The organism is Mangrovitalea sediminis (assembly GCF_002514725.1).
GTDB lineage: Bacteria > Pseudomonadota > Gammaproteobacteria > Pseudomonadales > Oleiphilaceae > Mangrovitalea > Mangrovitalea sediminis.
On sequence record NZ_NTLB01000007.1, the window covers coordinates 230686 to 288002 of the forward strand.

Sequence of the window (57317 nt, forward strand, 5' to 3'; positions counted from 1 at the left end):
TGGGCGACGCGACTATTTCCAACGGTTTGATAGTGCGACCCTCGCTGGATGACGAGCGGGGGATGACAAAGCGCCATCAACTGGAGCGCCTCCGGCTCCAAGGCCTCAGGTTTCGTCAACGCCGGAATCTGCGCTGCCAAAACTTTCATTGTGCTCGGTGGAACGTCGGCAGGTGCCTTGAGTCGTTCCCGTTTAATCCAACGCATCTGTGATTTATCGAAGTCGATACGGCTCAACTTCTTTCCTCCCATCTCTGGAAACAAGTAATCGACGTCACTCCAACCTCGAACGAGCAGTCGAGGCCAAAGGTCAAAATTATTGTTTCACAGAAAAAGGGCCTAAAACGGCCGTTGAACATGTCGTAATGCGAACTATTTTTCGTTTTCCGACAAGTGATTTGTCCTGCAAAAACACGTTATTTGTCTGAATGCTGCGGCCAAAATGGAGGGGATGTGTTCCGGGATTTCAGCGCTATGGAAGAAATTACGGCCACACTGCCAACTTTGTATGGCTAGGGCTTCTACCGAAATGCAGTCGCACAAAGTTTATCGGTGCAATTAAATGTATAGGTGAACTATACGAAGTAGAGAAATCATAAACTTGGCATTCAGTTTATTAAACTGCTATTTTGCAAAGCATGGCTACGCAAAAGAAAGGGAAGTTAAACCAGTTAGCGAGAATCCTACCCGAGGGACTTCTCGTCGATGCGGCTTGGCTGGAGCGCGAGGGATACTCTCGTGCGCTTCGTAGCCAATACGTCACAGCCGGATGGCTGGAGCAACCCGCACGCGGGGTATTCCGGCGTTCTCGTGGCACCGTTAGCTGGGAGCAAGTTGTCATCTCCCTGCAAACGCTTCTCGATCACCCCATGTCGGTCGGCGGGCGCACTGCGTTGGAGCTGCAAGGGTATGCGCATTATTTATCACACGCGCAAAAACACATTCATCTCTACAGCGACAGCAAGCTGCCCACATGGCTGCACAAACTGCCGCTGGAACAACGCTTCGTAACGCACAACCGCCTCCGCTTGCTTCCTCGGATGGATCTGGCAACGCGAGGCGTCTCACTTGAAGCGGGGGCACCCGAGGAGGAGGCCGCCTTGGCCCAAGGGTTACGCATTATGCGTTGGGGACAATGGAATTGGCCGATGGTCATCTCTACGCCCGAGCGCGCCTACCTCGAATTACTGGACGAGCTTCCCCAGGACGAAACCTTCCACATGGCGGATGTCATCATGGAAGGCTTAGGCAATCTCAGTCCGCGACGACTGCAAACCCTTCTCGAACACGTCAAAAGCGTCAAAGTAAAACGTCTCTTCTTCTTTTTCGCACAGCGCCATGGGCACCAATGGTTGGGGAGAATTAACCAAGATACGATTGACCTAGGGCGCGGCAAGCGGGTGCTCGCCGAAGGTGGACGACTCGACTCCCAATTTCTAATCACGGTTCCAAAGGAATTCGCTGAGGAAGAAAGTCATGGCCTATAGCGATACATACCGTAATCAGGTTGAATTGCTCATCCAGACCTTGCCCCACGTCGCCAAGGAGGATTGCTTTGCGCTCAAAGGGGGCACCGCAATCAACCTGTTTATCCGTGACATGCCGCGCCTATCCGTCGATATTGATTTGACCTACTTGCCCGTGGCCAATCGTCCCGAGTCCCTCACAGCAATAGATGCAGCGCTGAAACGGATTGCCAGAAACATTCAGCGGTCTGATAGCAGTATCCAAATCACTGAATCTGCCCCACGGACACAAACCGAAATCACTAAGCTTGTCGTCCGTACGCGGGATCGCACCCAGATCAAAATTGAAGTGACACCAGTTCTGCGTGGGTGCGTCTACGAGCCCAAAACCATGGTGGTATCCGACGCCGTTGAAGATAACTTTGGCTTCGCGGAAACACAGGTGCTTTCCTTTGAAGACATTTTTGCCGGGAAGATTATGGCGGCACTCGACCGGCAACATCCGCGCGATCTGTTCGATATTCATCTTTTGCTGAACAACGAAGGTATTTCCGATGACCTAAGAAACGCGTTCATCATTTACCTGATCAGCCATGACCATTCACCGCATTCCCTACTTAATCCGGTCTTGCGGGACATATCCCAAGATTTTGAGCAAAATTTCGTCGGAATGACGAGTGAGGACGTTTCACTCGACGCACGGCTCAATGCACGAAGTGAATCGCCACCAATTCTCTAGACACTTCCCAGCCGTTCCTGATGACGCCGCTCATACTCTACTGGCGATAACTGCTCATTAGAACCATGGCGGCGTCGGTTGTTATAGAACATCTCGATGTAATCGAAGATATCAGCTCGTGCATCATCGCGGGTGTTGTAGATTTTCCGTTTCACCCGTTCGCGCTTAAGCAACTGGAAAAAGCTCTCTGCGACAGCGTTGTCGTGACAGTTGCCGCGCCGGCTCATGCTCCCCTCCAAACCATGCATCTTGAGGAAGGCGCTCCAGTCATGACTCGTGTACTGGCTGCCCTGATCCGAGTGGACAACAACCTTGCTTGTCGGCTTGCGACGCCAGACGGCCATCAGCAACGCATCCAGCACCAAGTCCTTGGTGATCCGTGACTGCATCGACCAGCCGATGACTCGACGTGAGAACAGGTCCAGCACCACCGCCAGATACAGCCAGCCCTCGTGGGTACGAATAGGGGTGATATCCGTCACCCAGCCCTCATTCGGCGCGCTCGGGTTGAACTGTCGCTGCAAGAGATTAGGCGTTACCTTGTGCACATGCCCCGCCTTATGGCGAGGCTTCCGGTAACCGACTTGAGCTTGTATCCCTGCACAGCGCATCAAGCGATGAACCCGGTTGGGGCCACACTGTTCGCCACACTCGCGCAAATCACTGTGGATCTTGCGGTACCCATATACCGCCCCAGATTCCAACCAGAACTGCTTGATCAGCCCGGACAAGCGCTCATCGTCCCGACATCGCTTCGAACGCGACACACGCTTCCAGGCATAGAAGTTAGCCCCTATCTTGGTTATAGTCCGCTTTCTCCGCTGCCTTTTAGACAGTTGTTGGCGAGTCTAAGCGGCAGCTCCTGAAATATGCCCAATTAGCGGCAGGGTGCATTCGGTGGTCTTCGACCGTAGATCTCAAGCAATTGCATTTAACCACCTCGATTGCACCCCACTAATCCAACGGCTACAACTGCCCCATACCACCATCCGTAATGATTTCCGTTCCGACGATGAAGGCGGATTCAGTCGCGGCCAGGTGCAGGACCGTGGAAGCGATTTCCTGCGGGGTTGCAAAACGACCCAGCGGAATCTGGCTCTGGATCTGCGCGGCGACGGCTTCAAGCTGTGCAGCTTCCAGCCCCAGCTTACTGTAAATGGGGGTAGCCACCGGGCCGGGGCTGACCACGTTGACCCGTGCGCCGATAGGAAGTAATTCTGCCGAGAGCGTCTTTGCCAACGAAATCAGGGCCGCTTTGCTGGCAGCATAGACCGAGGATTGTGCCATCCCGATGTGAGCGTTGATCGAACCATTCAGGACGATTGAGGCCCCTTTGTTCAGCAGAGGCTTCAGGGCCTGAAGCGTAAAAAAGGCGCCTTTGACGTTGGTGTCGAACATGCCATCCCAATCGGCTTCGGTGACGTCGGAAAACGGCAGCAGTTTCACCACCCCTGCGTTGAGAAAGGCGGCATCCAGACGCACACCTTGCGCTGCCAGTTCATTGCCCAGTGTCCTGGCGTCACCGAGATCGCTGGCATCGCTGCGAATCGCCAGGGCGCCATCGCCCAGGTTTTGTACAGCCTCACCAAGGCTCGCTGTATCACGACCAGTAATAATGACCCGGGCACCTTCTGCGGCAAACGCCTGAGCGGCCGCCAAACCTATGCCACTGCTGCCGCCGGTGATCAAAACGGATTTACCTTGAAAGCGGTTCATGTCAATCTCCTTCGAATGTGTGAGATACAACATCGCCCACATTACAGCCTTTCCTGAAGGTTGACGTACGGTGCAGTCGACATAACCATTCGAAGAAATCGAACATGTTAACCGCCGATGAATTGGCCCTGCTTGAAGCCATTCGCGAAACAGGCAGCTTGTCCCGCGCGGCCGCCCGCCTGGGAAAAGCACCTTCGACGATCTCCTATGCCGCGCGTCAGATGGAGAGTCGGTATGATGCGCTGCTGTTCGACCGGCGCCGCTATCGACTGCAACTGACACCGGCCGGCCAGTTACTGGCCGAGGAGGCCGCTCGCCTGGCCCAGGACATGTCGAGGGTGACACAGCGGGTCAAGCAGGTAGCGGGTGGCTGGGAAGATCGCCTGAGGATCGTGACGGATGAGATCATCGAATTCGAATCGCTGATACCGGTCATTCAGGCGTTCGATCAAAAGCAGTCAGGAGTCAGCCTGCGCATCACCCATGAAGTGCTGGGAGGCACCTGGGAAGCCCTGCGTGATGGCCGTGCGGAACTGGTCATTGGCGCGACCAATGAGCCGCCATTGATTGAAAAGCTGCGCTGGACCCAACTGGGTGTCATGGAATGGGTTTTCGCCGTGTCACCCCGCCACCCGCTGGCCCTGGCGGAGGAACCCTTGCAGCGCGAGGCACTGCTGGCCCATCGCTCCGTCGTGGTTGCGGATACCGCCCGGGGGGAGCAATCGCGGACTTATGGTGTGCTCGGCGGTCAGAGCGTACTGGCAGTACCCAGCATGCAGGCGAAAATCCAGGCGCAACGGGAGGGGCTCGGCATTGGCTGGCTACCCCAAACACGCATTCAATCTCTCCTGGCCCGGGGGGAACTGGTGGCTAAACGGATGGCGGACCCCAGAGAACCCAACACACTCTATCTGGGTTGGCGCGGCGATCACCGGGGACGAGCCCTGCAATGGTGGCTGGAAGCATTGAAGCAGCCCCGATTGGCGCAAAGGCTGGTTGAGGGTATTGACCGGTACCGCTGATGCGCCGTCAACCCTGTAACGCCTCAGGCAGATGTTCAAACAAATAGTCGAGGAGTGCGCGCACCGAAGGCAGCATGCCGCGCCTTGAGGCAAACAGGACGTGAATGTCCTCTTCGGCAGTGCTCCAGTGTGGCAGCAGTTGTTCCAGGGCACCGTATTTGAGCCCCTTTGAAGCGATCCGCGACGGCAGCAGTGCCATACCCACACCACCGATGACCGCCTGATACTGCGTGTTCAGATCCGTGCACAACAGGCGTGGCCGGGCCGTCACCCGGGTCGCCTCGCCTTCGTTATTGATCAGCGACCAGACTTGTTCTTCTCCTGCTCCAAGCCCACCCACCCAGTCAAACTGACAGAGCTCTGCCGGCGTCTGCGGTCGGGGATGGTCGCCCAGGTAACTGGGACTAGCCACCAGGATAAAACGTCCGGTCCCCACTTTTCGCGCCACCAGACCAGGGTCATGACGGGCCGTGTCTCGGGCTCTCACCGCAATATCGACCCGCTCCTCGATCAGGTTAATGCTTCGGTCCGTCGCATCCAGCTCTACCCGTACCTTGGGGTTTGCGACCATAAACCGGGCAATCAACTCGGCCAGATAGAAATGTGCCATGACCACCGGGCAGGTAATCCGCACCGTACCCACCGGCTCGCTGCGCAATTGATTGATCGCCTCGTGAGCAGCTTCCGCTTCGACCAGCATGGCCGCACAGTGCTGATAGAAAACCTCGCCGGCCTCGGTCAGGGAAAGTCGCCGGGTGGTACGCTGCAGCAAGCGTACCCCCAGCGTGTCTTCCAGTTGGGCAACGCGGCGGCTGAGTTTGGAGCGATGTACATGGGTGACCCGCTCGGCCGCGGTAAAGCCGCCATGATCCACAATCAACGCGAAATACCGGAGATCATTCAGATCCATCTTATTATCCTACCAGTGCAATAATGTTTTGGTATTTTGCTATCTTATCGATCATTGATCACCATTCTAAGATGATCCTCGTACACAGGGTACTGAAACCGCTCCCGACCGGAGCTCAACCTAAACGAGGACACCATCATGAAATCCCGACTCGACTTCTACAGAGCCAGCCCCGGCGCCATCAAATCCCTCCTGGTACTGGAAGAGCACATTGCCAAATCCACTTTGGAAAAGCCGCTGGTTGAGCTGGTTCGCCTGCGCGCATCCCAAGTCAATGGCTGTGCTTACTGTGTGAATCTGCATGCGCACGATGCCCGCAAAGCCGGCGAATCCGAGCAGCGGTTGGACACGCTGGTCGTGTGGCGGGAAGCCCCCTTTTTCAGTGACCGCGAGCGTGCTGCGCTGGAATGGACCGAGGCGCTGACCCTGGTCGCAGACTCCCACGCACCCGACCATGCCTGGGAAGCCGCACACGTGCAGTTCTCCGATACCGAAATCGCCGATCTGACCTTGCTGATCAGTGCCATCAATGCCTGGAACCGCTTTGCCATCGGCTTTCGCAAGCTGCCGGCGTAGTGTTCCCGGCGCCCGGGCACAAGCGACCTGAAACGAGACCACAGCCATGACCGCGATAATGCCAACGGACGATACCCCTGGTGCGCCTGTTCCTCGCCGGAGCCTATCCGTCGCGCCACTGGACAAGCGTTTGCTGATCGGTCTGGTCGGCGTGCTGTTGGCATCGCTCCTGGCTGGACTCAATGGCAGTGTGGTGTCTGCCGCCTCGGCGGACGTGCTGGGCGCCTTCTCACTCGGTCACGATCAAAGCCGTTGGCTTTCCGCGATTTATCACGCCACGGAGGTCGCCGCCATGGCATTCGCACCCTGGTGTGCGGTGACCTTTTCAATACGACGCTTTACCTTATTTGCCATCGCCGGCCTGCTCCTGCTGGGCTTGCTGTGCCCGCTGGCGCCCAATTTCGCTGCGTTGCTGATGTTGCGGGGCTTGCAGGGATTGATGGCCGGTTGTCTGCCGCCGCTGTTAATGACAGTCGCACTGCGATTCCTGCCACCGAAAGTGCGGGTTTTCGGTCTGGCCGGCTATGCCCTAACCGCCACCTTCGGCCCCAATCTGAGTATACCGCTGGCCGCCCTTTGGACTCATACGCTGGGCTGGCAGTGGCTGTTCTGGCAGGTACTGCCGACGGGCTTGATCAGCATGGTGGCGGTCGCCTGGGGGCTCCCCCAGGATCCCCTGCGGCTGGAGCGCCTTCGGGAATTCAACGGCCTGGGGCTGTTCACAGGGCTACCGGCCATCTGCGCCATCGTGGTCGGGCTGCTTCAAGGCGATTGGCTGGGCTGGTTCCATTCACCGTTGATCAGCGGCCTCCTCCTCGGGGGAGGTTTGCTCCTGGTGCTGTTTTTCATCAACGAAAGTCAACATCCAAGTCCATTTTTCGGGCTGGGCCTGCTTCGGCGGCGTAATTTTACCCATGCATTGGTGACCCTGGCCGGAACCCTGATTGTATTTTCCGCAACCTTTCAGGTTTCGGCGGGCTACCTGGCAACCGTTCAGGGCTATCGGCCCCTGCAGAGCGCACCCGTGGCCTTACTGATTGCCCTGCCCCAGCTCGTGCTATTGCCACTGGTGGCTGCCATCTGTAACCGCCGGTGGGTCGACTGTCGCTGGATCATGGCGCTGGGATTGGGATTCTGCGTGCTTTCCCTGCTCGAAATGACCGGGTTGAACAGCCAATGGTCCCGGGAAAATTTCTACCAACCCATGGCGATGCAGATGCTGGGAGAGCCGATGGTGGTCGTGTCCCTGCTGCTGTCGTCCACCAGCGTTGTTCACCCGACTGAAGGTCCGATGGCCTCGGCTTGGTTCAATACCGTCAAATCGTTTTCGGCGGTTCTGGGTGCCAGTCTGATGTCCATCCTGCTGCGCCAGCGCGGCGAAACCCATATGACCCTGCTGGCAGACCAGCTTGGCCGTCATTCCCAGGGCCTCTCCCTGACGCTTCAGCACTTACTGGAAAACGGCTTGCTCCAGCCCTCTGGGGCCTTGTCGACCTTCGTTCATCAACTGGCTGTTCAAGCAACCGTTCTCGCCGCCGCCGACATCTACCGAATCATGGCGCTGCTGGCCCTGGTTTTGATCCTGGGCATACCGGTGATCGCCAATCGGGTACTACCGCCGTCAGTAGTACCTTCTCAATCTAAACATCGAGCCTAACCGAGGTCGATCATGAACGCGCAATCCGATCCACATTCCCTTACCCATACCCAACATAAACGTCGGTTCGCCGGACGTCAGCTAACCCGCCTATTGGCCATCCTGGCGGTGATGACAGTGTTAGGCGCCACAGTCGTCGCATTGGGCGGTTTCAGCTCCCCAGCGAGCAATCCCTCTACGGACGATGCCTACATCCATGCCGACACCACCCTGGTGTCCTCGCGAGTGCCGGGCTATATCAGCCAAGTACTGGTCTCCGATAACCAACAGGTGCATGCAGGTCAACTCCTGGCCACACTGGACGATCATGATTTACGTGTGGCACTTGCGTATGCCAAAGCCCAGGCCGGCGCAGCACAAGCTCGCCTGGATCAGGCCAGGGCCCGTCTGGCTGACCAGCAAACCGTTATCGCAGGTACCCGGGCCAAACTGGCAGCGGCTATCGCGCAGGCGAACTTTGCCCGAAGCGAGTTAGCTCGGTACCGGGCACTGGCTCGACGGGGCGCGGGGTCCGTGCAACAGGCACAACGGGCTCGCAGCCAAGTGGATACCACCGCCGCGGCAGTAAACTATGCCCGTACGGCAGTGAGTGAGGCGACTCACAAAGTCGATGTCCTGACCGCGATGGAGGCGACTGCTGCCAATAATCTGACCATGGCTCAGGCCAATATCGCCAAAGCTTCACTACGGCTTTCCTACACCCGGATCTACTCACCCATTGACGGAGTTGTCACCGAGAGAACACTGCGAAAGGGGGCCTTCGTCGCGGCGGGTCATCCACTGCTAGCAGTGGTGCCAAGGGCTCAAGCTTATGTCAGTGGCAATTTCCGTGAAACGCAACTCGCTGACATCCAGATTAATCAGCCGGTGAAGATCACCGTCGATGCCCTTCCAGGCGTGCAGTTTCTTGGGCACGTCAACAGTATCGCCCCCGCGACCGGTCTATCGCTCTCGCCAATACGACCCACCAATGCCACCGGGAATTTCACCAAGGTGGTTCAGCGTATTCCGGTCAAAATTACGCTCGATCGCGGCCAGCCCCAATTGGACCGGCTGCGGATCGGGATGTCCGTTGTCGCCACCATTGATACCGAATCAGAGCGCCATTCCATCTCACGCCAGGTGGGGGTAAACCAGTGAAAACGTACCTGAAACTACTTCTGACTCCGCTCTTGGCCGCTTCAATGCTGGGAGGTTGCGCCCTGACCGGTTCCGGTACGCAACCGTTGCGCCTGCGACTGAGTGTTCCCGAGTCGAACCGCTGGCCGCCCCAGGCAGTGTACCCCTATCCGAAATCTCATATGGCTACCCTCGCTGCTGGGGGAAGTAATGGCGTGATGGCCACTCAGTGAGATACCGAATCAAACCGTGAGCGATCTGTTAGTCGGCGATCTGAACCGCCACCAGTTCGCTTGCCACTTTCCTGTCGTTCGCGGGTCCTACCTACCAATGACTGGTAAATAGCTGGAAGAAGACATCAATCGCGAGATTAGCAAACGTCCGCTTTGGCCGATTTGCCGCCGAATGAGCAACGATACCGTCAGGTCATCGGCTAAAGCCGACGTCAATTTAACCGCTAAGAAATGTCTGTTTTTGCACATCAAACCAGCTATAAATGTTTGATCAAATTTATAGCTGGCTTCCGTTAAGTCTGAATTGGGCAATTAGCCTTTACGGTACGAGGTCACGTAGATCCGGTTAAGCAGCGCTGTTTAAGTGTGCTCGTACATCTTCCGCGATCTTGTGGGTCGAGCGCTCAAAAATATCTAGCAACGCCCCTCGGCCATTGCTGCTATCTTGCAAATGGCGTTCGTTATCGTAAACCAACACTCCCGGATTTTGTGATTTTAAGTCAGCTAGAGCATCAAGTGCTGTATCCCGTCGGGCTTTCTCAAAATTAAATGGCAATGTTACAGCTATAACCAGGCGTTTCTTCTGTAAAGAAGGAAGCTTCGCTGCTACTTGAAGTGCTCCGGTGCCTGTTCCCCCGCCTCGCCTAGCCCGGTCACTAGCACGATCGCCTCATGGCTCGCCAACGCCTTTTCTAATTCAGCTTCTGACTCTTCCGCAGCAAGTAGACCGCGTTGAGCTACTCCTGCGGATTCACCTTTGCAAACACTTGTGTAGTGGTTCAATGATTCCGGACACCAAAGGAATTCGCCAAGCGAGAGAGCACCGACCTCTCGATAGGTGACCATGTTACGAACGACACTATTCGACCTGATCAGAGGTGCAAATCATTACTTTTGTGTAATACTTTGATAAGTAGTTCAGGAATACATGCTTTGAATCTAGTCATTGAGTCGAACTGACGGCAGCAACTTGAACGTTCAGGGTTTGTAGTAAGGACGTACCTTTGCGGGATGCGAAGCTGCCTCCAGGGTTGGAGGATCAACTCATGGGTCTATCCCGATACCAGGCGTTGGCGAAGCGCTGCCTTCTGCTGATTGGAGTCACCACATATCCCCTTTTTATGTCCGGGTGCGCAACTGGACTGTGGCAAGAAACAGATTCCTACAATCCAAATGCAGTCGATGTCATGGTGCTTAAGGCCGAAGACCGGGCCATTATCGCTCACCCCATCACTACAACTACTGCCGTAACAACGTCTACAGTCGCTTCAACAAAATCAGAAACAATAACGACGACCACCAAAGTCAGGCATATCTGTGCTGAACCAAGCCCTGATGCTGATTCAAGTATCCTGGCTACGGTTAGTGCCACCTACGGAAAAGGGAGTACTGTAACCGCCGACATTGCCGCGGCAATGTCCAATAACGTCCAGAACATTAGCGTCAGGACAGTAGCTTTGGAAATGGTTCGTGAGATGCGCTACGGGGTCTGCGAAGAAGCGGCGAACGGAAAACTGGATGAACCCGAAACAAGAAATCTCATGCGCAGGATCTTGGATAGCATGGTCGTGTTGCTTTCTATCGAACAGTTAACCAAACAGAAAGATGGGCAAGACATCGCAAAGGAAGTGGGGCAGCCTATTCCGGTGGATACGCCTCTCACGATGAGTGTTGGCGGATCCGTCTACCTGAAGCCTAAAGTTGATTACAAGACAAAGGATGGTACCGATATCCTGTTTAAGGACAAAACGCTTGCTCACCTCGGCAAGCCATTGCTAGGGAAATTAGGCAAGGCCACCCGCTATCCTATGCCGGTAGAGACTCCAGTTACTACTCTTCAAAAAACGGAAGTTTGGATTCCAGTAGGAACCAGTTACTACTTGAAAAGTGACGGGCCTAGCAAGATAAAAACTTTCGCTAGCAACACGTTTATTGAGATCGATGGAAATGCAAGTCTGTTGAGCGCTAGTGGCGGTGTTTTTGACTTTGGCGGAATCAAATCTGAAACCAGTGTGAGTGTGGTTTCGGCGGTCGACAACATTGTACGAGACTACTTAAAAAAGGATGACATCGACCAGTTCATTTATGGGTGTAAAAATAATGACCCAACGAAATTCACTGCCTGCTTCAACTCACTGATCGCAACTGAACCGATGCAGAATACCGATCAAGTTGGTAACGCAAGTGAGTCAGGGCATGCTGATATCGGAGGGCAATTTGCGAACATTTGGCTGCAAAGCCTTGTAAAGGGAGGCGTTGCCGGGACAGGGTTTAAGGAAAGAATAAAGGATGAATGTGCGCTTATTCCAAAATGGAAACACATTGGTCGACCTCTATCGCAAAGTCTAAAAAAATTGGAACCGGTATGTAAAAACTTAAAGTTCATACCATAGGGTGAAACCGGCATCAATTCGAAAAAGCAAAGTGCGCGTTGGACAAATGAGTGTAATCAAGAATCTTTGAAGATTTGATTTTCATTCGAAACCCTACGGGGAGTCGGGCGGGGCTTTAGCTCCGTCCTGTGGGCTTGCGCCCTTACTTCCCCACCGGTCTTCGACCGGTGGGTCAGGAACCAGTGAACCCATTTTACCAACAACCTTTCTAAAGCAAGATCAAACATGGGAGAGAACCAGATTTTTACCACCGTACCCATGGTATTGATGCCCCATCCGAGGCCTAGAGGATCACTTTCGACGTACTGCCCCAATGTGGGGTCATAATCCCGACAGTCGCTGTAAACTGATCGCGATTAGTCAGTAATGAACTGGAGGCTCAAACAGCTATTCCATGGTGAGCTGTATTCGATTGTAGGTCCCTCTGCAGGTGATTCCCTTAGTGGATGCTCCTTGGCTATTCGCCAAAGAACATCGAAGGCCTTAAACCAAATCGCTCTGACAATTTCTCGATGGCCTGACGGCTTAACATCCTTTTCCCATTGAGCACCTTGGAGACCATCGTCTTATCACCGATCTCCGGCAGATCGCTGCCCGTCAGGTGATACTGGCTCATCAACGTACGAAGCAGCGCAATATCAGCCGGCAGGGATTCGGCGTCTTCGATGAACGCAACCAATTGCTCATCCTGCGCTTCATAACGCTCAATTGCGTGGCTGAGCATATCGATCAGAGGATTCAGCGAGTCGTCCAGGGTATCGCTGGCAGATTCCAATACCTGCTCCAGTGTTTCCAGGGTCGCTTCGTACTGCGCTTCGGTATCAATATTGATCAACGGCTGCGCCGTCGCCATGAAGGTTTGATAAGCATCGACAATTGCTAGATGTGCCATAACATCACCTCTAATCAGAGTCCTTCATGTACTTTTTCGTCAGCTTGTCGTAGTCCGCGTGACTCACAATGTGCTTGATATACATGCGTTTATTCACAAACTGGATGAACGCGAGAACTCGAAGATTGTTACCGCCGACATCCAGAACCCACCACTTATCCTTGTACTTAAAGTTGTCCAGTGATGGAAAAACCGCTTTTAATTCGTCCGGTGAGTGGAAGTCGGTCTTTTGCAATACCCGGAACATATCCATGAGCGCAGCCCGGTCATTAGGGTGCTTTTGAGCAGCATCGTTGAACGGCCTCTTCGAGATGACATTCATGGCTTATCCTTGGTTGACTGCTTGTCAACTATAGACGGGAGTTGACAAGCAGTCAACTTTATTGAATTTTTAGCCGCGGGATGGGTTCGGTCGTAGACCGCGTTCAGGTCGCTGATGGTGACGTGGGTATAACTCTGTGAGCTCTTGATATCGTGATGGCCCAGCAGCTCTTGAACATACCGGGTATCGTCGCCGTTTCTATGCATATGCGGGAAAACAACGCTTTCAAATTTGACCGCCTCTTCGACCGATCTGTACACCCCACCTCTCGCGCGTACAACTAACAACCCAGCGACGGAGCAAGTCTAGAAATACTGGTATCAGAAAAAACCACGTTTGATAGCGAACGCTTAGTTCACCTCCCTAACCGGCATATTGGTAACGCCAAAAGCGACACAAATTCTATCGGGACAGGGTGTTCCCATTCCCGCGGCCCCAAAATGGTTTTAGAGTTGCGTCTCTCCAACATACTCGAAGTGCCGCTTCAACTTGTTGGTTCAGCTATGTATTGGTATTATCCAAGCATTGCCCATTGAGGCCTTATCCCTTCGGGGACGCCGGAAGCCCAGCTCTAACGAGTTGGGCTTTCGTCGTTTAAGACACAACCATTATCCGTTCGGTGGAGTGATTCCAGTAGTGCAGAAGAAATGAGAAACCCGATGGGAGCAATTTCAGCGCCAGATAGTTTACTGAAGTAAGTTTCCGTACTTGGCGATCTTCGGCGCCATAACTTGTTCTCTGATGCCAGCTTTCCAGTGATCATATTTAATCTGCGCAAATTTTGCGGGAATGTCCGTACCTCTTGCCGATAGGTATAGCTGATAGTCAGCCTCGGCGGCACCATGACTCGCTTTTACCTTGTTGTAGCGTGCGGCTTGACGCTTGTAGAACATGAATTCATTTCCGCCGAACTGAACCTTCCCCCCGGTCACCATCCATGCAATGACAAAGCGGATGAACCTCAGTGCGTCATAGATCAGAAGTATGGGCCCAATCACGAGCACGTAGGGAATTGTCAGAATCATTGCGAAAAGTCTGGCCGTACTGCTAGAGATTCCGTGTGATTGGGTCAAGGCTCTCCATGGCAGGCTCATGATCGGAAAGATTCGTGTCAGGCAGCGTGAGCGGACGTACCAGTTCAACAGGGTTATTCCCGGAAAGGGCATGCCGACAAAACACACAAACATCCCTATAGCGGCCACAAAGGTCCCCCAACCGGCCATGCTGGAATGGGTATGCTTGGTCCATTCAAACAGCTCGATGGTCCCATATGACAGGAGTCCCCAAGCAGCGTAGAACAGCCAAAATTCCCGAGTGTGCTGGAAGACATTTTGGGAGTTCTGTTCTTTTCCAAGCGCCGCCATCCCCTCCTTCGTGTTCTTCAAAGGATCTGATAGCGCATCGGCGATCGCGATCATGCCCAGGGCCGGAATTGAATTGTCGATTCGACGTGTCACCTTTCACCTCCGAACTACATTATCGAGAGCCAATATAGTGTAGCTATTGAATACATAAATTACAAATAACCACAATACCTGAAAGTACGCAACGGAGCGGTTTGGTTTTAAAATTTCTTTGAAATCAAGAAGTATAAATTTTATGGCACGCCTCGTCGGCCAAGCAGTGTTACGCAGGCAATAGAACAGTTGAACAGAACCAGCCGCATATACAGGAAATCAATGCGTTCAAATTTGAACACTACGTCGGCAGGTCTGTACGCCTCACATCTCGCGATGTACAACTAACAACCCAACGATGGAGCAAGTCTAAAAAGCAGGTATCACAGAAAACCACTTTCAATAGCGAACGCTTAGTTCACCTCCCCAACCGGCACATTTAGGCCGTCAAAAGCGATACCCACTTCTTCGGGATAGGGCGTTTTCATTCCTGCGGCCCCAAAGTGGTTTTAGACTTGCTGCTGCAAAGTGGTTTTGTAATCGAGCCGTCGTTTTTGCGCTGGCCGCTGAATAGCTCCGAGACAGGGCAAGTGCACAACCATTCGGAGACCATTCGCAGTGCTGGGAGCGAGATCGCAACCACTTTAACGCGCAGAAGCAGGTAAATCCGTCACTTCCGATCCTCTGACGCTCCATATCCTGGTAAAAATGGTTTTCTACACTGTCCGCTAGAGTGATCTCGGATGTTAGAAGAGAAGGCAAGCATTCTGGGGGCGCTCGAACGCAGCCAGATAAATTCAACCACTAACGATCTTCCGGGTCGCCCCAGACGGGGTCCGTCGGCCGATCAAAGCGGGTAACACTGCCGTTCAATCTGGATAGCGGAGAGCCATCCCTTTGACGATCAAATCGATCTTGTTTCATTCGACGGGCAGAGTGTCCTTCATCAAACACACCCAGCATCCGTGCTTCCCCACGCAGATAAGCTAAGACCCCAAAAAAGCAGGTTTCGCAGAGCTGGTATCGGTATCGCTCACCATCGTGATCAGAGCCGTAGCCCCAGTCAGCTGCGATCGTGGCGTACTCATGAACCCCCAGCTCACGGTCTTTGGTTGTGCTCTGCCCGCAGCAATCGCAAATCACTTCAACGACCACTTCCTTAGGGCGGATTTCACTAATTTCCATCATTCTCTCCGGCTGTCGACCAAACGGGCGCAAAACCAATCGGTCCTTTGAGCAAACCAGATTGCCCCTACCAGCAAAGCAAGTGCGCAACGATCTCATCGGATGCAGGCGACATACCGGCCGCTTCATCAGCGCATTCCCTATTGAGAACACCCACTAGACGGCGCAGAAGACCTTCCGGTGAACCCTTCCCACATTTACAAATCGAACTGACCGTCTGCCGTCACCGCAAACGCAGCCGCGGGATCAAACCCTGTTTGCTCATCATGGCCGAGATATCCCATAGGGTTTGCCAGTACCCAGGTACCACAGGGCAATTGATAGTTCTGGGACTGGTGAATATGGCCATGAACATTGACCACGGGAACTTGCCGACAGGCCTCAAAAAGCGGTGATAAATTGCACGCATACGCGGGCGAAAGCCGGTGCCCCCGAAACCGTTCGGGTACAGATCGACCATCGGGGGCATGATGCGTCATTAACACCACGGGCTCGCTACTGTGATTCAGTTCTTCGCGTATAAACGCTTGAGCATCAAGGTTCCACTGAAGCGTGTCCGCAGGCCGGAGTTTCCGGAACCGATCGAAACCACTCCGGGAGTCACGAACACGAATTTGGCGATAGTCATTCATCGACCTTTCGGCCTCACCCATCGCTCGTGTTGGATCTCCCATCAGCGAAAAGTCTGTCCATAGATCCGTCCCAGCGATTCTGACACCATCGATAACGACTGACTCGTTCAACAGCAACGTCACATGCGAACCTTCAAAGCCACGCTTGAGCTCACGGACCGCCTTATCCCGGCGTATCCCATACAGCTCATGGTTACCGAGCGTCATCAACCCCGTTCGCCCTTCCGTCATCCGCAGCACGTGGTCGATGGCGTAGGACTTAACGCCGTCCATAATATCGCCGGCGAGCAGGATGACATCCACATCAGGCGCCCATTGAATCAGGGGTAGCTGATCTTTGGGGTAAAACGAAAGATGGATGTCACTCGCAAAGCCAAAAACCGGCATCGATCACCTCAAACCCTGTATTGTCATGAGCGCGCCAACATCAGTGGAGTCGCTCCCAAACATCCCGCCGAGGATCTACTCCCCGGCGGGATAAACCAACACCACCCGACTATCGACATTGAGTGCCTGCCCCTCGCCCAATGCGATGACAAAGGGATCGGCCCAGTATGCGTGACCAAAGACCGTCAACCCGCTATACCCTGCTTCCAACGCCAGGCGTACCATCGGATCACCCCGTCGCGAGGTATCAGGGGCATCTGGCCCCTGATGTAACAGCAACAGATCGGGCTGTTTCTGCGTTACGCCGTCCAGCATCTGCAGGTAATCAGGAAGTGCTTTACGCTGATTGCGTCGCGGATCACCCACTATGCCGCTAACACCCCCCACACGAATGCCCTCGACGCCCACCAGGTCTCCATCCAGTAGGTGAACGTTGTCGGGCAGTTCACTGGGCTGGTTCAGGGAATCGTGGTTCCCGAGGACACCCACAACGTGTCGGGCCACTGCCGCAAACGCATGCCATACCGCGTCGACATCACCGGTTCCTCCCCGTTTATGGCAATCCGGATAGTCGTAGAGGTCACCGCAAAGCGCTGCGATCCCTATCGGTGGGATGTCGCCGACCCGCTGGAGGTAAGCCAGGTACTGCGCCAATACCTCCCCCAGAAGGCGCTGTTGTCCGCCAATTTCGCGTCCTTGCAGATCGGACGCCAGCACCGCGCAGCCGACATCGGTCGGCAGCCCCCGTCCTCGGGCCCGGAATATCGGTAGAGTTCGCCTGAGAATGCGTCCTTTAGGGCCACTGGTCCGGTAGCTAAGCGTTTCAAAAGGCCGCTCTTCAATGTCGGTAAGGCGAATCATCGTAGAATCACAGGGCAGATAAGGTTGAGTGGTCACCACTTGAACCATCAGTACGTCAATAAGCCTCTCGGTAGCCTCAGCGGTACCCTCGGGTGAGACAACACCCGTGACGGAAGTCTGCGCTGTTTCGCCCGCTCACCCAATTCGGAGAGTTTCTCACACCACGCCAGAAATTCCCGGATAGCCGCTGACGGCTCCTGGGCGTAAGCCTCGATAATCCGCCGATAGTTCGCCCAACCGTCATCATTCATCAGCGACGTTGGCCACACCGTTGCCCAGGGAATACCTTCCGGATCCAGCACCATGGGCGCCACGTCATAGCACGGTGCCAACCGAATCCCCGAATCGTCTCGGATGACCGACTGATTGCGGCCATGGTTGTCCGAATTTCCGATCAATCGATTCACCAAATCGCGAACCAGGTAATCCACCAACGTATCATCAGGGCTCGCGGCCAACGGTAGCAGGCGCTCCAGGATCTGAGTGTGAAGCAACCGTGCGCCGTCACCAATCACGCCCATCAGCGAATACACCGATTCGATACCGCTACGGTCACCCTCCGGTGTAAGGTCAAATCGCGGAATCCAAAGCGACGGCAGATCGCCTTCCAGCCACTCCACGCCGGCCATGACGTCCAGGCCGAACTCGCCCAATACGGATGTAAACACATACTCGGCCTTGAGCACCGCGCGATCGTCTAAGGTCGCGTTACCCCGCGGGAACTTCACTAACCAGCGTTTGGCCGCCTGACCGGCTGGCTCAGTACCATCGAGGTATAAGCGACCCGAGCTGTCTTCCGCGAGCAGCAACTTGGGCGCATCGCCCCCTGCGCCTAACCCCGCCCCAAACAGCCTTTCGGAGGAAAACAACGGCGCGCAGAGCTCCCAGTGATAACGGCAAATATCCTCCCGTGAGAAGTTTGGGCTGCCCTCTGCTAAATGGTGGCGAACGGCTTCCTGCACCCGAAGATTTCCAATGGGCGACATAGCCCCCTGCGCCAGTAATTCAAAATCCGCTGCAGGGCCCGGATCTACCGTATAACTGAGTCGATTCAACAGCTGGCGACGAGCGAACCCACTGGGAATAATATCTCTTAACACCGCCGCCACCGGTTCACCTTCACGTTGACTCGTTAAAGACCCAGGAACATTGATCCCTATACATTTGGGAAGCGGCACCACAAGCTCCTCTCCCGACCGGGTCCCCCACTCCACCACAAATGCCGTGTCATAGGTAAATCGCAACGGCCCCCGTAAACCTTCCGCGGGATGATAAAACTCGACAAGGCCCGCGTTCCGCCAGGCATTCTCAAGCCAAATTTGAACGGTTAATGACCGCTTTTGCATGACGACAGAAACAACTCGCGCTCAGAAATCAGCGGTTATTTAATTAATCAAAGACTACGGTTCGGCAACACCCCAATACTTTGAGGAAATTACCTCCTGAATGGGTCTCGCCTGACGTGCAATTAATCTACACTCTACTTACTTTAATTTATTACATTTATGCAGAGGCAAAGGAATCGGAGTAGCCGCTTGACAAGCGCTTTCGCTGCCCCGCAATCACTGCAAGACCCGTTTATCCCGGGAGTTGCAAGGGGCCGGCTTGCGTTACCTGTCTCACGCGATTAGCCCCTGCAGGACTGACATTTGCGCTGAATCGATGATCTATTGGTGGCATGATTACATGTGACACGCGTTCAGCACAACGTGCTCATGTAGTCATTAATAAAATTATATACGATATGATAATTAGCGGCCCAAATCCGTTACATTAGGCGGAATTCTTGTCGAAATATACGTCATATAGACTTATAGTCAGACGGCACCCGATATCGAGAGACTACAATTTCCGTCAAAAGCCGATCAGACACCTCGATGAATATCGTTTGTATTTCGGACACACATGGTATGCACCGGCAGATCCGAGAGCTGCCCTATGGCGACGTGTTAATCCATGCTGGGGACGGTCTCGGTGTGGGTAGCCTCGCCGAGCTTGAGGATCTCGACGACTGGTTTGCCCATCTCCCCCATCGTTACAAAATCCTGATTGCCGGAAACCATGACTGGTGCTTCGAGGAGCAGCCTGAAGCCGCTCGGATGTTGGTCAAACATGCCATCTACCTCGAGGATAGTGGTTGTGAGGTCGAGGGTATTCGCTTTTGGGGCAGCCCCTGGACACCTTTCTTTCGGAATTGGGCCTTTAACCTTCCGCGAGGAAAAGCTCTGGCACAGCGCTGGGCCCGAATACCCGAAGATACGGACGTCTTAATCACGCATCGTCCTCCCTGGGGGATACTGGATGAAGCCAAGGCCGGCTTTAAGCTTCAGGGCGTTGGCTGCCACGACCTACAGGCGCGTCTCGCGCAATTGCCGTTACGGGCGCATGTTTTTGGCCATGTCCACGAAAGCTATGGCTGGCAACGGCAGGGAAAGTGCCTTTTCGTGAATGCCAGCATCTGCGACATCCGCTACAAACCGCTCAACTTGCCCGTTACTTTTGAAATGTAGAGGAGGACATAGCAATCCTGTAGCATCGCCTCTAGGCACAGACTTGAAGATAACCCGGCTCGAAAGTCGACAGCGGCTATAGATCATAGCGGATGGCCTCAATCCACACCTCCTTCAGCAACGGCCAAACGGGCACTTCCTTAGATCAATCAGTTGTTGTACGCGTGGAGTTTGATATACTCATTTCGCTGCCCTTTGAGGCCTTACGTATTTTTTTATCCCCTCGGGGACTTAGGAAGCCCAGCTCTAGCGAGTTGGGCTTTCGCCGTTTTGGGGGTACCTGGATCACGTCATAGCGTGAGTCCACAACGTACGCTTCTTCAGTTTGTTATAGTTGACGGCTAGTCCAGGCCGGAGAACGCGTTAACTGGACAGGAAAATGGATTAGGGTGAACCATCACAACCAACAAACTCATTTCTCCGATCGCAATCGACCAAACCGGATAGGGCTGAGGTGTGGTATGCCAACGATTAGCAAGAAGCGTCAAGTTACACTGCCTTTGGGACAATGTTCGATAGCGGGCATCCAGCCCGGCGATGAGTGTGAGAGCTTTGTCAGCCGGAAAGGTGTTATTTCCATTGTCGCCAAACGCAAAGATGCCGAGATGGGTTTGCTGAAAGATGCTCCGGCCGACGATAAAATTCGCGAATAAGAATCGACAGCAAAAGCTTTTAAATGATGAACCCGACTTATTGGCGAGTCCGTCGAGTTTAAGGGTTTAACTTTCCAGTGGCCGACAAATAGCCGGAATCTTCCGCGACTACTCAGAGCGACTGCTCCGCAGGAAGATCGCGCACCTCGTCGGCGAATCAGATTAATCGTACGTGCCTTTAACAATCGACCTCGAGGCAAACTGCCGGCTGGAGAGCCAGGCTTCTAGGCCGGACGGCATACAGCTGTTTACAGATTACTCCCTTTTCTCGGGGGGTTACGAAGCCCATCCACGAGAAGCCCAACCATCCTCCGCGTATGATCGGCACTTCCGTCACCGGTGGCCGCCGCAAGGTTTCCGATGGCCCTGAGTAAGTCATAGGCTTCGATGTCAGCCCTGATTTCCTGAACTTCAGACGCTTGTCGAAGAAGCTCACCCAGCACTGGCTCGAATCGCGCGCGAAAATAGTCAGGTAATTCGTCATACGCCGGGTCACCAGATCGTAACGCAGAAGACAGTCCCCGCTTAGCCGCGATAAAGTCCGTGTAACGATGTAGCCAGCGCGTCAACGCTTCCATGCTCGAATACTGCGCCGAAAAATCGGCGGCCGTAGCGGCGCAGGCGTCGACCTCCTGCTTGAATACCGCCTTGATGAGATCCGATCGCTTGGGAAAACGCCGGTAAAGCGTTCCAATGCCGACTCCTGCTTTTGCTGCAATATCCCTCACAGGCGCATCGACGCCTTTCTCAGCAAACACTTCCTTTGCTGCGGATAACACTGCATCGGCATTTCGCTGGGCATCTGCCCGCACGTTAGCGCTCACTAGTGCAGATGTAACCGCACTCTCTGCATCACTTTTCGGTGCCATGGTTAACCAACTGTCCTCTATGAAAGGAGATAAGCTTGATAAACGGAACATTGTTCCGTATATTTCTAACGCATCCGGATCATCGTTCCACTTATTCGGAAAAATAGCCAGTGCTTTTCACCGCGAGCCCTACTCACATCCTTCCAACAATTCTAGGAGGTTTGCTCCATGACCAATCACGGTCAACAACAGGGCTTAGCCTCCCTGACGACGAACACGGCCGTGCTGTCGCTGGCGCCAATCGTTGTTGCGTCACCCGGCCGGGGTTTGGATATGGAGATACGAGTGTCTGTCCCTCTGGCTGGCCAGGACCTTCCGGTCATCGTTTTTTCCCACGGCAATGGCCAATCACTCTATGCATACGGCCCCCTGACTAACTATTGGGCGTCTCAGGGCTTTCTTGTCATCCAGCCTACACACCTTGACTCGCGCACCATTGGCTTGGCGGCCGATGATGATCGGCGGCCCTGGCTGTGGCAACACCGGGAAAACGACCTCCTCCGTGTACTGGACCAGCTTGACCTCATTGAAGCCACCGTACCAACGCTCAAGGGGCGAGTAGATCGAGGCCGCATCGCTGTGGCGGGACATTCCTGGGGTGGGCATACCGCAAGCGTACTCCTGGGAGCAAGACACCCCAATCCAGAGGACGGCTCAATGGTGAGTCTCAAAGATCCACGGGTTAAAGCCGGTATTTTATTGGCGGTGGCAGGCCGAGGTGAAGACCTGACGCCTTCCGCCGCTTCGAGATTGCCCTTCTTGCATCCCGATTACTCGGAGATGACTTCCCCCGCCCTGATTATCGCCGGCTCGGCAGATCAGAGTGCGATGACAACTCGCGGCCCTGACTGGTGGCGAGATGCCTTTGACTTGAGTCCGGGACGAAAGGCCCTCTTTACGGTGCTGGGCGGAGAGCATTCGCTGGGTGGCATTCCCAATTATGAAGCGCGAGAGACAACCGATGAAAGCACTGATCGAGTAGCTGCCATCCGACGTCTCTCGACGGCTTACCTGCGGAGCGCACTTTATCCTGCAGACGACGCATGGCAACGCAGTCTTCAAGAGATAGAAGACCAAGAGGATCCACAAGGCGTGATTGAAACCAAATAACGCCAGCCCCTTTCCGAAACAGAAAAAGGTAACAACGATGACAAGTCATATTCTGGATTTAACAGGTAAAACAGCCTTGGTGACGGGCGGCAGTCGCGGTATTGGTGCCGCCTGTGTCTCTTTGCTGGCTGAACGAGGCGCGACGGTGGCGTTCACCTATGCAAAGAGTGCGGAGCAGGCGGAAGAAGTCGTAGCACGTGCTGCGGCCTTCGGCGGAAAGGCAATCGCTATCTCCGCAGATTTGGCCGACCCGATGAAAGCCGTTGCCGGTGTTGAAAAGGCTGTCGATGCGCTCGGTGGTCGACTGGATATTCTGGTTAACAACGCGGGAGTGGCTGAACACGGTTCGATCGGTGCGCTGGCCAACGACACTCTGGAAAGACAACTCGATATCAACGTTCGTGGTGTTTGGTATACGACCACGACGGCAGTCGCGGTCCTTGCAGACGGTGGACGCATTATCAATATTGGCAGCTTCTTTAGTGAGCGTGTTCCCTTCCCCGGTTCAAGTGCCTATGGCATGACCAAACACGCGGTGGCGGGAATGACAAAAGGATGGGCACGAGATCTAGCTGCGCGAAAGATTACTGTTAACACGGTCGAGCCAGGCCCCATCGCGACCGATGCCAATCCCGAGGAAGGAGAGCGCGCGAAGCGGATACAAGCAGTCGTACCGCTGGGTCGTTTTGGGCAACCCCATGAAGTCGCTGAACTCGTCGCGTTCCTTGCATCATCAGCGGCAGGCTACATCACGGGGGCGAACATCTTGATTGATGGCGGCTTACTTGCTTGAACCACCGGCAAGGACGCTAGTGATCGCTTGCCGCCAAATAATTGGTGGCAGTGTGGTCTATGTTTCGGCCTATTGAGCGGCAATCCCTGTCAGTACGTCACGAAGCCACTGACTCCCCGGGTCAGCATCATCCCGGGGATGCCAGGCCATGGCAACTTCAAAGTTCGCTCTGTCAAAAGGCACCTCAAACGTATCAAGCTCGTTTGAAAACCGCATCAGAAAGCGTTTGGGTAGTGTCGCGAGATAGTCCGTTTCTGAGAGGATCCTCGGTACCAAACTGTAGTGTTGCACCGACACGGCAACACGGCGCTGCCTCCCCTGCTCCTGCAGTCGCTCATCGATCGCGCTCTGGAACCGCCCGCCGGCTCCAGAAACCATCATGTGGCCCCATCGGCAATATTCGTCTAATTCCATCGCCCCAATACCTCTCGGGTGATTTTTTCGCTGGGCTACGCAGAATTGGTCACTCAGTAAGGGCTGCTTTATCAGCGTTGCCGGCAGGGCGCTAGGCGTCGATAAAACCAGGTCGATTTGTTGGCGCTCGATGTTGAGTTGCGCCGCTTCGGGAGCCATATGCTGCAGCGCTACGCGCACTCCTGGCCCAGCGTTCCGGCTGATAAGTGCGATCAGGTCGACGCAGAGCATAACGGCCAGGTTATCGTTGGTGACAATATTGAAGGTTCGCTCCACCGTTTGTGGATCAAAAACGGGAGGGCGATCAACGAGCGCGGTCAGGGCTTGAATTTGGCGGTTTAGCGGGTCCCTCAGCGCCTGCGCTCTCGCGGTCAGCACCATTCCGCGGCCACTGCTGGCGGGAATCAGCAGTGGATCATCGAACAACCGCCGTAATCGCGAGAGTTGTGCCGACAAGGCGGGTTGCGTCATGTGAAGCCGCTCAGCCGCGCGTGTTACGTTTGCCTCCTCCAGCAATACCGATAGCGACACTAGAAGCCCCAAATCCGCCGCTCTCACATAAACCTCCCTTATATGTGCTAGTCAAATAATCCATTTCAAACATACCACATTCCCGAATAGATTGGTCCTGCTGACATACCAATACCTTTAAGAGGACGCGTTATGACTACCCTAGACGAAAAATTAGCCCTTGGCCGCCAATTCCATGAAGCCCTGAGAACGAAAGAATGGTCGCTGTTAGAAGCTATTCTCACCGAAGATGCCGTTTGGACATTACCCGGCTCCAACGAAGCATCCGGAAGCGGCACCATTGACGGCCGGGAAGCGATTCTGGATCAGTTCCGTATCATCGCGAGCTACGGTCTCAACTTCGACCTCAAGCACGTGTTGGTCAGCCGTGACAACATGGCCCTTCAGTTGCACAATACTGCTGTGGATGGCGATCGCCGGCTGGATGAACACCTGGCAACCGTGTGCTATCTGAGTGGCGGGAAAATCGCGGCGATTGAAACCTTCCTCTCTGATGTGCCCGGCATGAATGCCTTTTTCTCAAGGGACTAGAGTGTCCAACCGCCAACAAGGTACACACCTCGAAATCTGACATTCGAGAGTTGCGGCTCATCGTCGGTCATGTCGGCATAACGCCAGCCATCCCAACCGGTGAGCCAAAACTTAAAATGGTAGCGAATTCTTTAACGGCCGAAGGTCATGTCAGCCTATCTCAGCAGAAGCCAATGCTGTCGTGAGAGAAGTTTTTAAAAATTCTGTTTGGTTCAAATCATTTATAAATTCGTGTTGAGAATCAATTCGATTTAGCACTTTTCCTTTCCCTTTTTACGGCATACATTTTGGCATCAGCCTCAGCCATTAATGAGCTGCTATCCACCTTTCCCGAAGCCGAAGTAACAACCCCGATACTGGGTCCCTGATAATCAAGTATTGTCGCACCAATGTCGTATCGCTTCCGAGTTAGCGTACTTAGCCTTTGCCCGAAGACCTCGCAACAGGCCTCAGAATTGTCAGCTACACATTGACCAACGACAACGAATTCGTCTCCACCAACACGTGCAACAAAATCTCCCTGCCGTAGACCGCTTGTCAAAGCCTGAGCGATTTCTATGAGAAAACGATCTCCGACATCTTGACCTGCCCCCAACTTTCTAATCCAGCCTGATCTTAGTAATGTTCATCACCGACCCTGACCCCGTTTTAGTACCGCTCTTTATCAGAAAAATCCGGCTTCAAATGCCGTCCGTTTTCATGCGGAACGGCGTGTTTTCGGGCATAGTCGGCCGGGGTCGACCAGTCCAAGGCGGAATGGGGTCTCACTTGGTTATAGAAGGTCCGCCATGCTTCGATTTTCTGTCGGGCATCGGCCAGTGACAAGAACCAATTCTCGTTGAGGCACTCCTGTCGCAGTCGTCCGTTGAACGATTCCACGGTGGCGTTGTCGGTCGGCTTACCCGGTCGAGAAAAATCAATTTTGATGTCTCGCTCGTACGCCCAGCGATCCATGACCTTACCCGCGAACTCCGAGCCATTATCCGTCTTCAGAAGTTCAGGCTTACCCCGAAAGCGCGTAATGCCGTTCAGGGCTTCCGTGACATCACTGCCTTTCAGGCTCTGACCGACCATGATGCCCAGGCACTCCCGGGTAAACAGATCGACGATCGTCAGTAGCCTCAGTCGTCGTCCGTCAAACAGCGCATCCGAGACGAAGTCCATGCCCCAGATGTGGTTCGGGTGCGTCGCCTGTTGCAAGGGCTGTCGTCGTTTGGCCGCCTTATTGCGCCTGGGACGCTTCAGTCGCAGGGACAGGCCCTGTTCCCGATACAGGCGATAAACCCGTTTGTGATTGTCTTCCCAACCTTCCCGCTGCAACTGCACGTGCACCCGACGGTAACCGTAATGCACTCGCACCTGGGTGATCTCCCGGATCCGCATCGACAACGCCGTGGCGTCCCGGGCAATGGATTTGTACCGATACGACGCCCTGGACAACATCAAGACCGCACACGCCTGGCGCTGACTCACCCCAAATCGCTGCTGGAGATCATCCACCAGTTGGCGCTTGCGAGCCGGTCTCAGCCCTTTTTTGACAGCACGTCTTGCAGCATGGCCTTATCCAGGCTGAGGTCTGCCACCAGCTTCTTCAGCCGGTTGTTCTCCTCTTCCAACTGCTTCAACCGTTTCACCTCCGAGGGACCGAGGCCACCGAATTTCTTGCGCCAGGCGTAAAAGGTGGCGTCCGAGATACCCATCTTGCGGCATACCTCCGGGACCGGCGTGCCTAACTCCGCCTGCTTCAGGGCGAATGCAATCTGCTCTTCGGTGTAGCGGGAACGCTTCATGGCATGATCTCCTCAGGTCAGGTCTATCATGCCGGATTTTCCAGTTTTAAGCGGTTAAGAATTCGGGGGTAGGGTCATCACCAGAGAGGACGATGAACATGAAGAAGCGATTCACCGAAGAACAGATTATTCCTATCCTGAAGGAAGCTGAGGCCGGTTTACCCGTGAGGGATTGAGCCTCATCGCCCTTGACGAATCGAGGCTCAGCTCAGTTCGGTTGAAACCGCCAGCTAAGAATTTTGGGGAAGGGTCAGATCTGCGATACACCGCCATCTACGACCAACTCCGCGCCGACGACATAGCTGGACTCGTCGCTAGCTAGATAGAGCGCCGCTGCCGCAATGTCATCAGCTTCACCAATACGACCGATGGGCACCGTCTGTGCAGCCTGGTCCCGGAACGCCTGAAGTTCTTCTGGAGTGCGATGCTTACTGATGAGCGGGGTATCGATGAAACCCGGACTTATCGTATTGAAGCGGATCTTACGGTCCAGGAATTCGCGCGACCAGGTTCGAGCGAAGGATCGGACCGCAGCCTTCGCAGCAGAAAGTAGCGAGAGCCCGGGTCTACCTAGGTGGATGATGAAAGAGGTACTCAGGATGACAGAGGCTCCGTGACTCAAGATTGGAGCTACCGCCTGCATGGAAAAAAAGACACCTTTGACATCGATATCCATGATTTCGTCAAAGCACGACTCATCAGTCTTGTCGAGCGGGGTGCCATAGGCGATGCCCGCATTCGCAAAGAAGATATCGAGCTCGCCGAACGAATTCGCGACCGTCTCGCTGACGGTCTGCATGTCAGCGACAGACCGCGCATCGGCGCGCAGAATCAGCACCTCTTCGCCGAGTTCGGCACGTACCGCGTCAAAGCGACTCTCGTCGCGCCCTGTTACAGCAACACGTGCTCCCTCTTGGAGAAAGCGTTTTGCCGTGGCAAGCCCAATTCCGCTTGTTCCGCCGGTGATCAGGGCAGTTTTACCTTTCAATCTCATCTTTAGGCTCCTTCTTACGTTTTGCTTTATCTGACTGTCCGAAGCCGTTCTGCGACGATTGCTATGCGCCGCTCGGCCTCCGCAATCGCGCTTGAGAGGCGGCCGTTCACAGCCTCGAGGACAGGCTTAGGTGCGGTTTCGGGGGTTCCAGCCTCGAACGGCGGGTTGGGTGCGTATTCAACCAGAAGCTGGGCACGCTGGGCGGCCTCTTCCCCGCGCAAATCGGCAATCAAAGAGAGGGCGAAATCAATCCCGGTTACCACTCCGCCGCCGGTAATACGGTTGCCGTCGCGCACTATTCGGCCCGGGTCAGGGATCGCTCCGAATGTTGCAAGAAGTTCTCTAAAGGCCCAGTGGCAAGCGGCCCGGCGCTTGTCTAATAGTCCCGCTGCAGCCAGGATGAGTGAACCGGTACAGACCGAGGTGACATAGGTGGCACCTAAAGCCAGCCTCTGGAGCGCGGCGAGGAACTGCGGAGTCTCCAGTGCCGCGATGCAGCCAAGACCGCCGGGCACAAGAAGAACGTCACATGCCTCTATCCTATCCAGATCGCTAAGCCCGCCGAATGTAATACCGTCAGCAACGATCTCATTTGTGCCTAGCGCGGCGAGCTTAATATTCATGCCCTCCAACGCGTACAGGAGTTGGTAGGGGCCCGTGAAATCGAGCGGTGTTACGCCTTCGTAGAGAGGGATCACGACATTTGTCATAGCGGGTCTCCTTTTGCAAATAATCTTGACGAAACCAAGAGATGGCGTAAATGACATATATCCCTTAAAATAAGACACCATGCATAAGATCGGGTTTTTCGTTTACCCAGGCCATCAAATCCTGGATTTTGCCGGACCTTTTGGCGCGTTTGAGTCAGTCGCCAAGATTGTCGGCCGGCCGCTCTATGAACTGCAGGTTCTCTCACAATCTGGTGGTCTGGTAAGAGGCAGCGGCGGGGCCTTGATTGAAAGCGATGCCGCGAAGGATGCCATGCTGGATACACTCATCGTCGTAGGCGGAGATATCGCGCCGATGAGGGCGCCAGAGCAGGTCGCATCGGTACTCGAACTTGCCGGACAGACCCAGCGTGTCACCAGCGTCTGTACGGGGGCGTTCCTGCTTGCAGCCGCGGGACTTCTAGGAGGTCGCCGAGCGACGACTCATTGGCGGGTCGCGCATTTACTGCAGCGAGAGTATCCGTCCGTCAGGGTCGAGGCCGATCGTATTTTCATCGCCGATAGAGACGTCTGGACTTCCGCCGGATTAACGGCGGGTATCGATCTGGCCCTGGCGCTGATCGAGGCAGACCATGGGCTCGAAATAGCACGCGGAGTCGCACGCGAACTTGTTGTCTATCACAGGCGGTCCGGAGGACAATCTCAGTTCTCCCCGCTGTCACAGATGGAACCGGCAACAGATCGCATTCGCCTCGCGCTTACTTTCGCTCGAGATCATCTGCCCGAGCCTTTAAGTGCTGAACGTCTGGCTGAGGCTGCGCATCTAAGCACACGACAGTTCAGTCGGATATTTCGCCGGGAGACAGGCGAAACACCGGCACGGGCGGTTGAGCGTTTGCGTGTTGAAGCTGCGCGCTTGCGGCTGCAGGAAGAGACGGAACCAGTGGAGCAGATTGCACGCTCTGTCGGGTTTATCGACCCGGAGCGAATGCGTCGCGCTTTCGTTAAGCTTTATGGCGTTCCGCCACAGGCGATCCGCAGGGCTGCTCGGCAAAAGGAGGATTGATGCGGTGCCATGCAAGCGCCATTTTTCACAATCGGCTTGTTATCCCTCACTTTCAGAGAGATCTCTTGCGCATATTGTTCGGGTACGCGACTTCGGTGAAAGTCATGCTATCCATGCGGGCAACGACACTTATGCGTGCGAAGATGGACGTATCTGCACCGATTCGGAGACATATTCAAAGAATCCTTGGCCGGGGAAATTAGACAACAACCTTCCTTGGGCTCTTTTTCACGTTTCGCTCGCATGAGCACGTAAGCGTGCAATGTCGCGCGCCGGCGCTTCTCCAAAATAGCGAAGATACTCCCGGCCAAAATGTGACGAGCTCTGGTAACCTACTCGCAAAGCTGCCGTGGCAACATCGATTTCCTCGATTAACATCAGGCTACGTGCTTCCTGCAATCTGAGCCGCTTCTGGAACTGCAACGGTGTCATCGCCGTAACGGCGCGAAAATGCTCATGAAGGCTCGAAGCACTCATACCCACTTCAATAGCCAGTCGCTCAATGCTGAAACTATCTCGATAGTTCTTCCCAATCCAGCTGATCGCGCGACCGATCTTCGCCATCCGACCTTGGCTTGAAGTCACATGGTGCATTCTGGCACCGGCTGGACCGGTGAGCAGGTGATAAAGGATCTCCTGCTCCACAAGCGGCCCAAGCACTGGCAACGCAGCTGGCTTATCCAGCAAGCGCAGCAGGCGTAATGCCGCGTCGAGAAGATCTTCGCTGGCATCACACACGGTCTTGCCTATGGGCGGCAATGGTTCTTTCGGCAGCGATACTCGCGATGCCAGCCCGCCTAACATCACCGGGTCAAAATCAAGATACAGACACAGATAAGGCTGTTCAGGCGTCGCTTCGACCACTCGCCCTACCGCAGGCAAATCATTGGTGATCACACCGTAACGTCCGGGTACATAAAGGAACAGGTGATCGGCAACACTGACCTCCTTTTTACCCGTCACAACCAGGCAAAATTGCGGCCGGTATACATTCGGCATCGGCATCGTCACCGTGGAAGAGCGAACCAATGTTAAGCGTTCAATGGGCGTCGCATGAAAGCCATCCCCTGAAATGTTTTCAGCGACTATTGCAGCAATTTCTCTCAGTTTTCCCATAACTACCACACTCTCAATCGCATAAATACACAGCAGCGCAAACTTGCAGATCTGGAGGATCAAGCGCAAACCTCGGAGCCTGAGACTAACGTTTCTCAGCCATTCCAACTCATAGTGTTGGCGATGCCACGATTAGCTAACTGATTAAAAACTATGGAGCAAACATGTCCATCGAAAGACTCAATATTCCGCAGGTTGCGTTGGGTACCTGGGCCTGGGGGGACTGCAATGAAACTGACGATGCTTATTTCGGTAGCCATTTCATTCTGGATGACCTCCAGGCGATCGCGGATAACGCGCATTCAAAAGGCTTTTGCCTCTGGGATACCGCCACGGTATACGGCATGGGCCGCTCAGAGGAGCGACTCCGGGATGTTCTTAAGCGCTTTTCTCGGCGCGACTACCAGCTTTCCACCAAGTTCACCCCTCAGGTCGCCGGAGCCGGCGCAAACCCAGTAGCGGACGCATTAGAGCAGAGCCTCGAACGTCTGGGTACAAACTACATTGACCTCTACTGGATTCACAATCCTGCTGACGTGGCTCTCTGGACACCTCAACTGATCCCCCTGCTCAAAAGTGGCAAGGTGAAACATGTGGGCGTTTCGAACCATAACCTGCACGAAATCAAACTCGCCGATGCGATTTTGAGCGAATCAGGATTCCGGGTCGACGCCGTTCAGAACCACTTTAGCCTCGTCTACCGCCAGTCGCTCGACGCGGGCATTCTGGACTATTGCCAAAACCACAATATCCCATTTTTCGCCTACATGGTGCTCGAACAGGGAGCACTCAGCGGCAAATATAGCCCGGAAAGACCACTACCGGAGGGCACCAACCGGGCCCAAGCTTACAATCCCCTGCTTGCGGAGCTGAAAGCGTTGACAGACAAACTCGCCGTTATTGGCCAACAGTTGGGGGTAGAAGGACCTGATGTGGCCATCGCATGGGCGATGGCCAAGGGCGCGACACCAATCATTGGCGTAACGAGTTCGAGCCATATTGATGGCCTAGCCCGGGCCAACCGCATACGGCTATCCCCAGACCACATCAAGGAGCTTGAAGGTCTTGCGGACAAAGCGAACGTCAACACTCGCGGGTGGTGGGAAAAAGAGATGACAATTTGACGCAAGCAGAGAAACAGGATGGCGGCTGAACCGCCTTTAACCGAGCCTAGTCGCTGGCAAATCGCTCGAACGAATTTGCCAGCACCTCAAAGATATTTGGTGTGCGCTCGAGACGAGCAATCGTCCGAGCACCTTCCAGTGCGGCGACCAACGCTGCTGCGACGGAGGATGCTCTTTCAGGCGTAAAGTCGCATCCTCTGAAATGCGCTGCAATAACCTCCGTTGAATCGGCAAAGCCACGCGCAACCTGCTCGGTCAATTCAGCGTTAATCGAGGGCAGTTCATTTGCCAGGTTTTGCATCAGGCATCCATATAGAAAATCCGAGGCCACCATTTCTGCTGCGAATGTTCGGCAAATCTGATGAATAAAATTCAGGGCATCACCCTGCGCACTCTTTGAGATCTCTCGTAATACGGCGATTCGACTCACCACGTAATGGCTGATGGCCTCCTCAGCAAGCTGGGCCTTACCGCGTGGAAAATGAAAATAAAACGATCCTTTGGGTGCACCGCTTTCCTTAAGGATTTGAGCCAACCCAGTCGCGGTGTAGCCCTGGATGCGAAATAGTCTCACAGCGGTGTCAATGGCACGGTCACGGGCGTCAGTCTTACGGTTCATGTCGGTACACTATCACATCCCATTTGACGTCTCTAGGGCGATCACCATACTATGGCGATCACCATACTATGGCGATCAGTCTGATTTATCGACTTCATCAAGCCATTGTTGGGACACACTGCCCTAAACGATGGGTGAACCAAGCTACGCCACAGTTTCATATTGACCGGCCTATGCAATTAGCAAGGGAGGAAATGATTTGACTTCATCAACATACGGCGCTGCAACGCTTCCCAAGGGCATTCGCTCGCGCATGATCTATGGGGTCAACGGCCTCGACATTCACATTCTTGAGGCCGGCTATGAAGAGTCCGGCAGGCCACTCATAGTTCTGCTTCATGGCTTTCCAGACCTAGCTTATGGATGGCGACATGTGCTCCCTATCCTGGCAGCCAGTGGATATCATGTTGTAGCACCAGACCAACGCGGATATGGACGCACAAGCGGCTGGCCAAATAGCTATGACACGTCTTTAGCGCCGTTCAGGTTATTGAATATGGCGACTGATATCATCGAGCTGGTTGCGACGCTCGGGTACCGACATACGGCGATGCTTGTCGGGCACGATATCGGCTCGCCAGTAGCCGCCTATTGTGCCCTCATACGACCGGATCTCTTTGCATCGCTCGTCCTCATGAGCGCGCCATTCCCCGGCCCACCGGCTCCAGCATCTAACAGCGAAAATAAGGTGTCTGCGGCTCAGCCGACTAAAGCGCATAAGACGCTGTCAGAGGCTCTTGCAGCACTGCATCCCCCCAAACAGCACTACCAGCAATATCTCAGCTCGCGCGCAGCAAACATGGACATGTGGCACCCTCCACAAGGTTTACAGGCATTTCTTCGTGCATTTTTTCATGTTAAAAGCGGCGACTGGTCGGGCAACAATCCGCACCCATTGACGGGACAAACGGCTGAGGAGCTGGCTAACTTGCCCGCGTACTATGTGATGGATCTCGGCAAGGCGATGTCTGAAACCGTTGCGCCATTTCATCCTTCCGCCGCTGTAGTTCAGTCTTGTGAATGGCTCACGGAATCGGAACTCGGCGTGTACGTTGAGGAGTTCAGTCGAACCGGCTTTCAGGGTGCTCTGCAAATTTATCGCGTTTTGGCTGATCCCGACCTCAACGCCGAACTGAGCCATTTTTCAGGCAAGACGATTGATTTGCCATCGCTCTTTATTGGTGCGGAGCACGACTGGGGGACTTATGCGGCACCCGGGGCCCTCGAGCTTATGAAAACAAAAGCAACAACACAGATGAAAAACGTCGCGATGATCGACGGTGCAGGCCATTGGATTCAGCAAGAACAGCCCCATCAGCTCGGCCAACTCTTGCTGTCTTTCCTAAAAGAAAATCGCACAGCACCACTCGCGCTCGGAACTCCAGAAAATGGCTCAACAGTGTGATGAAATGAAGCGTCCTGCTAATGGCGTTAGTGAGAAGAAACATATACCGAAGGCGATTCCGGCGGTGGCAGCTCGAAGGAAGAACGCATCCAAGCAACTTCTGTGAGTGGGGTGCGTCCAAAAAGTCGTTTGAATTCTCGATTGAACTGAGACGGGCTTTCGTAACCAACTTCCACTGCCGCTGCGGCGGCAGTCTTCCCGTTCCGAAACATCAACAATCTCGCCTGATGAAGTCTCACGGCCTTCAAATACTGCATTGGTGATGTCTGGGTTACCTGCTTGAAGTGCATATGAAACGTTGGCACGCTCATCCTCGCTTCGAGCGCTAACTGCCAAACATTCAGCGCGCTCCCATAGTCTGTATGAATACGCCGAATGGCACGTGAAATGCGGCCGAAATGACTCTGCATATCGAGCGCAGCACGAAGTGTTCCGCCTTGGGGTCCGGTCAACACGCGGAAATAAATCTCGCGCACCATTGCTGGCCCAAGAATGCGGCTGTCATCGGGCGAAGCCATAATGTCGAGTAAGCGCTCGACGCTTGCACTCATGGCGGGGTCCATCTCTGATGCCACCATCCCAATGGGCGCCGCAGACGCCGCTATGTCCCGCTCCTCCAGTTCGAGTAGCAAGTCGGTGGCCTTCGGCACATCAAGGTGAAAATAGATGGCCAGCAGTGGATGCTCGAGACTGGCCTCAGTCTCCATCGTAAATGGGATGGGAATCGACACCGCCAGGTAGTGCTGAGCGTCATAGACATAGGTTCTGTTGCCCCAGTATCCCCTTTTCCGGCCCTGACAGACAATGACGATGCCTGGGTCATATAGCACGGGGGTGCGGATCAACGAGCGGTTCGAGCGCAGGAATCTTACGTCGGGCAGCGCGGTCAAGTTGTAACCCTCTCGCGGCGCCATCTTGTCGAGCAGGGCCACCATTTTTCGCTCACGCTGGCCCGGGCCATTAAGTTTGGCGTTCATGGAACTTTGTCTCTTAGACTTTTGTGCCCTCATTTTGCGTCCTTTTGCCGAACAAACAATATCTACTCATAGGAATAGGCAATATAAACAGACGATCTCGCGTTCGACGCCGGCGCGATACGCTCTAGGATGGCAGCCTCCCCAAGGGGGCTAATCGACCATTTGAAGAGAGTAAAGTCATGAACCAAACCAAGACGATCCTCATTACCGGTGTCAGCAGCGGGTTTGGCCGGGCATTGGCTAACGCGGCGTTGGATGAAGGGCATAACGTCATCGGCACCGTACGGCAGGCAAGCGCGGTACAAGCGTTCGAAGCCCATGAATCCGGCAACGCCCATGCTCGTCAACTGGACCTGACTGACACGCCGGCCATCGCGAACGTTGTCGAAGACATTGAAGCAACGTTCGGGCCCGTTGATGTGCTGGTTAATAACGCCGGTTACGGCCACGAGGGGATCTTGGAAGAATCGCCAACCGATGAAATGCGTCGACAGTTCGAAGTGAATGTCTTCGGCGCCGTGGAGATGATCCAAGCGCTGCTCCCCTTTTTCCGAAAGCGCCGTGCCGGGCACATTCTAAATATCACTTCTATGGGTGGTTTCATCACGATGCCGGGCATCGCCTACTACTGTGGCAGCAAATTCGCATTGGAAGGTATATCCGACACGCTAAGCAAAGAGTTAGCGCCTTTCAATATCCATGTCACGGCCGTGGCGCCGGGGTCGTTCCGGACAGATTGGGCGGGACGATCCATGCGCCGCTCTCCCCGTAAGATTTCCGATTACGATGCGCTGTTCGAACCCGTCCGCCAGGCTCGAATGGAGAAAAGTGGCAAACAACTCGGAAATCCAGACAAAGCCGCAAAAGCCATGTTGGAGATCATCCAATGCGATACGCCGCCCTCTCACCTGCTGCTCGGCAGTGACGCGCTAGCACTCGTGCGGAATCGGCTATCGAACATGGAACAGGAAATTGCGGCCTGGGAATCTTTGACCGTTTCAACCGATGGTTGATTCATCGCCACTCAGGGTTACTGTTTGAGCTCCGCAAGTGATTCCAAAGACCACAAGTCAGGCTTTGCCTTGTCCCCGCGGGTACATAAAACATAAGGCAGAGCCTGGCCCCTGAGTCTTCCGTGTGCAGCGGCAAATTCTTATCTGGTGTCGATATCAGACAGAACCCAGTCATAAAGACATGCATGCCCTGATTCGTCACACCGTCATCATTTTTGCAAAAGGATCACTTGATCATTTGAAATACAAAAGGTGCCGATAGTGAAAGGTAAAAAATGTCCGGGAAAAGGTTATCGCTCATCCAGCGATACCGTCATGATCGCGGCAACGCAGATATTCATAAAGAGCAAATTGGCCAAAATGCAGTTGATTGATGATAGATCGACCGTGGGTAAAAGCTTCTGTCTAAACCAAACCTTGATTCTTCGCAACCTGCTGCAAACACTCCACGAACGCTAATACCGGACCTTGCAAAATGTCTCCGTGGAGTATTCCGATGCGACGTTGCAATCCATACTGGTCCAGAGGCACTAGACGAACACCCTCTGCTAGGGGGCGGTGACTTTTCGTAAACGGCAAGATGGCAGCACCGTGCCCACCTTTGACTAGAGCCCAAATGGCATCAATGTCATCGATCTCTATGGACTCGTTTGGAGTAATCCCGTGACTGTTGAGAAAGCGCTCAACGACCCTGCCACCATAGGAGGTTCGATCGTACCTAACGAACCGACACTGCTGCAGCACTTCGCGCCAATCGTCGCCGCACACGCCAGGCGGTATAGCCAAAACAAAGTTTTCCCGAAGTAACTCGATCCAGCCTAAATGCTTAGGAACCCCAAAGGACGGCTCCACGACAATTGCCAGGTCCAAGTCTCCTGCGTCCAGTGCGTCAAAAAGCTGCAGCGACAGGCCAGGTCTGATGTGTAGTCGGCGCTCGGGATAATCCTGGCGAAAGAAGTTCAACGCCTCTGTCAAAAGCGTTGATTGTACGGACGCGATGGCACCAATTCGCAAAGGGGCTGCGGTTTGATGCTCGTCTGGGGCGGCGAGGCTGTCGAACATTTCAACCAATACCTTCGCGCGTTCAAGAAGTCGCCGTCCATCGGCATTCAATGTAACCGATCGCCCGATGCGATCGAAAATCGCTATACCGAAATGTTCCTCCAGACGTTTGATCTGGCCGCTGACAGCCGTCTGGCTCAAACCAATTCGCTCGCCTGCCGCGGTGAATGTGCCATAGCGCGCTATCGCGATGAGAGTTCTGAGTTCGGAGATCATTGCATATCACAAAATCTGCTTAGATTGATGAGAATATACGCTTTTAGATTACTTATTTTCATGAGTTATATTGCCCGAAACTCACCAGACAGAGCAAAAATGCAATGACGACAACACAAATTTCCCCATTTCATATCGCTATTCCCGTCCGGGATTTGGACTCCGCAAGAAAATTCTATGGCGATCTTTTGGGTTGTCCCGAAGGACGCAGTACAGATCAATGGATCGATTTCAACTTTTACGGCCATCAGGTTGTAACCCATCTCGCTCCCGATGAAGCTTGCAAAGACACCTCGAATGAGGTCGAGGGACATGCAGTCCCCGTCCGCCATTTTGGTGCTGTACTAAAGATGGAGGAATGGGAGCAACTAGCCGACCGGCTGCAGGCTGCGGGTACTAATTTCATTATTGCGCCCGACATTCGCTTCAAGGGCGAGCCCGGGGAACAGGCCACCATGTTTTTCCGAGACCCCAGCGGGAATGCCGTAGAAATGAAGGCCTTCGCCGATATATCGGCGCTATTTGCGAAATAAGGAGGCTTCTGTGAAAAGGATCACGATTGCCATTGCAGGCATCGGTGGCGTGGGGAGGAAAGTGGCTGAGCTGCTTTTTATGCGACAGGGACGTTATGCACGGGACTACGGAGTCAATTTGTGCCTGGTCGCAGCCTGCGGGTCTCGTACAGGAAAAGCTTGCGCAGACGGGCTCGCCGCTGACGATCTTGACCAACTGATTCCAGGCCTCTGTGGTCCAGACTTCTTACTTGGCGAAAACCCCGACATTTTGATCGAGGCCGGCCCAACCGACATTCGCACAGGACAGCCAGGGCTGGATTACATCCAACGTGCACTCAAACAGGGTGTCCATACCATCGTCATCTCAAAGGGTGCGCTCGTGGTGAGCGGCAACGAGATTCGAGAAAGCGCTGCTTACTCAGGAGCAATTCTGAAGGTTTCAGGTGCTACTGCCGCAGCCCTGCCAGCCATCGATTTACTCGAATACAGTCTGATGGGGTGTGAAATACATAGCATCGAAGGCATCCTGAACGCGACAACGAATTATTTGCTGAGCGCCATGTCGGAGCGAAGCTTAAGCCTCGATGAAGCCCTGCAAGAAGCACAACAGCTAGGTATGGCGGAGAGTGATCCGCGTAAGGATATCGAGGGATGGGATACCGCTGCCAAATTGCTGATCCTCGCCAACTTCGGCCTTGGTGCCAGCCTGTCGCTGGACGACTTTGTCGTTGAAGGAATCCAGCATATCACTGTCCAAACCATCACCGAGCTGCGGGCAGGGGGCAAGGTACCAAAGCTGATCGGCCGCGTGACACAGAAGGGTGGCGTTTTCCGGGCCAGTGTCGGTATCGAACCCATCCCAGCCGACGATGTATTCGCACTTGTAACCGGACACGACAAGGCCCTGCGTGTCCGTACCGACAAGATGGGAGAAATCATTTCCATAGCCCGCAGCTCCGAGCCCACAGCCACTGCCGCGGCTGCACTGAAGGATTTGGAACTCATCCTAAGGGAAATCTCATGACAAGTGACAAAAATAAGACTGTACTTGCCCTACGCCATGTAGCATTCGAGGACTTGGGGACACTTGCTGATCCACTGGAACAAGCCGGTTATCACATTGAATATGTCGACGTGGCGGTTACCACCCTCGATGCTACCGCCCTGCTAGCGGCCGACCTTGTGGTAATCCTCGGCGGACCTATCGGTGTCGGCGATGCCGCAAGCTATCCGCTTATTTCTACCGAGATCGAGTTGATACGGAGACGCCTACGGGAAGACCGTCCCACGTTGGGAATTTGCCTGGGAGCTCAAGTCATCGCCGCCGCCCTTGGCGCAAACGTCTACCCAGGCCCAACAAAGGAGATCGGCTGGGCATCACTGGCGGTCTGCGAAGGCATACTGCGAAAACTGGAAGATCAACCCGTCCTGCACTGGCACGGCGACACGTTCGATCTACCCGAAGGATGTACGAATCTGGCTTCGACAAACCTCTGTCACAATCAGGCCTTCGCCCGAGGAAATACCGTTCTCGCGCTGCAATTTCACATTGAAGTGAAATCTCGATCGTTCGAACATTGGTTAATGGGACTAACCCACGAGATAGTTCAGGAGGGGTTGGACATACGACGCTTACGGGCCGATGCCCAGCGATATGCCACGATGCTTGAGGCTAAAACAAGGCGCATTATGGCTGACTGGTTGATGGCGTTGGATTAGTGAGTTGAGTGCAGGTCAAGTTGGATACCGTGAAAAGGGCGAGGCGACTATCTGACCCATGGCGTATCTTCATCGAATCAAATGGAAAGAAAGGTCTGCTCTAGTCTGAGTCCCGCCTAGAAGGCGTTTATGTTGTCAGATTATTTGCTAAAGCTGACATTGCAAAGCCTATCGATACCCGTCTGCTTGCAGCCTATTATCTGTCATTGGTAAGTAGGCCCAACGCATGCCTGGATCATATCTAAACAGCTAGTGGCGCTTTGGAGTAAAGCCCACTCCTTGCTTTACGGCCATACTGGCGCGGCGAACAACGCATGAACCGCTTGAAAGCCGCGCTGAAGGATTTTTCGGATTCGTATCCCAGCGAAGTTCCGATCTCTAGCAGCGACTGGCGGGAATACGTCAAGAGGTCGGCAGCCAAGAGCATCCGCCACCGAGTCAGATAGTCCATGGGAGTCACTCCAACGACCTTTTTGAACTTAACGGCAAACGCGGTGCGAGACATGGCAGCCTCACGGGCGAGCCCTACAAGCGTCCAACGCTCATTCGGCGCCTGGTGGAACGCTGTAATGGCGGCGGCCAACCGCGTGTCGCTCAGCGCGACGAGCCACCCTTGTCTCTCCGGCGACACTTGCGAAAGATGACTACGCAGGGCATCGACTAGGACGATGGTCGCCAGCTGCTGCGCAACCACGAAATCGCCAGGCTGTCGGTCGGACAGTTCCCGTCGCATGCGCTCCACACACCAGCGCAACGTCTCGCCATTTTGGGAGTCATGGATGTGGAGGATCGAAGGAAGCGTCGACAGCAGAAGATCCGCCGGCCCTTCAGAGAGAGTAAAGTAGCCACCGACGCTGAGAAAATCGCCGCCACCATTGTATGTAATGATCCTGCCATCGGCCGTCGCAGGCAAGATGCTTTGCACGTCGACAGCCTCAATGGAGGGATCACTCGATACCCTAAACGCCTTGCCAAGCGGCAGAAGGAAGCATTCCCCTTCCCGAACGCGCAGTGGCTCGGACCTGTCTTCGACCGAAACCCAGCACTCCCCTGATATCACCGCATGAAACTTGATGCCGTCATGTCGGCCGAATTGAACCGCAAAATCACCACCGGCGTTAAAACCACCAGAGACATAGCTACGAAGCTTCAATAGCGAAAGCAAATCAGAGAGTGGATCCATTTTGGAAGTTTTGAACGATTGATGGATTTATTTGGACTATAGAGGGTTTTGCGTTCAATCACCAATACCTATCCTTCATCTTCAACAGGAATAGGAGATAGGCCATGCGTGTATTTGTAACTGGAGCAACCGGCTTCATCGGCTCAGCCATCGTCAGCGAACTGATCTCCGTCGGCCATGAGGTCACTGGGCTGGCACGCTCGGAAGAATCGGCGAAGAAATTGAGGGCTAGGGGAGCAACTGTGGCCCGCGGGACCGTCGAAGACCTCGAAATCCTGCACCAAGAGGCGGGGAAAGCGGATGGCGTGATCCACTGTGCGTTTTTTCACGCCCTGTCGCACATGACAGTGGGTTCGCGCTTGCGGGTAATGCTGGGAGGGTTGCCGACGGGCATTGTCGGACGGTTCACAGTCACTGCCGCTGGCGCCGATCAGCGAGCCATTGAAGCCATGGGCCATGCACTAAAGACTGGGGCACCGCTAATCGCTGCATTTCCGACCATGGCGCTGAAGGCTGGACGGCTCGCGGAGGAGACCGATGCGGCAGACGCCCAGTCGGTTGGTGGCGCAAGGGCGCAGTCTGAACAAGTGGTAAAAACACTTGCTGAGCGCGGCCTTCGCGCGGTAACGGTGAGGCTGCCACCCTCGGTCCACAGCGAGACAAAGCAGGGGCTGGTAACGCAACTGATCGCCATTGCGCGAAAAAAAGGTGTCTCCGCTTATGTTGGCGCGGGAGAAAACCGGTGGTGTGCCGTGCACCGCCAAGATGCCGCTTCACTGTTCGTCCAGGCGTTGGAGCGCGGTGAACCGGGCGCGCATTATCACGCCATCGGCGAGGCGCCAATCACGCTACGGGCTATCGCTGAGGAAATCGGTGCGGTATTGGGTGTGCCATCCAGATCCCTATCGGTCAGGGAGGCAGAGCGGCATTTCGGCTGGCTGGCGCCCTTTATCGGCACCGACAACCCGGTCACGAGCCAGATCACTCAGGAGGTGCTCGGTTGGGCGCCGAATGGGCCGGGGTTGCTCGCGGACATGGCAGCAACTCCAGCCGGCGCCAGCGCGTCCGGGCAAAGCACCTGACTCGCGCCACTTCATTTAACCGTCCCAGGCTTATCACAGGGAATACGGTTTTCGCTTTGGCTGAATCGCCATGAACGCCCCCAACAACCGCAAAATGCTTGTTTGTATTTCGGCATTCAAACTCATTAATCCGACTCAGCGCTCTGAAAAGAGTCCACTCCCAGAGTCCGCTTGTGACAACGGCATAACGGTACGAATCATCTCTGACTGGTGGTCGTGCTCCAATTTTCCCATTCACCCGTGGGGGGGGGCTGGCGACCGCCCGACACTGCTAGGCACAGAGGACCTGCCATTGGAGCGATGTACCGGTCAAACCCCGATAAATGAGTTTAGCCAGTTCGTTGGCGGGATGCTCCAAATAAAGCATAGAGGTCATCCAGTTTTATCGCAGGGCTGGCAAGACTCCGTAGCAATAGTGACGATTCAGTCCTGCCAAAAATGGACAGTCCAAACTCGACATTTTTTCGTTGGCTGTTATCTAGCGAGAATGCAAACACAATTAATAAATGGAGGAGAAACCAAGGGTCAAAACGAAAAGCCGAGACGATCCTAACCTCACAAGCCTGTGCCCATCTATCGTCATTAATCGTCGAAAACCGCTTCCAGCAAGGCTTTCAGAGAAGGCGTTACATGAGACCTATCTTTTTGAATTAACACAATTAGCACCGTTCTCCGACACCGTGCACCATAGGTAGAAGCTGCCCTCCGGAGGCAGAGGTCAGAGGTTCGAATCCTCTCGGGCGCGCCATTTTTTCCTTAATTTTCAAAAGCACAGAATCACAGCCTTTTTGCCCCGGCATCCCGGTGCAACTGACCCTAACCCCGTTCCTTACCGCACGCTGACGAGCCGCCGGGCTGCTTGACCCTTTTGCTATGGCCACGACCGGATAAGCTTCATCGTGTAGGGCTGACGCCCCTTTTTGGCTTTGCTATTTTTCGGCGCCTACCGCCTCGCTTACCTGCCACATCCAATAATCGCCTAAACGTCGCACACTCTAAATGAGAGGGCGCCGGGCAATCGGCGACATGGCGGATCGTATTGCGCAACGCTATCAGCTCTCGGATTTTTCGGTCGATCTCATCCGCTTTGGCGTGAAGCACGTCGCGCGACAGCTCCGGCATTCCGTTCCGACCGAACATGCCAGCAATCTCTTCAAGCGAGAACCCGGCCGACTTTCCCATCACGATGAGCTTGAGCTGCAACAGTACCTCGTCGGAAAACTGTCTACGCAACCCACGCCGGGAAATCGAGGAAATCAGCCCTGCTTCCTCGTAATAGCGCAGCGCCGAAGGCTTGATTCCGCTTAGCGCCGCGACATCTCCGATATCCAGAACTTTCACGCTTGACCTCAAGTTAACTTGAAGAATTAGTCTGTCCTCAAACCGAAATTCAGGCAAGAGGAAAAGACGATGGAACAGACAGAATTGCTCGCATTGGAGAAGACACCCGCGAGGGTCACGATCCCACTGGCGCTGGCGATGTTGCTGGCGTCACTCGGCACGAGCATCGCAAATATCGCACTCCCGACACTGGCCAAGGCATTTTCGGCACCATTCGTACAAGTGCAGGCGGTCGTCGTGGCCTATCTGGCAGCCCTGACTATCTCAGTCGTGATCGCTGGGCGGCTCGGAGACAGACTTGGGTTGAAGCCTATGCTGGCCACTGGTCTTGCCGTGTTCGCCGGCGCCTCTATGTTGTGCGCCATCGCGCCGACCTTGTGGTTATTGATCGGCGCGCGAGCTCTTCAGGGCATCGGCGCGGCCTTTCTGATGACGCTCGCCATCGCCTTGATGCGCCAAACTGCAAGCGAGGGGCGTATCGGGCGGGCCATGGGCCTGCTCGGCACGGTATCGGCAATGGGGACAGCTCTCGGCCCTTCTCTCGGCGGGCTGCTGATACCGATGACGGGATGGCGCGGCATCTTCTGGGTGCAGGTGCCGCTGGCGATTCTGGCTCTCTTCCTAGCCATATCGATGCTGCCTCCCTCCCCTAACAAAGGCAAGGCAGCCTCTATAGGCCTACGCTCGGAAATGAATCTGAGACTGGCACCCAACCTTCTCGCCAACCTACTGGTAGCCTCCGTCATGATGACAACACTGGTGGTTGGCCCATTCTATCTCGGCATGGGGCTTGGATTGACGGAGACGCAGGTCGGCTTTGTCATGGCGGTCGGCCCCGTAATTTCCATCTTCAGCGGTGTTCCAGCCGGGCAACTGGTGGATACCTTTGGCTATTCCCACATGCTCGCAATCGGTCTCATACTGCTAGCCGCCGGGGCATTCCTGTTGGCATTGCTACCGAACATGATTGGCGTTACAGGCTATGTGCTCTCCATCATCATACTGACTCCGGGCTATCAACTCTTCCAAGCCGCCAACAACACAGCCGCGCTGGCGAACGTCCTCAGTGATCGGCGAGGCACCGTTTCCGGATTGCTCAGCCTGTCCCGCAATATTGGCCTGATCACCGGGGCGTCCGCCATGGGCGCCACCTTCGCCTTCGGGGTGGGGACGGACGAGCTATCTCACGCTACTGCCCTTGGTATCACCTCAGGGATGAGGTTGACTTTCCTGGTCGCTGGAGGACTAATTTTGGTCGCAATGGGAGTCATGTTTAGACATTTCCATTCCGCCCACACCAAACATCCTCAATGAACGTCATCACCGCCATAAACACCGCCGAAACCCACCATTGCCCCTCATCAGTGGCGAGCCCCCCCTCCAGTTCACTATCATGCGGTAACACCATCCGGGCCACGCCTTTCGCCCCCCCAACCATGACAAGACGAGGGACAGACCACCCATGAGCAAGCTTTACAACGTTTACGCTATCGGTAACGCGCTGGTTGATACCGAGGTGGAAGTCAGCGATGCCTTTCTGGAGAAGATGGGGCTTGAGAAGGGCATGATGACGCTGGTGGACGAGCATCGTCAGCGGGAGCTGGTGGATGCACTGGAAGCGGAGGCCAGGCCTCACAAGGAAGCCAGCGGTGGTTCTGCGGCCAATACCATCATCGCCACCAGCTATTTTGGCGGCCGGGCCTTTTACAGTTGCCGGGTGGCCGACGATGCAACGGGGGCCTTCTATGTGCGGGACCTCAAGGCAGCAGGCGTGAACACCAACATGGACCGGGGCGACCGGCCCGAGGGCGATAGCGGCCGCTGCCTGGTGCTGATCACCTCCGATGCTGAGCGCACCATGCAGTCTTTTCTGGGCGTGTCGGCCGGTGTCTGCGAAGACGATCTCGACGAAGAGGCCCTGAAGGCGTCCGAGTATGTCTATCTGGAAGGCTATCTGGCCCCGTCACCGAGCGGTAAGCAAGCGGCGATCACGCTGCGCCGCAGGGCCAAGGAGCACGGCGTGAAGGTGGCTCTGACCCTTTCCGATCCCGGCATCGTGGCCCATTTCGGCGACGGCCTGCGGGAAATGATCGGCGACGGCGTGGATCTGCTGTTTTGCAACGAAGACGAAGCGATGGCGTTCACCGGCGCAGATAACCTGGATTCTGCCCTGGGCGAACTCCGGCAGTGCGCCACAGGTGTCGTGATCACCCGCGGCGCCGAGGGTGCCTGGGCCTGGGACGGCGACCAACTGCACGAAATTGCAACCAAGCCGGTGAAGCCGGTGGACACCAATGGCGCCGGCGATCTGTTCGCTGGAGCTTTTCTCTACGCCATTACCGAAGGCCGGGATTACGCTACCGCCGGGCGTTTGGCGGCGGCCGCCTGCGCCGAGCTGATCTGCCAGTTTGGTCCACGCCTGCCGGCGGACGCGCATCGACGGATTCGACGTGAGGTTTTGGGGGCTTAGCCGCCCGGACCTTGAGACCGGATACGAGAAGGCCCGGCGGTTTATACCCCGGGCCTTCCTGCGACACCGTCAGTCGCCGTTTTTCACACACACCAGCAGCGCATTGCCGGACTCGCCATCCCAGGGCAAGATCCGCTCGTAGTCATGCTCAAAGACATGTACCTCGAAAAGCGGCGCCAACAACGCCCGCACGTCCTCGATCCCCGCCGCAACCATCCGATGCTCATCCTGCCAACATTGGGTTTCTCCCGCCGTGGTCTTCTCGATGCGGAGCCGGAGCGACTGCATCTCGCCGGTACCGTCGTAATGCCAACCGGAGCGAAACAGGAAATGGCTGCCGTGGTGTTGGGCATTATGCTGCACGTACAGGTTGTTGTTGATCCGGTTCTTGTCCACCAGATTGAAGCAGAACACCCCTTCGGGGCTCAGGGCCTGGTGCACGCTGCCGAAACAGGCCTTCAACTTGTCGAGGCTCTGGTTGTAGTGGATCGAATAGAGGAAGCAGGTAATCAGGTCTTGCGGTTCCTCGACACGGAGTTCGCTCATGTCGCCCAGGATAAACCGGGCTTCGGGACAGCGGTTTCGGGCCTGGTCCAGCATGGGCTGATGAATGTCGAGTCCCATGCAGTCATAGCCGAAATCAATGAAGTGCCGTATGTGAGGCCCCGTGCCGCATGCCAGATCGAGGTGTCGCCTGCCCTGGTTGCCGAACAACTGATGCAGACGATGCACGGCATTGCTCTGCGCCGGGTAATCGATATCGGCGCACATGAGGTCGTAGTAGCCGGATAAGTCGGTATAGAGCGCAGTCGAGGACATCGGAACCTGACGGATGGGCGGTTTTGAGGGTCGCTGATCATATAGTAGGCAGGGGGTTTTGCGAAGCGCAAAGTTTACCCCGTGGACGGTCCGGGTTCCGGATCAAGCGGGTCGGCGTCATTGACTTTCACGCCCTTAGATCATGGTTCTCACCACGCTGAGATTCAGTTACCCCGGAACCCAATCAGGCGAAATGATTACGCCTGGACCCTTCAGCGCGACGAATGAATCAAACAGGTCCTCGCGCTCACTGGTCCAGTTAGAACCCTCTTGGACGCGCCACACCAATACCTGCGACCGTTCAAAACTTCAGCAGTTGTTCAGTTCTTGATAATACTCATTGAATGCACTCCAGATTGGGCGAATAGTTCGCGACGCAGGTCCCTGCGTCGTTGTTCGACAACCTGCGCTGAAGTATCCAGACGACTGATGGCAGTACAATCCATCCGTAAATTCGCGGCTCCTTAAAAGGACAATGGCTCAAGCCCACGTAGTCAGGAGACAACGTAGTCAGGAGACAACGTACATGCGGAAGAATTGCCCAGTTGCGCAAAGAACTACGAGCTTCCTTATTAGACTGGGCAGTGTGTAGCGGCCTGAAATCGGCGCACCTTAAAGAGGACTAAACCGGGTTTGCCGGGACGGCTTCGGCCTGGATGGGGGCTCGGACGAACCGGCCGCGTCCTTCGCGTTTGGCCCGGTAAAGTGACTCGTCAGCGCAGCGGATCATGTCCTCCAGGCGCCATTCCCGGCCGGGAATGGCGTGGCAGATGCCAATCGAGCAACTAAGGAAGCCCTCGGTACCGCTGATCGCGCAGGGAATCTGCTTCTCCTGCCAGTGGCGCAGAATTTCGCTGGCCTGCTCATCACAGTCCTCTTCGCCACTATCGAGCGTAACCGCCAGGAATTCCTCACCCCCGTAGCGGCCCAGCACATCGGTCTGACGCCTGAAGACGGCCCGCAGTATCTCGGCCTGGGTGATGATGGCCTTGTCTCCGGCCAGATGTCCGTAGGTGTCATTGAATTCCTTGAAGTGATCCATGTCGACCATGAACACCGCTATCGATTTCCCAGATCGGCGACTGAGATTAAAAAGCTGTTCACTCTCCTCGATCAGGGCGCGTCGGTTGAAAAGGTTGGTCAGTGGATCGGTGGCGCTCATCTGCTGAAGCTGCGCGTTGGCCTCGTGGATACGGGCGAAAAGATCGTCCAGGCGGTAAATTGCGATGGTACCAATAAAAAGTGAAGCCACCACGAAACCGAAGACGACCTGGGTATGTTCACCGTAAATGGGAAAATTGAAAACCAACAATGCAAACCCTGCCGACACCAGGATGCAATACACAACGGCGAACCGGAAAGACATGCCCAGAACAAAAAAACCGAAAAACGCATAAAGCAGGGTTCCCTCGTAGGGGAAGGCAATCTGACTCTGGCGCCAGCACAGATAGATCAGGCCATAGTTGGCGTAGGTGAGTACCAGAATGCTCGCTGCCAGAGCGACCTGGTAGTAGCTTGGAAAGCGGCGATGAAAGGTGAACAACAGCAACAAAAGCACCGCCGGAAGCTGCAGGCACAGGCGGTCTATCAAATAGATCGGGTGCAAAGATGACGGCAGCAGCGCCAAATCCGCGATCATGAACAAGCCGATGAGTATGCCGCCGATCACCATTACCCAACGCAGCTTCCTGAGATCGGGCTGGAGAGTATCCTCTAGAAAGATATAGGAAATATTCACAGGACAAGGATACCCTTTTGCAGCAGAGCCACCACACAAGCGACCGATATGCCGTTAGTCCAGTCATAACGAACGGAGTATAGCTCATCGAGGCGGGAGCGGAGCCCCGCGGCCCCATGGCCGGGCACAATCAGCCTATCCGGCTGGACAAAGGCAAATGACCATCAGGGAAAAACCTGGAACAACCTCTGGCCAGTCAACCCATCTCAACAGCACTGGCGACCATCCCCTCCCCTGTTTCGCTAAGTGCAGATTGAACCCCAAGATCCGGCAGGCTCTCTCGCAGGTATATTCCCAGCGCACCGTTAGACTTTACAAAGCCGGGCTCACAGACGTTGCAACCCCCTTACGTTCGCTATCGCACAGAACGCGTGGCTGACCCGGCGTATATCACTATGAAAAAGAAAAGGCACTGGCTGGCCGAGGGTAGGTTTTATGGTGCAAAGACCACCACCGCACTCGGTAACAGCGAATTAAGTACCGTAATGCTGGGGAGTCATCATGATGTCGGCGCTTGCCCCACGGGTGTTCCTGCTGGATGTCGACAACACGCTGCTGGATAACGACCGCTTCGTGGCCGATCTCACCCAATGGCTGGATGACGCTGTGGGTAAGGCGGCACGCACCCATTACTGGTCGATCTATGCCGAGCGGCGTCAACGCCTGGGTTATGCCGACTATTTGGGCGCGCTGCAGGCGTTACAGGACGCCTATGATGGTGAAACCATGCTCATCCGGATGTCATCCCGTCTGCTTGACTATCCCTTCAAAGACCTTTTGTACCCGAAGGCTCTCGCCGCCATCGAGCACCTTAGAAAACTCGGTACCACGGTCATTTTTTCCGATGGCGACATCCTGTTTCAGCCACGCAAGATTCAGACATCCGGCCTTTGGGAGGCTGTCGACGGCTGCGTTCTCGTCTACCCACACAAGGAGCGCCGACTGAACAGCCTACAGCGACATTTCCCTGCTCAGCATTACGTCATCGCGGATGACAAGCCACAGCTGCTCGCGGCGATGAAACGGCAAATGGCAGATCAATTGACCACTGTCTTCGTCAGGCAGGGCCATTACGCTGGCGAATCCGAAGATGTCGACATAGATCCAGCGCCGGACCGGACCCTCTCACACATCGGCGAACTCTGCAGTTTCACTCTCTCCGATTTTCTCGGTGATCGCGTCGTCAGCAGCGAACAGCCATCGCCACCTCACAACGCAAGTCGTTTTCCCGGGGGCGTCATGAAACCGATCGGTCAGCTGCGCAGGCTGGGGCAAAACCTTTGGCTAGACAATGTCACTCGACAAATGCTTGATGACGGCACGCTGGGGCGCTACATCCAGGGTGACACCATTACCGGTCTGACGTTGAATCCACCGGTCCTGGACAACGCCATCGTCAAAGGCCCGGCTTATGACCCTGGCATTCGGTTGAAGGTGCAGAAAGGGATCGTTGGAGAGCAGCTTCTCACCGAACTGGCACTGGAGGATCTATGTCGCGCCGCAGACCTTTTTCTACCGCTATTTGAAGCAAGCCAGCACGTTAATGGCTGGGTTGCCATGGATATCTCGCCGTTGCTGGCCAGGGATAGCGAAGGTAGCATCCGGGCCGCACGGCATATCCAACTACTGGCGGACCGCCCCAACCTGATGGTGAGCATTCCAGGCACGCCTGAGGGTTTGCCGGCCATCGAAGCCTCCATCTATGCCGGTGTGCCGATTAACGTCACCAGCCTGTTCTCGCCAGCACACTATCTGGCCGCTGCCGAGGCCTACCTGCGAGGTATCGAACGACGGCTTGAGTCCGGACTGAACCTGCAGGTCGGCTCGATCGCTTCCGTCTGTGTCAATGCCTGGGACCACGCCGGCCCTGACCGGGTTCCGCAAAGGCCGTACGACCAGATTGGTACGGCCATCGGCGCCGCCACCTACCAGGCCTATCGCAAGCTTCTGGATTCACCACGGTGGCGTCGCCTTGCCATTGCCGGGGCCCACCCGCAAAGGCTGGCTTGGGTCAGTAACAACAGCAAAGACAGGATGGAGTCAGACATGAGGCATGTCGAAGCGTTAGCCGCGCCGGATACCATCCACATCATAACGGAGAACACCCTCCTCGCCTGCGCAGATCACGGGGAGTTCATGGATCGCCACGGACTTCGAGAGACGGACACGCTGGCCGAAATGGCGTCGTTTCAGCAAGCCGGCATCGACCTTGACATGCTCGCTCGCCAGTTACAGGACGACAGCGTGAAGGCGCTGGTTACAACCTGGCTGCAACTACTGAAACACCTCACGGACAAGAGCGTCGCGCTGATCAATGTCCGCAGGCGTGACCGCGGCACTTCAGAATGAACAGCCATCTTAGCGGGCACCAACAACCTAAAACGCGTCAACGGCATTTTGCGCCGAACAGGTTTTACCCAATGGAGACGCACTGAGAAGGAGACATCACATGGAGACCAATAGCGCAAAGTTTCAACAGGGCTCGGTAGATTGCAGTAAAGTCCGGCACGTCGCCGAGCAGATATTCCGGGATTATACCGGGGGTATCAAGATACGGCTGTGGGATGGCACGGAAATCACACTGGGACAGGCCCAACCCAAAGCCACCATCGTTGTAAACAACGCGGAGATCCTGCGCGACCTGGCGTGGCATCCCGACCCGCTGCGCCTCGCCGAGGCCTATTTCCGCGGTGATGTCGACGTTGAAGGCAGTCTCTACGCACTCTTACTGGAGCGGACTCATTTACAGTCCCTGAAATTATCCCTTAAGGACAGGATTTCTCTGTTTTATGCCCTGCTGTTTGCTGGCCATCCATCCTCGTTGGCCGTTCAAAGCCAGGCGTCCGTTCGTAGTTCGCAATCCTGGAAAGCCAAGCTGTTACCGCACCATTCGAAAGCACACAACCGTGAAGCCATCGCGTTCCATTACGACGTATCCAACCACTTTTACCATCTATGGCTTGACGACCAGATGGTCTACTCATGCGCCTATTTTAATGAACCAACCGAAAGTATTGATCAAGCACAGCACAACAAGCTGAATCACATTTGCCACAAACTTCGCCTCAAGGCAGGTGAGCGTTTTTTGGACGTCGGGTGCGGCTGGGGTGCGCTTATTTGTCATGCCGCTCAGCATTACGGTGTCCATGCGCATGGCATCACGTTGAGCCGCAAACAATATGAATATGCCAACGCCAAAATCCAGACACTTGGAATGGAAGACCAGGTTTCCGTAGAGTTGCTCGACTACCGGGATTTGCCGAAAGGGGCGGTTTTCGACAAGGTCGCAAGTATTGGCATGTTTGAACATGTCGGGCGTAAGCATTTGCCGGCCTATTTCCATGCGGTGAACAGTGTCCTGAAGCCGGGGGGCTTGTTTCTAAATCACGGCATTACCGATAAAGAAGAAGGGCAGCATAAGACGGTCGCCATGGAATTTGCCAAGCGTTACGTCTTTCCTGACGGTGAGCTCGACAGCGTGAGCAACGTCCAGCATGCCATGGAACGAATCGGTTTTGAGATATGCGATGTTGAGGCGCTCCGCCCCCACTACGCCCTCACACTGCGTCACTGGGTAAGTCGACTGGAGGCACACCGAGCGGAAGCACTTGCTCAGGTCAGCGAGGCGATATTTCGCGTTTGGCGGCTCTATATGACCGCATGTGCCCTGCAGTTTGAGTCCGGGTCCATGGGGATCTATCAAATACTGGCGGCAAAACAACAGGAAGGGCTTGTGGATTTGCCATTAACGCGACGGGATCTTTATCAGTGATATCTGCTCACCCAATACCTTGAAGTCAGGAGGCGGACTTATTTCACTGATGGGTAAACAGCCGATCGGTCTCCTTCTTTACCACGGCATAGCACTCGCAGCACAACTGCTCCAGTCTTGGCCGGTCCAGGACGGTGATGTGGCCACGGTGATAGGAGATGACGCCAAGTTTCTGTAATTTGCCGGCGGCTTCTGTCACGCCTTCCCGACGAACCCCCAGCATATTGGCGATGAGCTCCTGCGTCATCGTTAACTGGTTATCCGGCAAACGGTCCAATGACAACAATAGCCAGCGACATAACTGTTGGTCGATCGAATGGTGTCGGTTGCATACCGCGGTCTGCGCCATTTGCGCGATCAATGACTGCGTATAACGGAGCATCAATTCCATGAGTTCTTCATGACGACTGAACTCTGACTTAAACGCTTTCGCCGGCAACCGATAGGCAAATCCCGCACTTTGAACCACGGCCCGATGCGGGGCGCTGTCCCCCCCCATAAATAGCGCGATACCGATCACCCCATCATTACCAACAACGGCGATTTCGGCAGAAGCACCATCCAACATGACATAGAGCAGCGAAACAATGGCGTCCGCTGGGAAATAGACATGCTGCAAAGCCGCACCTGGCTCATAGATCACATCTCCCAATGCCAGAGAGACCTGCTGCAGATGCGGGGCAAGTCGCTCCTGGATAGCGATAGGTAAAGCCGCAAATAAATGGTTCTGCTGTGGACAGACGATCTTCGGCATCGTTAGCCTCCTTGCACGGCACCCTATGCACACCAGAAATAGCGAGCGCCCGCGTTCGATCCTAATCCGCGAACACCAGCCACCCTCTGACTCAGATCAATAATCTGCGCAGGCGTGCACGCTCTGTACGCTACCGAACCGTCCAATGCCAACTATTCGTCCAAGCTTACTCCGATCCCCCTTACCGGAGCGGACGGGATGCCATGATCCGTATTCAGAAGCCGTCGATCCGGCACATCAGCTCATTTCATAGGGCTTACGGCAACTTCGTAGAAGTGCCAGGAGGAATGGCGTGAAGCCTTTACCGAAGCGCATCAAGACAACCCACATACATCCTTCGGATATACAGGGACTTAACCGACTGGTCATAGACGCTATTACCGGTTTGACCGGACTGGTGGAAACGGTGCACTACACGGTCTTGCGTCTGCAGCCGCCGCCGGAGACATCCACGCTATCCATAGCTGGTGGCATAAAGTTGATCTACCGGAGTATCTGGCAAGTCACCAAGGTGGTGGGTGATATCCTGGACACCCTGATAGAGCAACTCGTTCCATTGGTTGATCCCGACGGTTCATCATTTGCTCGAGAGGCCGTTGTTGCCGCCTTGAACGGTGTTCTCGGGGATTACCTTGAAGAGTCGGGCAGTCCTCTGGCCATTCCCATGACGCTGCGTCAGCAAGGCCGACCTTTGGCATTGCAAAGAACATTACTTTCTGAGGCGTTTCCACAAGCCTCTAACAAGGTGATGGTGTTAGCGCACGGCCTTTGCATGAACGACCTGCAATGGGGTCGCGAAACATCAGAAACACCAGGCGTTGAAGGTGTCGTACGCTACGTTCGCCTGGCTCAGGCCCTGGGTTATACCCCCGTTTTCCTCCACTACAACAGTGGTCGTCACATTTCGACAAACGGCCGCGAATTTGCGTCGCTACTGGAAACGCTGACCCAAGAGTGGCCGCTCCCGATAACAGAATTGGTGATCATCGCTCACAGCATGGGTGGGTTGATTACGCGCAGCGCCTGTTATTACGGTGCGCAGGCAGACGGCCATTGGCTGAAGCCTCTAAAGACCATCGTTTTCCTCGGCACACCCCACCACGGCTCGCCGCTTGAGCGCGGGGGCAACTGGGTCGATATGACACTTGGCGCGACGCCCTACACAGCCCCCTTCGCACGTCTTGGCAAGATCCGCAGCGCCGGCATTACCGACCTGCGTTACGGATACCTGTTGGACGAAGACTGGCAGGGACAGGATCGTTTCCAGCGTATGGCAGACCGGCGGCGGACGGTTCCGTTGCCACAGGGCGTTCGATGCTACGCGGTCGCTGCGACGACGGCAAAAGAACCGGGCAACATCGGTGAGAGATTACTGGGAGATGGCCTGGTTCCCGTCAACAGTGCATTGGGCAGACATAAAATAGCGGAATTACAACTGCCGATTCCCCTGCCTCAGCAGTGGATAGCCTACGGCACCAGCCACTTTGGATTGCTGAGCCAGCCGGCTGTTTACGAAAAGGTTGAGGGCTGGCTCGCCGCCCGGAACGACAGGGACCTCTGCCGCACAAGCAGACGGCGTTCCCTATTCAGCAATTAACCATGAAGGATGCTTCAGACTAAGTTCGGCACCGCACCGACGCTTCGTTCAGAAACGAATAGATTCGTACAAGAATGCCTAGGCGGTAACGGGATCGGATCCCGTTCGGGCAAAACAAGGAACGTAATAACCACCGAATCGGGAAATGGGAGGCGACTATGTCATTACTTGCATGGATCATTCTCGGGCTTATTGCCGGATTCATTGCCAGCTGGATTGTGGGCGGCACGGGACAAGGTGTGATAGGGGACATTATCATCGGTGTCATTGGCGCTGTGGTTGGCGGCTGGCTGTTCAACTTCTTTGGTATGGCCGGTGTTGGTGGGTTCAACCTATACAGCCTGCTCGTGGCGGTGGTTGGGGCCGCAGTATTGCTCGTGGTGTACCACCTGATCACCCGAACGCCACATTCCTGAGATCGAACAACATCCGGTTCAGGGATCAACAAGGTCGGGCGGCGTAGCACTTTCACTACGTCGCCTTAAAAGGGGTTTAGCGGCCCCATTGCGCCACCAGGAATTGAGAAGATGAAAATCATTAAAGCCTACGCTGCAGCACTGCTGCTGGGCCTGACACTAGCGACAGCCGGGGCCTGCGCCTCTACAGCGACCCATGAAAGCACGGGCGGCTACATTGATGACAGCGTAATTACGGCCAAAGTGAAGACAGCCATTTTCAACGATCCCGCTCTCAAGGTGTTCCAGATCAACGTCAAAACCTATAAGGGAACGGTTCAACTCAGTGGATTCGTCGACTCGGAAGCTGCGGCTAAAAAAGCCGTTGAGGTTGCGGGTAAAGTCCCCGGTGTTCAATCCGTCAAAAATGATATGCAGATAAAATAAGCACTGCTGTCACGCCCCGCCTTCACAATCCCCGGCGGGGGAAAGCACGGCCAGAAGCGGCCATGAGTGACGGCGCCCTTATAAGAAAATCCTGTTCTACCCCGCTCTACTTTTTCATTCGTGAGTCCCTGAAATGTTTGTGCACGACCCCTTTCGCGGGCGTGGATTCTATCTTATAGCCTCCCGACAAAATGCAGCGCAGGATCCACACGAATTGACTCTGTGTGGTAGCGTACGGACAGCGTGATTCCCAGTGTTCATTATTATGGGTGCGGATATGCTGAATTTTGCATGGAGCTTCTTGAACCTCATCTTCAAACGCATCCAACGATGCCAGATAAGCGGCCCAAACGAGCCCGTCCGCCACCCTGAGAAACAGTGACACGATAATGAGCCAGGAGGCCAAAACGTCATGACAACCGTCGACGAAATGAAAGGTAAGTGGAAACAGCAAATCGGCAAAGCCAAGCTCGCCTGGGGGAAACTCACGGAAGACGAGATTTTAAAATCAGAAGGCCGTGCGGAAAAACTCCAAGGCCTCATTCAGGAGCGCTACGCGATCACCCGCGAAGAAGCCGAGAAGCAGGTTAATAAGTTCTTCGAGAAAGAGGGTTCCTGACATTCCCTGTGGCTTTAACTGCGCTGACCCGGTCTTCGAGTTGCAGTGCGACGGCCAGGCAGCCCCCGAAAGGGCATAAAAATCCTTCCCGTTTTTTAGTGGGTACCGACGTCGCCGCGGAGGCCGGCGTCGCGTCCGCCCTGCCATTGACGGCACCAGGGCAGCGTCTGCGACAGAGGCATAGGCCTCGCGATGCCATAACCCTGGGCGAGGTCGCATCCCAGCTCCAGCAGCCGATCCGCGTGGGCGAGGGCTTCCACACCTTCTGCGACGACGGTACGCCGAAAACGCTGGGCCATGAATATCACGCTCTCGACGATCGCGTGGCCGTCTTCATCGGTCAGCATATCGCGCACGAAACTCTGATCGATTTTGAGCTGGTGAACAGGCAGTGACCGGAAATAGGACAGCGATGAATAGCCGGTGCCGAAGTCGTCCAGCGCGATCTTCAGCCCCATGTCGCTGGCCTGCTCCAGCACCCTGCTGGCGCGCTCGAGATCGTTGAGGGCGGTGGATTCCAGAATCTCCAGGTGCACCAGGGCCGGGTCCATACCGGGGTGTCGGGCCAGCGACTGTTCCAGTTTGGAAATGAAGCCTGTGTCCAGCAACTGCAGCGCACTGACATTGATACCGATGCCAATCCCCAGCCCCTGTTTCCACCAGTGGGAAGCGGACGTTATAGCCTGCTCAAGGACCCAGTCTCCCAACCGGGTTTCCAGATGGCTTCCCTCCAGATAGGGCAGGAATTCACCGGGCGGTATCAGCCCTTTTCCGGGCTTGTTCCAGCGGACCAGCGCCTCAAAGGCCACCACCCGTCCCCGGCGCAGATCCACCTGGGGCTGAAAATGCAGCGTCAGCTGATTTTGGTCGATGGCCTGTTCCAGTGCAGCGAGATGATTGCGACGAATCCGCCGTTTGGCATCCTGCACCGGGTTGAAGAAGTGGTAGTGGTTCCGGCCGGCTTCCTTGGCTTCGTACATGGCCATCTGGGCATGGCGCAGCAGCGGGTCTCCTTCGGCCTGATCCCCGGGGTAAAGCGTGATGCCGAGACTGGCCGAAAGGCTGACTGGGTGCTGATCCAGCGTCACCGGTTCGCCGATGTGGGTGATAATCCGTTCGTAGACTCCGCTGTCCCCGCCGTTCGCCAGCAGCAGAACGAACTCGTCGCCGCCCACCCGGGCAACGGTATCCTCGTGTCGTACACTGGCGGCCAGGCGATCGGCCACAATCTTGAGCAGACGGTCGCCGGCGGCATGTCCGAAGCGATCGTTTACCGACTTGAAACTGTCCAGGTCCAGGTGACAGACCGCCAGGGAGTCGCCCCGCCGGTCCGCCCGGGCAATGGCATGGTCCATGCGGCTGGTCAGCAGCCGCCGGTTCGGCAGCCCGGTGAGGGCGTCATAGTGGGCGGCCCGGTCCAGCTCCTGTTCATGATTCTTGAGCCGGGAAATGTCGGCAAAAATAGCAACATGGCGGGTCAGATCGGCATCCTCGTTGCCGAGCCGGGCAATCGACAGCAACTCGGGATAGACATCACCGTTCTTGCGCCTGTTCCAGATCTCACCATGCCAGTGGCCATGTTCCAGCACAGCCCGCCAGAGCTGCCGGTAGAACTTCTCGGAGTGCCTGCCGGAACTGAGCAACCGCGGGTCACAACCGATAATTTCATGTTTTTCATAACCGGTGATACGTGTGAATGCCGGATTCACCTCAATAATCCGGTTGCACCCGTCAGTGATCATGATCGCTTCATAACTGCTGTTGAAGACACTGGCGGCCACCTGCAACCGACGTTCAGCATCTCGCTGCGCTGAGAGGTCGGTGAGCACGAGTATCAGACAACGGCTGTCGCCGCAATCGGCAACCTGGAACAGCAGCCGGACGTGAATCGGTCTACCC

General features: G+C 55.1%; 54 protein-coding genes, 1 tRNA gene and 2 pseudogenes (2 of these 57 only partly in view). 29 read left to right on the forward strand and 28 right to left on the reverse strand.

Translation table 11 applies throughout. The annotated features are described in order from the left end of the window. Nucleotides 1-236, reverse strand: partial view of a hypothetical protein gene (locus CLR77_RS18085; RefSeq protein ID WP_143269443.1) — the 5' end (the start) only. 325 nt of this gene lie to the left of the window's left edge; 236 of the gene's 561 nt are visible here — the first part of the coding sequence; it begins with the start codon at nucleotides 234-236; its stop codon lies off the left edge, out of view. Nucleotides 237-637: 401 nt separating this feature from the next. On the opposite strand from CLR77_RS18085, the gene CLR77_RS18090 reads away from it, so the two are divergent. Further along, entirely contained in the window at nucleotides 638-1486 is an 849-nt protein-coding gene (locus CLR77_RS18090; RefSeq protein WP_097462109.1) for a type IV toxin-antitoxin system AbiEi family antitoxin domain-containing protein, read from the forward strand. Continuing rightward, nucleotides 1476-2204, forward strand: a complete 729-nt coding sequence (locus CLR77_RS18095; RefSeq protein ID WP_097462110.1) for a nucleotidyl transferase AbiEii/AbiGii toxin family protein — start codon at nucleotides 1476-1478, stop codon at nucleotides 2202-2204. Before CLR77_RS18090 ends, CLR77_RS18095 begins: the two co-directional genes overlap by 11 nt. Here the strand turns inward: CLR77_RS18095 and CLR77_RS18100 are convergent. Together CLR77_RS18100 and CLR77_RS18105 are read right to left on the reverse strand one after the other, a co-directional pair. Beyond that, nucleotides 2201-2995, reverse strand: a pseudogene (locus CLR77_RS18100) (IS3 family transposase); the annotation flags it as partial. The gene CLR77_RS18095 and the pseudogene CLR77_RS18100 overlap by 4 nt on opposite strands. Before the next feature lie 175 nt (nucleotides 2996-3170). Further along, nucleotides 3171-3920, reverse strand: coding sequence for an SDR family oxidoreductase (locus CLR77_RS18105; protein WP_097462243.1), 750 nt, complete (start codon nucleotides 3918-3920; stop codon nucleotides 3171-3173). 104 nt (nucleotides 3921-4024) lie between these two features. On the opposite strand from CLR77_RS18105, the gene CLR77_RS18110 reads away from it, so the two are divergent. Next, nucleotides 4025-4942: a LysR family transcriptional regulator gene (locus tag CLR77_RS18110; protein WP_097462111.1), complete on the forward strand. Its 918-nt coding sequence runs from the start codon at nucleotides 4025-4027 to the stop codon at nucleotides 4940-4942. A gap of 7 nt (nucleotides 4943-4949) precedes the next feature. On the opposite strand, the gene CLR77_RS18115 is transcribed toward CLR77_RS18110, so the two are convergent. Beyond that, nucleotides 4950-5852, reverse strand: coding sequence for a LysR substrate-binding domain-containing protein (locus tag CLR77_RS18115; RefSeq protein WP_097462112.1), 903 nt, complete (start codon nucleotides 5850-5852; stop codon nucleotides 4950-4952). Between the two features lie 138 nt (nucleotides 5853-5990). Between CLR77_RS18115 and CLR77_RS18120 the strand changes: the two genes are divergently transcribed. The 3 genes from CLR77_RS18120 to CLR77_RS18130 all read left to right on the forward strand — a co-directional run bounded on the left by CLR77_RS18120 (nucleotide 5991) and on the right by CLR77_RS18130 (nucleotide 9225). Then, entirely contained in the window at nucleotides 5991-6428 is a 438-nt protein-coding gene (locus CLR77_RS18120) for a carboxymuconolactone decarboxylase family protein (protein WP_097462113.1), read from the forward strand. A 58-nt stretch (nucleotides 6429-6486) separates the two neighbouring features. Continuing rightward, nucleotides 6487-8085 carry an MFS transporter gene (locus tag CLR77_RS18125; protein ID WP_097462244.1) on the forward strand — a complete coding sequence of 533 codons (1599 nt, stop codon included), beginning with the start codon at nucleotides 6487-6489 and terminating at the stop codon, nucleotides 8083-8085. 111 nt (nucleotides 8086-8196) lie between these two features. Continuing rightward, nucleotides 8197-9225 carry an HlyD family secretion protein gene (locus tag CLR77_RS18130; protein ID WP_406564970.1) on the forward strand — a complete coding sequence of 343 codons (1029 nt, stop codon included), beginning with the start codon at nucleotides 8197-8199 and terminating at the stop codon, nucleotides 9223-9225. Between the two features lie 558 nt (nucleotides 9226-9783). Here CLR77_RS18130 and CLR77_RS20575 read toward each other — a convergent pair. Continuing rightward, nucleotides 9784-10065 (reverse strand): annotated as a pseudogene (locus tag CLR77_RS20575) (hypothetical protein); the annotation flags it as partial. Between the two features lie 418 nt (nucleotides 10066-10483). Here CLR77_RS20575 and CLR77_RS18145 point away from each other — a divergent pair. Next, nucleotides 10484-11830 carry a hypothetical protein gene (locus tag CLR77_RS18145; protein WP_097462117.1) on the forward strand — a complete coding sequence of 449 codons (1347 nt, stop codon included), beginning with the start codon at nucleotides 10484-10486 and terminating at the stop codon, nucleotides 11828-11830. Nucleotides 11831-12287: 457 nt separating this feature from the next. Here CLR77_RS18145 and CLR77_RS18150 read toward each other — a convergent pair whose 3' ends face one another. The 7 genes from CLR77_RS18150 to CLR77_RS18185 form a co-directional block, all read right to left on the reverse strand. Then, nucleotides 12288-12722: a helix-turn-helix domain-containing protein gene (locus CLR77_RS18150; protein ID WP_097462118.1), complete on the reverse strand. Its 435-nt coding sequence runs from the start codon at nucleotides 12720-12722 to the stop codon at nucleotides 12288-12290. Nucleotides 12723-12732: 10 nt separating this feature from the next. Further along, nucleotides 12733-13044: a type II toxin-antitoxin system HigB family toxin gene (locus tag CLR77_RS18155; protein ID WP_097462119.1), complete on the reverse strand. Its 312-nt coding sequence runs from the start codon at nucleotides 13042-13044 to the stop codon at nucleotides 12733-12735. 686 nt (nucleotides 13045-13730) lie between these two features. Next, the gene (locus CLR77_RS18165; RefSeq protein WP_097462121.1) at nucleotides 13731-14501 is read right to left on the reverse strand and encodes a hypothetical protein; all 771 of its coding nucleotides are present in this window, start codon (nucleotides 14499-14501) and stop codon (nucleotides 13731-13733) included. Between the two features lie 744 nt (nucleotides 14502-15245). Then, nucleotides 15246-15629, reverse strand: a complete 384-nt coding sequence (locus CLR77_RS18170) for a hypothetical protein (RefSeq protein ID WP_227519995.1) — start codon at nucleotides 15627-15629, stop codon at nucleotides 15246-15248. A gap of 194 nt (nucleotides 15630-15823) precedes the next feature. Further along, nucleotides 15824-16645, reverse strand: coding sequence for a metallophosphoesterase (locus CLR77_RS18175; RefSeq protein WP_097462122.1), 822 nt, complete (start codon nucleotides 16643-16645; stop codon nucleotides 15824-15826). 75 nt (nucleotides 16646-16720) lie between these two features. Beyond that, on the reverse strand, nucleotides 16721-17506 hold the full coding sequence (locus tag CLR77_RS18180) for a metallophosphoesterase family protein (RefSeq protein WP_097462245.1): 786 nt from the start codon (nucleotides 17504-17506) through the stop codon (nucleotides 16721-16723). A gap of 47 nt (nucleotides 17507-17553) precedes the next feature. Further along, nucleotides 17554-18492, reverse strand: a complete 939-nt coding sequence (locus tag CLR77_RS18185; protein WP_158227238.1) for a HipA domain-containing protein — start codon at nucleotides 18490-18492, stop codon at nucleotides 17554-17556. Between the two features lie 891 nt (nucleotides 18493-19383). Here CLR77_RS18185 and CLR77_RS18190 point away from each other — a divergent pair. Both CLR77_RS18190 and CLR77_RS18195 read left to right on the forward strand, forming a co-directional pair. Beyond that, nucleotides 19384-20016 carry a metallophosphatase domain-containing protein gene (locus CLR77_RS18190; protein WP_198962819.1) on the forward strand — a complete coding sequence of 211 codons (633 nt, stop codon included), beginning with the start codon at nucleotides 19384-19386 and terminating at the stop codon, nucleotides 20014-20016. Nucleotides 20017-20477: 461 nt separating this feature from the next. After that, nucleotides 20478-20669, forward strand: coding sequence for an AbrB family transcriptional regulator (locus CLR77_RS18195; RefSeq protein ID WP_097462125.1), 192 nt, complete (start codon nucleotides 20478-20480; stop codon nucleotides 20667-20669). Between the two features lie 248 nt (nucleotides 20670-20917). On the opposite strand, the gene CLR77_RS18200 is transcribed toward CLR77_RS18195, so the two are convergent. Next, a complete protein-coding gene (locus tag CLR77_RS18200; RefSeq protein WP_097462126.1) occupies nucleotides 20918-21538 on the reverse strand; it encodes a TetR/AcrR family transcriptional regulator in 621 nt (206 codons plus the stop codon). 168 nt (nucleotides 21539-21706) lie between these two features. On the opposite strand from CLR77_RS18200, the gene CLR77_RS18205 reads away from it, so the two are divergent. Both CLR77_RS18205 and CLR77_RS18210 read left to right on the forward strand, forming a co-directional pair. Continuing rightward, nucleotides 21707-22648 carry an alpha/beta hydrolase family protein gene (locus CLR77_RS18205; RefSeq protein ID WP_097462127.1) on the forward strand — a complete coding sequence of 314 codons (942 nt, stop codon included), beginning with the start codon at nucleotides 21707-21709 and terminating at the stop codon, nucleotides 22646-22648. A 37-nt stretch (nucleotides 22649-22685) separates the two neighbouring features. Beyond that, the gene (locus CLR77_RS18210) at nucleotides 22686-23441 is read left to right on the forward strand and encodes an SDR family oxidoreductase (protein WP_097462128.1); all 756 of its coding nucleotides are present in this window, start codon (nucleotides 22686-22688) and stop codon (nucleotides 23439-23441) included. A gap of 69 nt (nucleotides 23442-23510) precedes the next feature. Here the strand turns inward: CLR77_RS18210 and CLR77_RS18215 are convergent, their stop codons facing one another. Next, the gene (locus tag CLR77_RS18215) at nucleotides 23511-24413 is read right to left on the reverse strand and encodes a LysR family transcriptional regulator (RefSeq protein ID WP_227519996.1); all 903 of its coding nucleotides are present in this window, start codon (nucleotides 24411-24413) and stop codon (nucleotides 23511-23513) included. Between the two features lie 105 nt (nucleotides 24414-24518). Between CLR77_RS18215 and CLR77_RS18220 the strand changes: the two genes are divergently transcribed. Then, the gene (locus tag CLR77_RS18220; RefSeq protein WP_097462129.1) at nucleotides 24519-24917 is read left to right on the forward strand and encodes a nuclear transport factor 2 family protein; all 399 of its coding nucleotides are present in this window, start codon (nucleotides 24519-24521) and stop codon (nucleotides 24915-24917) included. Nucleotides 24918-25158: 241 nt separating this feature from the next. Here the strand turns inward: CLR77_RS18220 and CLR77_RS20580 are convergent, their stop codons facing one another. The 4 genes from CLR77_RS20580 to CLR77_RS18240 form a co-directional block, all read right to left on the reverse strand. Then, on the reverse strand, nucleotides 25159-25512 hold the full coding sequence (locus tag CLR77_RS20580) for a GGDEF domain-containing protein (protein ID WP_158227239.1): 354 nt from the start codon (nucleotides 25510-25512) through the stop codon (nucleotides 25159-25161). A gap of 53 nt (nucleotides 25513-25565) precedes the next feature. Beyond that, nucleotides 25566-26707 (reverse strand): IS3 family transposase gene (locus CLR77_RS18230; RefSeq protein WP_406564968.1). Its coding sequence is split into 2 segments (ribosomal slippage): nucleotides 25566-26446 and nucleotides 26446-26707, totalling 1143 coding nucleotides; the frame shifts between segments, so codons are not numbered across the junction. A gap of 250 nt (nucleotides 26708-26957) precedes the next feature. Then, nucleotides 26958-27701 (reverse strand): SDR family oxidoreductase, encoded by a 744-nt coding sequence (locus tag CLR77_RS18235; RefSeq protein WP_097462132.1) that lies wholly within the window; start codon nucleotides 27699-27701, stop codon nucleotides 26958-26960. 26 nt (nucleotides 27702-27727) lie between these two features. Then, entirely contained in the window at nucleotides 27728-28411 is a 684-nt protein-coding gene (locus CLR77_RS18240; protein ID WP_097462133.1) for a DJ-1/PfpI family protein, read from the reverse strand. A gap of 79 nt (nucleotides 28412-28490) precedes the next feature. Between CLR77_RS18240 and CLR77_RS18245 the strand changes: the two genes are divergently transcribed. After that, nucleotides 28491-29435 (forward strand): GlxA family transcriptional regulator, encoded by a 945-nt coding sequence (locus CLR77_RS18245; protein ID WP_097462134.1) that lies wholly within the window; start codon nucleotides 28491-28493, stop codon nucleotides 29433-29435. Between the two features lie 228 nt (nucleotides 29436-29663). On the opposite strand, the gene CLR77_RS18255 is transcribed toward CLR77_RS18245, so the two are convergent. Beyond that, a complete protein-coding gene (locus CLR77_RS18255; RefSeq protein ID WP_198962820.1) occupies nucleotides 29664-30614 on the reverse strand; it encodes an AraC family transcriptional regulator in 951 nt (316 codons plus the stop codon). Between the two features lie 101 nt (nucleotides 30615-30715). Between CLR77_RS18255 and CLR77_RS18260 the strand changes: the two genes are divergently transcribed. Continuing rightward, the gene (locus CLR77_RS18260) at nucleotides 30716-31675 is read left to right on the forward strand and encodes an aldo/keto reductase (protein WP_097462136.1); all 960 of its coding nucleotides are present in this window, start codon (nucleotides 30716-30718) and stop codon (nucleotides 31673-31675) included. 46 nt (nucleotides 31676-31721) lie between these two features. Here CLR77_RS18260 and CLR77_RS18265 read toward each other — a convergent pair whose 3' ends face one another. Further along, nucleotides 31722-32294, reverse strand: a complete 573-nt coding sequence (locus CLR77_RS18265; protein WP_097462137.1) for a TetR/AcrR family transcriptional regulator — start codon at nucleotides 32292-32294, stop codon at nucleotides 31722-31724. Between the two features lie 199 nt (nucleotides 32295-32493). Between CLR77_RS18265 and CLR77_RS18270 the strand changes: the two genes are divergently transcribed. Beyond that, nucleotides 32494-33699: an alpha/beta fold hydrolase gene (locus tag CLR77_RS18270; protein WP_198962821.1), complete on the forward strand. Its 1206-nt coding sequence runs from the start codon at nucleotides 32494-32496 to the stop codon at nucleotides 33697-33699. Nucleotides 33700-33725: 26 nt separating this feature from the next. Here the strand turns inward: CLR77_RS18270 and CLR77_RS18275 are convergent, their stop codons facing one another. After that, nucleotides 33726-34676, reverse strand: coding sequence for an AraC family transcriptional regulator (locus CLR77_RS18275; protein ID WP_198962822.1), 951 nt, complete (start codon nucleotides 34674-34676; stop codon nucleotides 33726-33728). Between the two features lie 179 nt (nucleotides 34677-34855). On the opposite strand from CLR77_RS18275, the gene CLR77_RS18280 reads away from it, so the two are divergent. After that, the gene (locus tag CLR77_RS18280; protein ID WP_097462139.1) at nucleotides 34856-35689 is read left to right on the forward strand and encodes an oxidoreductase; all 834 of its coding nucleotides are present in this window, start codon (nucleotides 34856-34858) and stop codon (nucleotides 35687-35689) included. A gap of 405 nt (nucleotides 35690-36094) precedes the next feature. On the opposite strand, the gene CLR77_RS18285 is transcribed toward CLR77_RS18280, so the two are convergent. After that, complete coding sequence (locus CLR77_RS18285; RefSeq protein WP_097462140.1) at nucleotides 36095-36967, reverse strand: LysR family transcriptional regulator; 873 nt, start codon at nucleotides 36965-36967, stop codon at nucleotides 36095-36097. 104 nt (nucleotides 36968-37071) lie between these two features. On the opposite strand from CLR77_RS18285, the gene CLR77_RS18290 reads away from it, so the two are divergent. From CLR77_RS18290 to CLR77_RS18300, 3 genes are read left to right on the forward strand one after another with little or no spacing between them, the layout of a single operon-like run. Further along, nucleotides 37072-37500: a VOC family protein gene (locus CLR77_RS18290; RefSeq protein ID WP_097462141.1), complete on the forward strand. Its 429-nt coding sequence runs from the start codon at nucleotides 37072-37074 to the stop codon at nucleotides 37498-37500. Nucleotides 37501-37510: 10 nt separating this feature from the next. Beyond that, the gene (locus tag CLR77_RS18295) at nucleotides 37511-38506 is read left to right on the forward strand and encodes a homoserine dehydrogenase (RefSeq protein WP_097462142.1); all 996 of its coding nucleotides are present in this window, start codon (nucleotides 37511-37513) and stop codon (nucleotides 38504-38506) included. Next, nucleotides 38503-39201 (forward strand): glutamine amidotransferase, encoded by a 699-nt coding sequence (locus tag CLR77_RS18300; protein ID WP_097462143.1) that lies wholly within the window; start codon nucleotides 38503-38505, stop codon nucleotides 39199-39201. Before CLR77_RS18295 ends, CLR77_RS18300 begins: the two co-directional genes overlap by 4 nt. 241 nt (nucleotides 39202-39442) lie before the next feature. On the opposite strand, the gene CLR77_RS18305 is transcribed toward CLR77_RS18300, so the two are convergent. Further along, complete coding sequence (locus CLR77_RS18305; RefSeq protein ID WP_097462144.1) at nucleotides 39443-40384, reverse strand: AraC family transcriptional regulator; 942 nt, start codon at nucleotides 40382-40384, stop codon at nucleotides 39443-39445. Nucleotides 40385-40488: 104 nt separating this feature from the next. On the opposite strand from CLR77_RS18305, the gene CLR77_RS18310 reads away from it, so the two are divergent. Further along, the gene (locus CLR77_RS18310; RefSeq protein ID WP_097462145.1) at nucleotides 40489-41466 is read left to right on the forward strand and encodes an SDR family oxidoreductase; all 978 of its coding nucleotides are present in this window, start codon (nucleotides 40489-40491) and stop codon (nucleotides 41464-41466) included. A gap of 680 nt (nucleotides 41467-42146) precedes the next feature. Further along, a tRNA-Ser gene (locus CLR77_RS18315) sits at nucleotides 42147-42214 on the forward strand. 146 nt (nucleotides 42215-42360) lie between these two features. Here CLR77_RS18315 and CLR77_RS18320 read toward each other — a convergent pair. Continuing rightward, on the reverse strand, nucleotides 42361-42807 hold the full coding sequence (locus tag CLR77_RS18320; protein WP_097462146.1) for a helix-turn-helix domain-containing protein: 447 nt from the start codon (nucleotides 42805-42807) through the stop codon (nucleotides 42361-42363). Nucleotides 42808-42876: 69 nt separating this feature from the next. On the opposite strand from CLR77_RS18320, the gene CLR77_RS18325 reads away from it, so the two are divergent. Together CLR77_RS18325 and CLR77_RS18330 are read left to right on the forward strand one after the other, a co-directional pair. After that, the gene (locus CLR77_RS18325; protein WP_097462147.1) at nucleotides 42877-44121 is read left to right on the forward strand and encodes an MFS transporter; all 1245 of its coding nucleotides are present in this window, start codon (nucleotides 42877-42879) and stop codon (nucleotides 44119-44121) included. 148 nt (nucleotides 44122-44269) lie between these two features. Beyond that, nucleotides 44270-45277: an adenosine kinase gene (locus tag CLR77_RS18330; protein ID WP_097462148.1), complete on the forward strand. Its 1008-nt coding sequence runs from the start codon at nucleotides 44270-44272 to the stop codon at nucleotides 45275-45277. Nucleotides 45278-45346: 69 nt separating this feature from the next. On the opposite strand, the gene CLR77_RS18335 is transcribed toward CLR77_RS18330, so the two are convergent. Both CLR77_RS18335 and CLR77_RS18340 read right to left on the reverse strand, forming a co-directional pair. Beyond that, nucleotides 45347-46096, reverse strand: coding sequence for a class I SAM-dependent DNA methyltransferase (locus CLR77_RS18335; RefSeq protein WP_097462149.1), 750 nt, complete (start codon nucleotides 46094-46096; stop codon nucleotides 45347-45349). Between the two features lie 622 nt (nucleotides 46097-46718). Beyond that, nucleotides 46719-47834 (reverse strand): GGDEF domain-containing protein, encoded by a 1116-nt coding sequence (locus tag CLR77_RS18340; protein WP_143269444.1) that lies wholly within the window; start codon nucleotides 47832-47834, stop codon nucleotides 46719-46721. Between the two features lie 501 nt (nucleotides 47835-48335). Between CLR77_RS18340 and CLR77_RS20230 the strand changes: the two genes are divergently transcribed. Together CLR77_RS20230 and CLR77_RS18355 are read left to right on the forward strand one after the other, a co-directional pair. Beyond that, nucleotides 48336-50183 carry a transaldolase family protein gene (locus tag CLR77_RS20230; protein WP_198962823.1) on the forward strand — a complete coding sequence of 616 codons (1848 nt, stop codon included), beginning with the start codon at nucleotides 48336-48338 and terminating at the stop codon, nucleotides 50181-50183. A gap of 100 nt (nucleotides 50184-50283) precedes the next feature. Continuing rightward, complete coding sequence (locus CLR77_RS18355; RefSeq protein ID WP_097462151.1) at nucleotides 50284-51606, forward strand: SAM-dependent methyltransferase; 1323 nt, start codon at nucleotides 50284-50286, stop codon at nucleotides 51604-51606. A 43-nt stretch (nucleotides 51607-51649) separates the two neighbouring features. Here CLR77_RS18355 and CLR77_RS18360 read toward each other — a convergent pair whose 3' ends face one another. Further along, the gene (locus CLR77_RS18360) at nucleotides 51650-52360 is read right to left on the reverse strand and encodes a Crp/Fnr family transcriptional regulator (RefSeq protein ID WP_097462152.1); all 711 of its coding nucleotides are present in this window, start codon (nucleotides 52358-52360) and stop codon (nucleotides 51650-51652) included. Between the two features lie 292 nt (nucleotides 52361-52652). Between CLR77_RS18360 and CLR77_RS18365 the strand changes: the two genes are divergently transcribed. The 4 genes from CLR77_RS18365 (at nucleotide 52653) to CLR77_RS18380 (ending at nucleotide 55418) form a co-directional block, all read left to right on the forward strand. Beyond that, nucleotides 52653-53957: a PGAP1-like alpha/beta domain-containing protein gene (locus CLR77_RS18365; protein ID WP_097462153.1), complete on the forward strand. Its 1305-nt coding sequence runs from the start codon at nucleotides 52653-52655 to the stop codon at nucleotides 53955-53957. 158 nt (nucleotides 53958-54115) lie between these two features. Further along, nucleotides 54116-54373 (forward strand): GlsB/YeaQ/YmgE family stress response membrane protein, encoded by a 258-nt coding sequence (locus CLR77_RS18370; protein WP_097462154.1) that lies wholly within the window; start codon nucleotides 54116-54118, stop codon nucleotides 54371-54373. A 111-nt stretch (nucleotides 54374-54484) separates the two neighbouring features. Continuing rightward, a complete protein-coding gene (locus tag CLR77_RS18375) occupies nucleotides 54485-54799 on the forward strand; it encodes a BON domain-containing protein (protein ID WP_097462155.1) in 315 nt (104 codons plus the stop codon). Nucleotides 54800-55211: 412 nt separating this feature from the next. Next, nucleotides 55212-55418: a CsbD family protein gene (locus CLR77_RS18380; protein WP_097462156.1), complete on the forward strand. Its 207-nt coding sequence runs from the start codon at nucleotides 55212-55214 to the stop codon at nucleotides 55416-55418. A gap of 95 nt (nucleotides 55419-55513) precedes the next feature. Here CLR77_RS18380 and CLR77_RS20525 read toward each other — a convergent pair whose 3' ends face one another. Next, a protein-coding gene (locus CLR77_RS20525) for a putative bifunctional diguanylate cyclase/phosphodiesterase (protein ID WP_097462157.1) crosses the window boundary here: on the reverse strand, nucleotides 55514-57317 show its 3' portion. The gene runs 302 nt beyond the window's last position; only the last 1804 of its 2106 coding nucleotides appear in the window; the start codon falls outside the window, past its right edge; it ends in the stop codon at nucleotides 55514-55516.

Bases quoted from the DNA above. Each gene is read 5' to 3' on its own strand.
- CLR77_RS18260 (WP_097462136.1), top strand. From the start codon at position 30,716: ATGTCCATCGAAAGACTCAATATTCCGCAGGTTGCGTTGGGTACCTGG.
- CLR77_RS18205 (WP_097462127.1), top strand. From the start codon at position 21,707: ATGACCAATCACGGTCAACAACAGGGCTTAGCCTCCCTGACGACGAAC.
- CLR77_RS18285 (WP_097462140.1), bottom strand. From the start codon at position 36,967: ATGATCTCCGAACTCAGAACTCTCATCGCGATAGCGCGCTATGGCACA.
- CLR77_RS18125 (WP_097462244.1), top strand. From the start codon at position 6,487: ATGCCAACGGACGATACCCCTGGTGCGCCTGTTCCTCGCCGGAGCCTA.
- CLR77_RS18325 (WP_097462147.1), top strand. From the start codon at position 42,877: ATGGAACAGACAGAATTGCTCGCATTGGAGAAGACACCCGCGAGGGTC.
- CLR77_RS18145 (WP_097462117.1), top strand. From the start codon at position 10,484: ATGGGTCTATCCCGATACCAGGCGTTGGCGAAGCGCTGCCTTCTGCTG.
- CLR77_RS18210 (WP_097462128.1), top strand. From the start codon at position 22,686: ATGACAAGTCATATTCTGGATTTAACAGGTAAAACAGCCTTGGTGACG.
- CLR77_RS18150 (WP_097462118.1), bottom strand. From the start codon at position 12,722: ATGGCACATCTAGCAATTGTCGATGCTTATCAAACCTTCATGGCGACG.
- CLR77_RS18095 (WP_097462110.1), top strand. From the start codon at position 1,476: ATGGCCTATAGCGATACATACCGTAATCAGGTTGAATTGCTCATCCAG.
- CLR77_RS18170 (WP_227519995.1), bottom strand. From the start codon at position 15,629: ATGATGGAAATTAGTGAAATCCGCCCTAAGGAAGTGGTCGTTGAAGTG.
- CLR77_RS18185 (WP_158227238.1), bottom strand. From the start codon at position 18,492: ATGTCGCCCATTGGAAATCTTCGGGTGCAGGAAGCCGTTCGCCACCAT.
- CLR77_RS18330 (WP_097462148.1), top strand. From the start codon at position 44,270: ATGAGCAAGCTTTACAACGTTTACGCTATCGGTAACGCGCTGGTTGAT.
- CLR77_RS18220 (WP_097462129.1), top strand. From the start codon at position 24,519: ATGACTACCCTAGACGAAAAATTAGCCCTTGGCCGCCAATTCCATGAA.
- CLR77_RS18115 (WP_097462112.1), bottom strand. From the start codon at position 5,852: ATGGATCTGAATGATCTCCGGTATTTCGCGTTGATTGTGGATCATGGC.
- CLR77_RS18155 (WP_097462119.1), bottom strand. From the start codon at position 13,044: ATGAATGTCATCTCGAAGAGGCCGTTCAACGATGCTGCTCAAAAGCAC.
- CLR77_RS18275 (WP_198962822.1), bottom strand. From the start codon at position 34,676: ATGAACGCCAAACTTAATGGCCCGGGCCAGCGTGAGCGAAAAATGGTG.
- CLR77_RS18265 (WP_097462137.1), bottom strand. From the start codon at position 32,294: ATGAACCGTAAGACTGACGCCCGTGACCGTGCCATTGACACCGCTGTG.
- CLR77_RS18335 (WP_097462149.1), bottom strand. From the start codon at position 46,096: ATGTCCTCGACTGCGCTCTATACCGACTTATCCGGCTACTACGACCTC.
- CLR77_RS18195 (WP_097462125.1), top strand. From the start codon at position 20,478: ATGCCAACGATTAGCAAGAAGCGTCAAGTTACACTGCCTTTGGGACAA.
- CLR77_RS18105 (WP_097462243.1), bottom strand. From the start codon at position 3,920: ATGAACCGCTTTCAAGGTAAATCCGTTTTGATCACCGGCGGCAGCAGT.
- CLR77_RS18110 (WP_097462111.1), top strand. From the start codon at position 4,025: ATGTTAACCGCCGATGAATTGGCCCTGCTTGAAGCCATTCGCGAAACA.
- CLR77_RS18235 (WP_097462132.1), bottom strand. From the start codon at position 27,701: ATGAGATTGAAAGGTAAAACTGCCCTGATCACCGGCGGAACAAGCGGA.
- CLR77_RS18130 (WP_406564970.1), top strand. From the start codon at position 8,197: ATGACAGTGTTAGGCGCCACAGTCGTCGCATTGGGCGGTTTCAGCTCC.
- CLR77_RS18090 (WP_097462109.1), top strand. From the start codon at position 638: ATGGCTACGCAAAAGAAAGGGAAGTTAAACCAGTTAGCGAGAATCCTA.
- CLR77_RS18280 (WP_097462139.1), top strand. From the start codon at position 34,856: ATGAACCAAACCAAGACGATCCTCATTACCGGTGTCAGCAGCGGGTTT.
- CLR77_RS18175 (WP_097462122.1), bottom strand. From the start codon at position 16,645: ATGCCGGTTTTTGGCTTTGCGAGTGACATCCATCTTTCGTTTTACCCC.
- CLR77_RS18190 (WP_198962819.1), top strand. From the start codon at position 19,384: ATGAATATCGTTTGTATTTCGGACACACATGGTATGCACCGGCAGATC.
- CLR77_RS18380 (WP_097462156.1), top strand. From the start codon at position 55,212: ATGACAACCGTCGACGAAATGAAAGGTAAGTGGAAACAGCAAATCGGC.
- CLR77_RS18355 (WP_097462151.1), top strand. From the start codon at position 50,284: ATGGAGACCAATAGCGCAAAGTTTCAACAGGGCTCGGTAGATTGCAGT.
- CLR77_RS18200 (WP_097462126.1), bottom strand. From the start codon at position 21,538: ATGGCACCGAAAAGTGATGCAGAGAGTGCGGTTACATCTGCACTAGTG.
- CLR77_RS18240 (WP_097462133.1), bottom strand. From the start codon at position 28,411: ATGACAAATGTCGTGATCCCTCTCTACGAAGGCGTAACACCGCTCGAT.
- CLR77_RS18180 (WP_097462245.1), bottom strand. From the start codon at position 17,506: ATGATTCGCCTTACCGACATTGAAGAGCGGCCTTTTGAAACGCTTAGC.
- CLR77_RS18360 (WP_097462152.1), bottom strand. From the start codon at position 52,360: ATGCCGAAGATCGTCTGTCCACAGCAGAACCATTTATTTGCGGCTTTA.
- CLR77_RS18290 (WP_097462141.1), top strand. From the start codon at position 37,072: ATGACGACAACACAAATTTCCCCATTTCATATCGCTATTCCCGTCCGG.
- CLR77_RS20230 (WP_198962823.1), top strand. From the start codon at position 48,336: ATGATGTCGGCGCTTGCCCCACGGGTGTTCCTGCTGGATGTCGACAAC.
- CLR77_RS18310 (WP_097462145.1), top strand. From the start codon at position 40,489: ATGCGTGTATTTGTAACTGGAGCAACCGGCTTCATCGGCTCAGCCATC.
- CLR77_RS18120 (WP_097462113.1), top strand. From the start codon at position 5,991: ATGAAATCCCGACTCGACTTCTACAGAGCCAGCCCCGGCGCCATCAAA.
- CLR77_RS18370 (WP_097462154.1), top strand. From the start codon at position 54,116: ATGTCATTACTTGCATGGATCATTCTCGGGCTTATTGCCGGATTCATT.
- CLR77_RS18375 (WP_097462155.1), top strand. From the start codon at position 54,485: ATGAAAATCATTAAAGCCTACGCTGCAGCACTGCTGCTGGGCCTGACA.
- CLR77_RS18300 (WP_097462143.1), top strand. From the start codon at position 38,503: ATGACAAGTGACAAAAATAAGACTGTACTTGCCCTACGCCATGTAGCA.
- CLR77_RS18245 (WP_097462134.1), top strand. From the start codon at position 28,491: ATGCATAAGATCGGGTTTTTCGTTTACCCAGGCCATCAAATCCTGGAT.
- CLR77_RS18305 (WP_097462144.1), bottom strand. From the start codon at position 40,384: ATGGATCCACTCTCTGATTTGCTTTCGCTATTGAAGCTTCGTAGCTAT.